Annotated in this window: 48 protein-coding genes, 1 other RNA gene, 1 pseudogene and 1 other annotated feature (1 of these 51 running past the window's edge); of the genes and pseudogenes, 35 read left to right on the forward strand and 15 right to left on the reverse strand. The window is 49.0% G+C overall.

Annotated features, from left to right (window positions below):
* Positions 1 to 202: 202 nt before the first annotated feature.
* The 3 genes from clpB to rluD all read right to left on the reverse strand — a co-directional run bounded on the left by clpB (position 203) and on the right by rluD (position 4,614).
* Positions 203 to 2,776, reverse strand: coding sequence for an ATP-dependent chaperone ClpB (gene clpB / locus OGY19_RS00115; protein ID WP_115601639.1), 2,574 nt, complete (start codon positions 2,774 to 2,776; stop codon positions 203 to 205).
* A gap of 129 nt (positions 2,777 to 2,905) precedes the next feature.
* Positions 2,906 to 3,637 (reverse strand): purine nucleoside phosphorylase YfiH, encoded by a 732-nt coding sequence (yfiH, locus tag OGY19_RS00120; RefSeq protein ID WP_115601638.1) that lies wholly within the window; start codon positions 3,635 to 3,637, stop codon positions 2,906 to 2,908.
* Complete coding sequence (rluD, locus tag OGY19_RS00125; protein WP_005130415.1) at positions 3,634 to 4,614, reverse strand: 23S rRNA pseudouridine(1911/1915/1917) synthase RluD; 981 nt, start codon at positions 4,612 to 4,614, stop codon at positions 3,634 to 3,636. Before rluD ends, yfiH begins: the two co-directional genes overlap by 4 nt.
* Positions 4,615 to 4,745: 131 nt before the next feature.
* Between rluD and bamD the strand changes: the two genes are divergently transcribed.
* The 4 genes from bamD to pheA all read left to right on the forward strand — a co-directional run bounded on the left by bamD (position 4,746) and on the right by pheA (position 7,501).
* Complete coding sequence (gene bamD, locus OGY19_RS00130; protein WP_005130417.1) at positions 4,746 to 5,483, forward strand: outer membrane protein assembly factor BamD; 738 nt, start codon at positions 4,746 to 4,748, stop codon at positions 5,481 to 5,483.
* A gap of 269 nt (positions 5,484 to 5,752) precedes the next feature.
* The gene (gene raiA, locus OGY19_RS00135; RefSeq protein WP_003031244.1) at positions 5,753 to 6,091 is read left to right on the forward strand and encodes a ribosome-associated translation inhibitor RaiA; all 339 of its coding nucleotides are present in this window, start codon (positions 5,753 to 5,755) and stop codon (positions 6,089 to 6,091) included.
* A 102-nt stretch (positions 6,092 to 6,193) separates the two neighbouring features.
* Positions 6,194 to 6,319: a sequence feature (Phe leader region), on the forward strand.
* Complete coding sequence (gene pheL / locus OGY19_RS00140; RefSeq protein ID WP_100250063.1) at positions 6,195 to 6,242, forward strand: pheA operon leader peptide PheL; 48 nt, start codon at positions 6,195 to 6,197, stop codon at positions 6,240 to 6,242. (Overlaps the previous feature by 48 nt.)
* Before the next feature lie 21 nt (positions 6,320 to 6,340).
* Positions 6,341 to 7,501 carry a bifunctional chorismate mutase/prephenate dehydratase gene (gene pheA / locus OGY19_RS00145; RefSeq protein ID WP_115601635.1) on the forward strand — a complete coding sequence of 387 codons (1,161 nt, stop codon included), beginning with the start codon at positions 6,341 to 6,343 and terminating at the stop codon, positions 7,499 to 7,501.
* A 42-nt stretch (positions 7,502 to 7,543) separates the two neighbouring features.
* On the opposite strand, the gene tyrA is transcribed toward pheA, so the two are convergent.
* The gene (tyrA, locus tag OGY19_RS00150) at positions 7,544 to 8,665 is read right to left on the reverse strand and encodes a bifunctional chorismate mutase/prephenate dehydrogenase (RefSeq protein ID WP_115601634.1); all 1,122 of its coding nucleotides are present in this window, start codon (positions 8,663 to 8,665) and stop codon (positions 7,544 to 7,546) included.
* 9 nt (positions 8,666 to 8,674) lie between these two features.
* Positions 8,675 to 9,745 carry a 3-deoxy-7-phosphoheptulonate synthase AroF gene (gene aroF / locus OGY19_RS00155; RefSeq protein ID WP_005130422.1) on the reverse strand — a complete coding sequence of 357 codons (1,071 nt, stop codon included), beginning with the start codon at positions 9,743 to 9,745 and terminating at the stop codon, positions 8,675 to 8,677.
* A 214-nt stretch (positions 9,746 to 9,959) separates the two neighbouring features.
* Between aroF and OGY19_RS00160 the strand changes: the two genes are divergently transcribed.
* From OGY19_RS00160 to OGY19_RS00175, 4 genes are all read left to right on the forward strand, one after another.
* Positions 9,960 to 10,334: a DUF2799 domain-containing protein gene (locus OGY19_RS00160; RefSeq protein ID WP_048212935.1), complete on the forward strand. Its 375-nt coding sequence runs from the start codon at positions 9,960 to 9,962 to the stop codon at positions 10,332 to 10,334.
* Positions 10,335 to 10,492: 158 nt separating this feature from the next.
* Positions 10,493 to 11,011: a regulatory sequestration protein YfiR gene (yfiR, locus tag OGY19_RS00165; protein WP_061068848.1), complete on the forward strand. Its 519-nt coding sequence runs from the start codon at positions 10,493 to 10,495 to the stop codon at positions 11,009 to 11,011.
* Positions 11,004 to 12,230, forward strand: a complete 1,227-nt coding sequence (dgcN, locus tag OGY19_RS00170) for a diguanylate cyclase DgcN/YfiN (protein WP_048212936.1) — start codon at positions 11,004 to 11,006, stop codon at positions 12,228 to 12,230. Before yfiR ends, dgcN begins: the two co-directional genes overlap by 8 nt.
* Before the next feature lie 12 nt (positions 12,231 to 12,242).
* Positions 12,243 to 12,725 carry an OmpA family protein gene (locus OGY19_RS00175; protein WP_286596178.1) on the forward strand — a complete coding sequence of 161 codons (483 nt, stop codon included), beginning with the start codon at positions 12,243 to 12,245 and terminating at the stop codon, positions 12,723 to 12,725.
* Between the two features lie 125 nt (positions 12,726 to 12,850).
* Here OGY19_RS00175 and rplS read toward each other — a convergent pair whose 3' ends face one another.
* The 5 genes from rplS to ffh form a co-directional block, all read right to left on the reverse strand.
* Positions 12,851 to 13,198: a 50S ribosomal protein L19 gene (gene rplS, locus OGY19_RS00180; RefSeq protein ID WP_002914145.1), complete on the reverse strand. Its 348-nt coding sequence runs from the start codon at positions 13,196 to 13,198 to the stop codon at positions 12,851 to 12,853.
* A gap of 39 nt (positions 13,199 to 13,237) precedes the next feature.
* On the reverse strand, positions 13,238 to 14,005 hold the full coding sequence (trmD, locus tag OGY19_RS00185) for a tRNA (guanosine(37)-N1)-methyltransferase TrmD (protein WP_061068379.1): 768 nt from the start codon (positions 14,003 to 14,005) through the stop codon (positions 13,238 to 13,240).
* A 44-nt stretch (positions 14,006 to 14,049) separates the two neighbouring features.
* Complete coding sequence (gene rimM / locus OGY19_RS00190; RefSeq protein WP_003031230.1) at positions 14,050 to 14,598, reverse strand: ribosome maturation factor RimM; 549 nt, start codon at positions 14,596 to 14,598, stop codon at positions 14,050 to 14,052.
* Positions 14,599 to 14,616: 18 nt separating this feature from the next.
* Complete coding sequence (rpsP, locus tag OGY19_RS00195; protein WP_003031228.1) at positions 14,617 to 14,865, reverse strand: 30S ribosomal protein S16; 249 nt, start codon at positions 14,863 to 14,865, stop codon at positions 14,617 to 14,619.
* A 249-nt stretch (positions 14,866 to 15,114) separates the two neighbouring features.
* Positions 15,115 to 16,476: a signal recognition particle protein gene (gene ffh, locus OGY19_RS00200; RefSeq protein ID WP_115601633.1), complete on the reverse strand. Its 1,362-nt coding sequence runs from the start codon at positions 16,474 to 16,476 to the stop codon at positions 15,115 to 15,117.
* Positions 16,477 to 16,641: 165 nt separating this feature from the next.
* Between ffh and OGY19_RS00205 the strand changes: the two genes are divergently transcribed.
* Both OGY19_RS00205 and OGY19_RS00210 read left to right on the forward strand, forming a co-directional pair.
* Positions 16,642 to 17,433, forward strand: coding sequence for a cytochrome C assembly family protein (locus tag OGY19_RS00205; protein ID WP_048212939.1), 792 nt, complete (start codon positions 16,642 to 16,644; stop codon positions 17,431 to 17,433).
* Between the two features lie 18 nt (positions 17,434 to 17,451).
* Complete coding sequence (locus OGY19_RS00210; RefSeq protein ID WP_101742785.1) at positions 17,452 to 18,741, forward strand: HlyC/CorC family transporter; 1,290 nt, start codon at positions 17,452 to 17,454, stop codon at positions 18,739 to 18,741.
* A gap of 49 nt (positions 18,742 to 18,790) precedes the next feature.
* Here the strand turns inward: OGY19_RS00210 and grpE are convergent, their stop codons facing one another.
* Positions 18,791 to 19,384 (reverse strand): nucleotide exchange factor GrpE, encoded by a 594-nt coding sequence (grpE, locus tag OGY19_RS00215; protein WP_048212941.1) that lies wholly within the window; start codon positions 19,382 to 19,384, stop codon positions 18,791 to 18,793.
* Positions 19,385 to 19,506: 122 nt separating this feature from the next.
* On the opposite strand from grpE, the gene nadK reads away from it, so the two are divergent.
* From nadK to bamE, 3 genes are all read left to right on the forward strand, one after another.
* On the forward strand, positions 19,507 to 20,385 hold the full coding sequence (gene nadK / locus OGY19_RS00220; protein ID WP_005130436.1) for an NAD(+) kinase: 879 nt from the start codon (positions 19,507 to 19,509) through the stop codon (positions 20,383 to 20,385).
* Between the two features lie 85 nt (positions 20,386 to 20,470).
* Positions 20,471 to 22,132 carry a DNA repair protein RecN gene (recN, locus tag OGY19_RS00225; protein ID WP_286596179.1) on the forward strand — a complete coding sequence of 554 codons (1,662 nt, stop codon included), beginning with the start codon at positions 20,471 to 20,473 and terminating at the stop codon, positions 22,130 to 22,132.
* A gap of 149 nt (positions 22,133 to 22,281) precedes the next feature.
* The gene (bamE, locus tag OGY19_RS00230) at positions 22,282 to 22,626 is read left to right on the forward strand and encodes an outer membrane protein assembly factor BamE (RefSeq protein ID WP_003826401.1); all 345 of its coding nucleotides are present in this window, start codon (positions 22,282 to 22,284) and stop codon (positions 22,624 to 22,626) included.
* 50 nt (positions 22,627 to 22,676) lie between these two features.
* On the opposite strand, the gene OGY19_RS00235 is transcribed toward bamE, so the two are convergent.
* Both OGY19_RS00235 and ratA read right to left on the reverse strand, forming a co-directional pair.
* Positions 22,677 to 22,973: an RnfH family protein gene (locus OGY19_RS00235; protein WP_003839823.1), complete on the reverse strand. Its 297-nt coding sequence runs from the start codon at positions 22,971 to 22,973 to the stop codon at positions 22,677 to 22,679.
* Complete coding sequence (gene ratA, locus OGY19_RS00240) at positions 22,957 to 23,400, reverse strand: type II toxin-antitoxin system toxin RatA (RefSeq protein ID WP_003031213.1); 444 nt, start codon at positions 23,398 to 23,400, stop codon at positions 22,957 to 22,959. The genes OGY19_RS00235 and ratA overlap by 17 nt, the downstream gene beginning before the upstream one ends.
* Before the next feature lie 154 nt (positions 23,401 to 23,554).
* On the opposite strand from ratA, the gene smpB reads away from it, so the two are divergent.
* The 8 genes from smpB to OGY19_RS00275 all read left to right on the forward strand — a co-directional run bounded on the left by smpB (position 23,555) and on the right by OGY19_RS00275 (position 42,222).
* The gene (smpB, locus tag OGY19_RS00245) at positions 23,555 to 24,037 is read left to right on the forward strand and encodes an SsrA-binding protein SmpB (RefSeq protein ID WP_003031211.1); all 483 of its coding nucleotides are present in this window, start codon (positions 23,555 to 23,557) and stop codon (positions 24,035 to 24,037) included.
* Positions 24,038 to 24,616: 579 nt separating this feature from the next.
* On the forward strand, positions 24,617 to 29,731 hold the full coding sequence (locus tag OGY19_RS24515) for an Ig-like domain-containing protein (RefSeq protein ID WP_502873215.1): 5,115 nt from the start codon (positions 24,617 to 24,619) through the stop codon (positions 29,729 to 29,731).
* On the forward strand, positions 29,686 to 35,526 hold the full coding sequence (locus OGY19_RS24520; protein ID WP_502873217.1) for a BapA/Bap/LapF family large adhesin: 5,841 nt from the start codon (positions 29,686 to 29,688) through the stop codon (positions 35,524 to 35,526). The genes OGY19_RS24515 and OGY19_RS24520 overlap by 46 nt, the downstream gene beginning before the upstream one ends.
* A 101-nt stretch (positions 35,527 to 35,627) precedes the next feature.
* The gene (locus OGY19_RS00255; protein WP_124021039.1) at positions 35,628 to 37,037 is read left to right on the forward strand and encodes a TolC family outer membrane protein; all 1,410 of its coding nucleotides are present in this window, start codon (positions 35,628 to 35,630) and stop codon (positions 37,035 to 37,037) included.
* Positions 37,034 to 39,220, forward strand: coding sequence for a type I secretion system permease/ATPase (locus OGY19_RS00260; RefSeq protein WP_115601630.1), 2,187 nt, complete (start codon positions 37,034 to 37,036; stop codon positions 39,218 to 39,220). Before OGY19_RS00255 ends, OGY19_RS00260 begins: the two co-directional genes overlap by 4 nt.
* A gap of 7 nt (positions 39,221 to 39,227) precedes the next feature.
* Entirely contained in the window at positions 39,228 to 40,391 is a 1,164-nt protein-coding gene (locus OGY19_RS00265) for a beta-barrel domain-containing protein (protein WP_137376301.1), read from the forward strand.
* Positions 40,392 to 40,463: 72 nt separating this feature from the next.
* Positions 40,464 to 40,827, forward strand: a transfer-messenger RNA (tmRNA) gene (gene ssrA / locus OGY19_RS00270).
* A gap of 165 nt (positions 40,828 to 40,992) precedes the next feature.
* On the forward strand, positions 40,993 to 42,222 hold the full coding sequence (locus OGY19_RS00275) for an integrase arm-type DNA-binding domain-containing protein (protein ID WP_174592890.1): 1,230 nt from the start codon (positions 40,993 to 40,995) through the stop codon (positions 42,220 to 42,222).
* Positions 42,223 to 43,316: 1,094 nt separating this feature from the next.
* Here OGY19_RS00275 and OGY19_RS00280 read toward each other — a convergent pair.
* Positions 43,317 to 43,563, reverse strand: a pseudogene (locus OGY19_RS00280) (integrase core domain-containing protein); the annotation flags it as partial.
* A gap of 202 nt (positions 43,564 to 43,765) precedes the next feature.
* Between OGY19_RS00280 and OGY19_RS00285 the strand changes: the two are divergent.
* The 13 genes from OGY19_RS00285 (at position 43,766) to OGY19_RS00335 (ending at position 55,981) form a co-directional block, all read left to right on the forward strand.
* Positions 43,766 to 45,313 carry a type I restriction-modification system subunit M gene (locus tag OGY19_RS00285; RefSeq protein ID WP_286596180.1) on the forward strand — a complete coding sequence of 516 codons (1,548 nt, stop codon included), beginning with the start codon at positions 43,766 to 43,768 and terminating at the stop codon, positions 45,311 to 45,313.
* On the forward strand, positions 45,310 to 45,864 hold the full coding sequence (locus OGY19_RS00290; protein WP_286596181.1) for a restriction endonuclease subunit S: 555 nt from the start codon (positions 45,310 to 45,312) through the stop codon (positions 45,862 to 45,864). The genes OGY19_RS00285 and OGY19_RS00290 overlap by 4 nt, the downstream gene beginning before the upstream one ends.
* Positions 45,810 to 46,406: a restriction endonuclease subunit S gene (locus OGY19_RS00295; protein WP_286596182.1), complete on the forward strand. Its 597-nt coding sequence runs from the start codon at positions 45,810 to 45,812 to the stop codon at positions 46,404 to 46,406. Before OGY19_RS00290 ends, OGY19_RS00295 begins: the two co-directional genes overlap by 55 nt.
* A gap of 58 nt (positions 46,407 to 46,464) precedes the next feature.
* On the forward strand, positions 46,465 to 49,704 hold the full coding sequence (locus OGY19_RS00300; RefSeq protein WP_110869412.1) for a type I restriction endonuclease subunit R: 3,240 nt from the start codon (positions 46,465 to 46,467) through the stop codon (positions 49,702 to 49,704).
* Between the two features lie 51 nt (positions 49,705 to 49,755).
* Positions 49,756 to 50,217 carry a KwaA family protein gene (locus OGY19_RS24525; RefSeq protein WP_502873216.1) on the forward strand — a complete coding sequence of 154 codons (462 nt, stop codon included), beginning with the start codon at positions 49,756 to 49,758 and terminating at the stop codon, positions 50,215 to 50,217.
* Entirely contained in the window at positions 50,198 to 51,184 is a 987-nt protein-coding gene (locus tag OGY19_RS00305) for an ankyrin repeat domain-containing protein (protein WP_073544700.1), read from the forward strand. The genes OGY19_RS24525 and OGY19_RS00305 overlap by 20 nt, the downstream gene beginning before the upstream one ends.
* Before the next feature lie 356 nt (positions 51,185 to 51,540).
* The gene (locus OGY19_RS24390; protein WP_001044498.1) at positions 51,541 to 51,981 is read left to right on the forward strand and encodes a hypothetical protein; all 441 of its coding nucleotides are present in this window, start codon (positions 51,541 to 51,543) and stop codon (positions 51,979 to 51,981) included.
* A 15-nt stretch (positions 51,982 to 51,996) separates the two neighbouring features.
* Positions 51,997 to 52,941 carry an ankyrin repeat domain-containing protein gene (locus OGY19_RS00310; protein WP_021554038.1) on the forward strand — a complete coding sequence of 315 codons (945 nt, stop codon included), beginning with the start codon at positions 51,997 to 51,999 and terminating at the stop codon, positions 52,939 to 52,941.
* A 177-nt stretch (positions 52,942 to 53,118) separates the two neighbouring features.
* On the forward strand, positions 53,119 to 53,523 hold the full coding sequence (locus tag OGY19_RS00315; RefSeq protein ID WP_012139001.1) for a hypothetical protein: 405 nt from the start codon (positions 53,119 to 53,121) through the stop codon (positions 53,521 to 53,523).
* Entirely contained in the window at positions 53,520 to 54,737 is a 1,218-nt protein-coding gene (locus tag OGY19_RS00320; protein WP_016246256.1) for a relaxase/mobilization nuclease domain-containing protein, read from the forward strand. Before OGY19_RS00315 ends, OGY19_RS00320 begins: the two co-directional genes overlap by 4 nt.
* Positions 54,738 to 54,925: 188 nt before the next feature.
* Complete coding sequence (locus OGY19_RS00325) at positions 54,926 to 55,198, forward strand: hypothetical protein (protein WP_016246257.1); 273 nt, start codon at positions 54,926 to 54,928, stop codon at positions 55,196 to 55,198.
* Between the two features lie 49 nt (positions 55,199 to 55,247).
* Positions 55,248 to 55,634 (forward strand): SEN1984 family lipoprotein, encoded by a 387-nt coding sequence (locus tag OGY19_RS00330; RefSeq protein ID WP_016239769.1) that lies wholly within the window; start codon positions 55,248 to 55,250, stop codon positions 55,632 to 55,634.
* A 26-nt stretch (positions 55,635 to 55,660) separates the two neighbouring features.
* Positions 55,661 to 55,981: a hypothetical protein gene (locus tag OGY19_RS00335; protein ID WP_016246258.1), complete on the forward strand. Its 321-nt coding sequence runs from the start codon at positions 55,661 to 55,663 to the stop codon at positions 55,979 to 55,981.
* A 140-nt stretch (positions 55,982 to 56,121) separates the two neighbouring features.
* On the opposite strand, the gene OGY19_RS00340 is transcribed toward OGY19_RS00335, so the two are convergent.
* Complete coding sequence (locus tag OGY19_RS00340; protein ID WP_016246259.1) at positions 56,122 to 56,547, reverse strand: hypothetical protein; 426 nt, start codon at positions 56,545 to 56,547, stop codon at positions 56,122 to 56,124.
* Between the two features lie 995 nt (positions 56,548 to 57,542).
* Here OGY19_RS00340 and OGY19_RS00345 point away from each other — a divergent pair.
* Positions 57,543 to 57,671, forward strand: partial view of a helix-turn-helix domain-containing protein gene (locus OGY19_RS00345; protein WP_032298277.1) — the 5' portion only. Its footprint extends 435 nt past the window's final position; only the first 129 of its 564 coding nucleotides appear in the window; it begins with the start codon at positions 57,543 to 57,545; its stop codon lies off the right edge, out of view.

Raw genomic sequence — 57,671 nt, forward strand, 5'->3', positions numbered from 1 at the left:
TCAGTGGAACCCCGCTGACCCGGCGGCTTGCGTGCCGTTGTTCCGTGTCAGTGGAGGCGCATTATAGGGAGTTATTTCAGACTGACAAGTTAAAAATACAAAAAACTTATCAAGCGATTACTTTTTAATCAACAGCTCTATTCTTGCCTGGTTATTAAACAAAAACGAGCCCCGCAGGGCCCGTTTATTGAGGTTTTGTGACTTACTGCACTGCCACAATGCGATCGTCATTCACTTCCAGACGAATCGTTTTGCCTGGAATCAGCTCACCAGACAGGATTTGCTGCGCCAGCGGGTTTTCGATCTGCTGCTGGATAGCACGTTTCAATGGACGTGCACCATATACCGGATCGTAACCATTCGCGCTCAGCAGTTTAAGCGCCTCGTCAGAGATGTGAATTTCATAGCCACGCTCTTCCAGACGTTTATACAGACGCTGCAGTTGGATCTGAGCAATAGAAGCAATGTGTTTCTCACCCAATGGATGGAATACAACAACCTCATCTATACGGTTGATGAATTCCGGGCGGAAGTTCTGGCTCACGACGCCCAGCACCATATCCTTCATGTGACCATAATCCAGCTCACCGAAGCGTTCCTGAATCAGATCAGAGCCAAGGTTCGAGGTCATGATGACAACCGTATTACGGAAATCGACCGTTCTCCCCTGCCCGTCAGTCAAACGACCATCGTCAAGCACCTGCAACAGAATGTTGAAGACATCCGGATGCGCTTTTTCCACTTCATCCAGCAGAATGACAGAGTAAGGACGGCGGCGTACCGCTTCCGTCAGATACCCACCTTCTTCATAACCGACATATCCCGGAGGCGCCCCGACCAGACGAGAGACAGAATGTTTCTCCATAAACTCGGACATATCGATACGCACCATCGCGTCGTCGCTGTCGAACATAAAATTAGCCAGCGCCTTACACAGTTCGGTTTTACCGACACCGGTTGGGCCAAGGAACAGGAATGAACCAATCGGACGATTCGGATCGGACAAACCCGCACGGCTACGACGGATGGCATTAGATACCGCTTCTACCGCTTCGTTCTGGCCAATCACGCGGCTGTGCAGATCCTGTTCCATCCGCAATAATTTTTCCCGCTCGCCTTCCAACATACGAGCCACCGGGATCCCGGTCCAGCGCGCCAACACTTCTGCAATTTCTGCATCCGTCACTTTATTACGCAGCAGACGCATGGTTTTGCCTTCAGACTGGGTGGCTGCTTCCAGCTGTTTTTCCAGTTCCGGAATTTTGCCGTACTGCAGCTCGGACATGCGCGCCAGGTCGCCGACACGACGCGCCTGTTCGATAGCGATTTTTGCCTGTTCCAGCTCTGCCTTGATGGTTTGCGTGCCGGAGAGGGACGCTTTTTCAGCTTTCCACTCTTCTTCTAACTCAGAGTACTGGCGCTCTTTGTCGTCCAGCTCTTCATTAAGCATATCAAGACGTTTTTTGCTCGCCTCATCAGACTCTTTCATTAACGCCTGCTGTTCCAGTTTGAGCTGGATAATACGACGGTCGAGTCTGTCGAGTTCCTCCGGCTTGGAGTCAATCTGCATACGAATGCTGGATGCCGCTTCGTCAATGAGGTCGATAGCTTTATCCGGCAACTGACGATCGGCAATATAGCGGTGAGACAGCGTAGCTGCCGCAACAATTGCCGGATCAGTAATCTGTACATGGTGGTGCAGCTCGTAACGTTCTTTCAGTCCACGCAAAATGGCAATGGTGTCTTCTACTGATGGCTCAGCCACAAACACTTTCTGGAAACGACGTTCCAGCGCCGCATCTTTTTCGATGTACTGGCGGTATTCATCAAGCGTGGTGGCCCCTACGCAGTGCAGCTCCCCGCGCGCCAGCGCTGGCTTCAACATGTTGCCGGCGTCCATCGCGCCATCGGCTTTACCTGCACCGACCATTGTATGCAACTCATCGATGAACAGAATGACGTTGCCTTCCTGTTTCGAGAGATCGTTGAGCACACCTTTTAAACGTTCTTCAAATTCACCGCGATACTTCGCCCCGGCCACCAGCGCGCCCATATCCAGCGCCAGCACGCGACGACCTTTTAACCCTTCAGGTACTTCACCGTTAATGATTCGCTGTGCCAGCCCTTCGACGATAGCGGTTTTACCAACACCTGGCTCACCGATCAAAACCGGGTTATTTTTAGTACGACGTTGCAGCACCTGAATAGTGCGGCGAATTTCTTCATCACGACCAATAACCGGATCGAGTTTGCCTTGTTCGGCGCGTTCGGTCAGGTCGACGGTATATTTTTTCAAGGCCTGACGTTGGTCTTCAGCCCCCTGGTCATTCACGCTTTCACCTCCACGCATTTGTTCAATTGCCTGAGTGATATTGGCGGTTGTCGCTCCAGCTGATTTTAATAAATCGGTCAGCGTACCGCGTGACTCAAGCGCCGCCAGAACGAACAGTTCTGACGAAATAAAGTTGTCCCCACGTTTTTGCGCCAGCTTGTCGCAAAGATTCAGTACGCGCACCAGATCCTGAGAAGGCTGCACATCACCACCGGTACCTTCTACCTGCGGCAAGCGGCTCAACGCCTGGTCAATCGCTGTGCGTAACTGGCCAGCATTAATGCCAGCGGACGTTAACAAAGGACGAACCGATCCCCCTTCCTGATTCAGCAAGGCGCTCATTAGATGAAGTGGTTCGATGAATTGATTGTCGTGCCCCAATGCGAGTGACTGGGCATCGGCAAGAGCAAGCTGGAATTTATTGGTAAGACGATCCAGACGCATAACTCCTCCCATAACAGGTCAAAATTGCTACTGGAGATTAAATGAGGTCATCCCTCAATTATTCAAGGTGAATGACCTGAATTATGTGAAAAGAAAATTACACGTACCGGATCGTCTTGATTCTTTAGGTTATATCAGCCAAATAAAACTTGCCATACGACCCGTGGTATTGTCGCGACGATAAGAGAAGAACGTCTCACTTTCGCTGAAGGTGCAATGGTCACCACCGTAGACGTTCTCAACCCCCACATTTGCCAGACGCTGGCGCGCAAGCTGGTAGATATCCGCCAGATATTTTTCACCACGCGGCACAAATGCACTGTCAGCGTGCGGATCTTTTGCCATAAACGCTTCGCGGACTTCTGCTCCCACTTCAAACGCGTCCGGGCCAATCGCCGGTCCTAACCAGGCAATAATGTTTTCCGGTTTATCGCCAAAGCACGCCACCGTTTCTTCCAGCACACCTTCACATAACCCGCGCCAGCCCGCATGGGCCGCCGCCACCTCTGTTCCAGCACGATTACAAAACAGCACCGGCAAACAGTCCGCCGTCATCACCGCACATACGGTGCCCGGCGTATTACTGTAGGACGCATCTGCACGTTTAGATAAGTATGGCCCGCCGCTCAATTTCAGGACGTCTTTACCGTGTACCTGTTCAAGCCAGACGGGTTTCGAAGGCAGATTGCCCGCAGCAAACAGCCGCTTGCGGTTCTCTTCCACATGCTCCGGGTTATCACCACAATGGGCACCCAGGTTAAGCGAATCATAGGGCAACAGACTGACGCCGCCAATGCGGGTAGAACTACAGGCCGCGACACCCTGAGGTATCGGCCACTGCGGGACAATTAGCTTACTCATAGCCAGGCAACATCATCCTTATGCTCTTCGAAATCAGCGCGCATCACTTCGATAAGCTCCACCATATCTTGCGGAATCGGCGCATGCCATTCCATCTCAATACCGGAAATCGGGTGATACAAACGCAACATGGTCGCGTGCAGCGCCTGACGGTCAAACTTACGCAGCACGGAGATAAACTCGTCAGAAGCGCCTTTCGGTGGACGCGGACGACCACCGTAGACCTGGTCGCCCACCAGCGGATGGGTGATATGCGCCATGTGCACGCGGATCTGGTGCGTACGTCCGGTTTCCAGACGCAACCGCAGACGCGTGTGCACACGGAAATGCTCCATAATGCGATAGTGCGTTACCGCAGGTTTCCCCATTGGATGCACTGACATATGCGTACGTTTGGTTGGATGACGGCTGATCGGTTCTTCGACTGTACCGCCCGCTGTCATATGGCCAATCGCCACGGCTTCATACTCACGAGTGATTTCACGCAGCTGCAATGACTCGACCAGGCGCGTTTGCGCCGGGACAGTTTTTGCCACAACCATAAGTCCGGTTGTGTCTTTATCCAGCCGGTGCACAATACCGGCTCGTGGGACATCCGCAATTGGCGGGTAGTAATGCAACAACGCATTCAATACCGTACCATCAGGATTCCCGGCGCCCGGATGCACTACAAGGTCACGAGGTTTGTTGATGACAAGAATGTCGTCATCTTCATAAACGATATCCAGCGGGATATCCTGAGCTTCAAAACGAACCTCTTCATCAATTTCAGCATTGATGGAGACACGCTCTCCACCTAACACTTTTTCTTTCGGCTTATCGCAAAGATTGCCATTTACCAGTACGCGCTGGTCGAGGATCCATTCTTTTATGCGCGATCGCGAATAATCAGGGAACAATTCGGCCAAAGCCTGATCTAAGCGTTGACCAAGCTGATTTTCGGAGACTGTTGCGGTGAGTTCTACTCGTTGTGCCATAAACTGCTTCTTCGTTTAACGTTGGGTTTTACGGCTTTGCCGTTTAATATAGTGTGCTATTGTAGCTGGTCTTAACCGGGAGCAGGAACAGAGAATCTCCCGTATTACATTTTGAGGAAAGTCAAAACGTCATGACGCGCATGAAATATCTGGTGGCAGCAGCCACGTTGAGCCTGTTTTTGGCGGGTTGCTCTGGTTCAAAGGAAGAGGTGCCCGATAATCCGCCAAATGAAATCTACGCGACTGCTCAGCAAAAGCTGCAGGACGGTAACTGGAAACAGGCAATAACGCAATTGGAAGCGTTGGATAACCGCTATCCATTTGGACCGTATTCTCAGCAGGTGCAATTAGATCTCATCTACGCCTACTACAAAAACGCCGATCTGCCACTTGCTCAGGCTGCCATCGATCGTTTTATTCGTCTGAACCCGACTCACCCGAACATTGATTATGTCATGTACATGCGTGGCCTGACCAATATGGCGCTGGACGATAGCGCGCTGCAAGGATTCTTTGGCGTCGATCGTAGCGATCGCGATCCACAGCACGCCCGAGCTGCGTTTAATGACTTTTCCAAACTGGTACGTGGTTATCCGAACAGCCAGTACACAACCGATGCCACGAAGCGTCTGGTGTTCCTGAAAGATCGTCTGGCGAAGTATGAATACTCTGTTGCTGAGTACTATACCGCCCGTGGCGCATGGGTTGCAGTCGTGAACCGTGTGGAAGGTATGCTGCGTGACTATCCGGATACCCAGGCAACGCGTGATGCCCTGCCGTTGATGGAAAACGCTTATCGCCAAATGCAGATGAATGCCCAGGCAGAAAAAGTAGCGAAAATCATTGCCGCTAACAGCAGCAACACCTGATTGACCTCAGAATGCAAAACGGCAGCCCAAGGGCTGCCGTTTTTTTATCCGTTAAAACCACAACTGAAGCGGTTTAGCTGCGACGCATCCTATCAAATATGGCCTGCTTTCAGGTATTCCTCAAGTAAAAAATCGCCTGTTCCTGCGGTGCCTCACAAAAAGGTTTTCTTGACAAAAAGCGACAAAAATATGTGATTTAGATCACATATTTTGACATTGGGAACGGTATGCTGGAATCACCAAGACGGGAAAGACAAGAGGTAAAATTTATGACAATGAACATTACCAGTAAACAAATGGAAATTACTCCGGCAATTCGCCAGCATGTCGCAGACCGTCTCGCCAAACTTGAAAAATGGCAAACTCATCTGATTAATCCACATATCATTCTGTCTAAGGAGCCACAGGGTTTCATTGCTGATGCCACCATCAATACACCGAACGGACATCTGGTCGCCAGCGCAAAACACGAGGATATGTACACCGCCATTAACGATTTGATCAACAAGCTGGAACGGCAGCTCAATAAAGTGCAGCACAAAGGCGAAGCCCGTCGTGCAACAACTTCAGTAAAAGACGCCAACTTCGTCGAAGCAGAAGAAGAGTAGTCCCTTACATTGAGTGTATCGCCAACGCGCCTTCGGGCGCGTTTTTTGTTGACATGGTGAAAACAGTACGGGTACTTTACTGATGTAGCCAAAGGAAAATTACATGAAACTTGTCCCGTTCTTCTTCGCATTCTTTTTTACCTTCCCCTGAATGGGAGGCGTTTCGTCGTGTGATAAAGAATGCGAAGACGAACAATAAGGCCTCCCACAACGGGAGGCCTTTTTTTTGATAACAAGAAAGGCAACACTATGACATCGGAAAACCCATTGCTGGCGCTGCGCGATAAGATCAGCACGCTGGATGAAAAATTACTGGCCCTGCTGGCTGAGCGACGTGGACTGGCCGTAGAAGTTGGCAAAGCTAAACTGCTTTCACATCGTCCGGTTCGTGATATCGACCGTGAGCGCGACCTGTTAGACCGCCTGATTCAGCTTGGCAAAGCACATCATCTTGATGCTCATTACATTACTCGCCTGTTCCAGCTGATTATCGAAGACTCCGTCCTGACCCAGCAGGCGCTCCTTCAGCAGCATCTGAATAAGAGCAACCCGCATTCCGCTCGTGTTGCCTTCCTGGGACCAAAAGGGTCTTACTCACACCTCGCCGCCCGTCAGTATGCCGCACGTCATTTTGAGCAGTTTATTGAAAGCGGCTGCGCGAAATTTTCCGATATCTTTAATCAGGTTGAGACCGGACAGGCAGACTACGCGGTAGTGCCTATTGAAAACACCAGTTCCGGTGCGATTAATGACGTTTACGATCTGCTGCAGCACACCAGCCTGTCTATCGTTGGCGAGATGACGATTACTATCGATCATTGCGTACTGGTGTCGGGAACAACCGATCTGGAGAGCATCGACACGGTATACAGCCACCCGCAACCGTTCCAGCAGTGCAGCAAGTTCCTGAACCGCTACCCACACTGGAAGATTGAATACACTGAAAGCACTTCAGCTGCGATGGAAAAGGTCGCCCAGGCTAATTCGCCACGCGTGGCAGCCCTGGGAAGCGAAGCCGGTGGTGTACTGCATGGTCTGCAGGTACTTGAGCATATTGAAGCTAATCAGACACAAAACATTACCCGCTTCGTGGTACTGGCACGTAAAGCAATCAATGTTTCTGACCAGGTTCCAGCGAAAACAACGTTGCTGATGGCGACAGGACAACAGGCAGGTGCGCTGGTAGAAGCATTGCTGGTGCTGCGTAACCATAATCTGATTATGACCAAGCTGGAATCACGCCCGATTCACGGCAATCCGTGGGAAGAGATGTTTTATCTCGATATTCAGGCCAACCTGGAATCACCCCAGATGCAAAAAGCATTGAAGGAGTTGGGTGAGATTACGCGTTCGATGAAAGTATTGGGATGTTATCCGAGTGAAAACGTGGTGCCGGTCGACCCGAGCTAACATGACAATGCCGGATGGCACTACGCTTATCCGGCATCTTAATTAAGGACGGCTGTCATTCGCCTGGCGTAACAAAGTACGGCTTTCACTCTGGAAGCGCTGCGCATAGTCGCCAAACCAGTGTTCCACCTTACGGAAACTGTCGATAAACGCTTGCTTATCGCCCTGCTCCAGTAAACCGATCGCCTCACCAAAACGTTGGTAGTAGCGTTTGATCAGCGCAAGGTTGCTCTCAGACGACATAATAATATCGGCATAGAGCTGCGGATCCTGGGCAAACAGACGGCCTACCATCGCCAGTTCAAGACGGTAAATCGGCGAAGAGAGCGCCAGCAGCTGCTCCAGTTGCACATTCTCCTCCGCTAAATGCAGCCCATACGCAAATGTCGCAAAGTGGCGTAACGCCTGAATGAACGCCATATTCTGGTCGTGCTCAACGGCGCTGATCCGATGCAGCCGCGCACCCCATACCTGAATCTGTTCCAGAAACCACTGATAGGCTTCCGGCTGACGTCCATCACACCAGACGACGACCTGCTTTGCCAGACTGCCGCTGTCCGGACCAAACATCGGGTGTAAACCCACAACCGGACCGTCATGTGCCGCCAGCATTGCCTGCAGAGGACCATTTTTCACTGAGGCCAGATCAACCAGAATACAGTCAGGCGGCAGGCGCGGTAGTTTGGCGATCACCTGCTCGGTGACGTGGATCGGCACACTGACGATCACCATGCCTGCATCGGCGACGATCTCCGTGGCGCGATCCCAGTCCTGCTGTTCCAGGATCCGCACCTGATAACCAGACAGCGTCAGCATCTTCTCGAACAGCCGCCCCATCTGTCCGCCACCACCGACGATCACCACCGGACGCAAAGAAGGACAAAGCGTCTTAAAGCCTTTGTCATTCTCACTGGAATAAGACTCGCGCATAACCCGACGCAATACATCTTCGATCAGATCTGGCGGCACCCCCAGCGCTTCAGCTTCTGCACGGCGGGAAGCCAACATCGAGGCTTCCCGCTCGGGTACGTAGATCGGCAGCCCAAAGCGGCTTTTGACTTCACCGACTTCGGCAACCAGCTCCAGACGCCGTGCCAGTAAATCCAGCAACGCCTTATCAACTTCATCAATTTGATCGCGTAGTGCGGTCAATTCAGCAACCATACCAACCTCTTATGCTACACGCGCCGTCAGTTGGCCGTTTAAATCCTGGCTAATTTCACGCAGTAGCGCATCCGTCATTTCCCAGCTAATGCAGGCATCAGTTACGGAGACGCCGTATTTCATTTCGCTACGTGGCTGTTCGGAGGACTGGTTGCCTTCGTGAATATTACTTTCAATCATCAAGCCGATGATTGAGCGATTGCCATCTTTGATTTGGGCGATCACAGATTCAGCCACGGCTGGCTGGCGACGGTAATCTTTATTGGAATTACCATGACTGCAATCTACCATCAGAGAAGGTCGTAGTCCTGCCTGCTCCATCTCTTTTTCACACTGGGCGACATCCGCTGGGCTGTAGTTCGGCGCTTTACCGCCACGCAGGATCACGTGACCATCTGGATTACCCTGAGTTTGCAGTAGTGCAACCTGCCCCGCCTGGTTAATACCAACAAAGCGGTGTGATTGTGCTGCGGCGCGCATGGCGTTAATTGCCGTTGCCAGGCTCCCATCTGTACCATTCTTAAAACCAACCGGCATGGAAAGACCAGAAGCCATTTCACGATGCGTCTGTGATTCAGTGGTACGCGCACCGATAGCAGACCAGCTAAACAGATCGCCCAGGTATTGCGGGCTGTTTGGATCTAACGCTTCTGTTGCCAGCGGTAGCCCCATATTCACCAGTTCAAGCAGCAGTTGACGCGCAATTTTCAAGCCTGCTTCAACATCAAAAGAGCCATCCATATGAGGATCATTAATTAACCCTTTCCAACCGACGGTGGTACGGGGCTTTTCAAAGTAGACGCGCATCACCAGGTAGAGGCTATCGCTGACCTCTGCGGCAAGGGCTTTAAATCGACGAGCGTACTCAATAGCCGCTTCAGGATCGTGAATCGAGCATGGACCACACACCACCAGCAGTCGCGGGTCGCGACCAGAGATAATGTCTGAAATGGTTTTACGCGACTGAGCGATTTGCGCCTCCTGTGCAAGGCTCAGCGGAAATTCCGCTTTAAGCTGCTCTGGGGTCATCAGAACCTGTTCGTCGGTAATGTGTACGTTGTTCAGCGCGTCTTTTTGCATGATGGTGATCCTGTTTAGCTCGTTTGCGATAGTTTTCCTCAGCGAGGAGATAATCACGATAACACAACAGGTAAAGATTTCAATCCACATTCCGTAAATTTTTATTTACGGAACGCCTTTTTACAGCAAAAACACTGCAAAATTTCGTACAATTAAATTTACACTATTCTATATATGAATCCGCTATGCTTTAAAAAAACGGGGAGAACAGGCAATGAAGCAACTCATCTGTACCTTATTTGTATTATTTCTCAGCGGATGTCAGATAGATCCCTATACTTTTTCCCCTACCTGGACAGGTACCGACTGGTTTGATGCCGGAATACAGGATGCCATTTCAGGCCATGTCGTTAAAGATAACGAGACACTTGCCGACAACTACAATGACCCGGAGGTCGATCGTGCCCAATATCTTAAGGGGTACGCCGAAGGACAAAGGAAAACCTGTCAGCAGGACTTTGTTTACGCGAGAGGATTGACCGGCAAAACCTTCCCCGCCAGTTGCGACACGGTAGACAATGTCAGCCGATTACATGAAGCATGGCAAAAAGGAGCAAACGAAGGAGCAGCCTCAACAAGGTTAAATTAAACAAGAGCTTAAATTTTATAAATTAATGAGATTTAGCTTAAATACTCAATGCACTCATTCCAGGAATAATGACGCCCTGGGAAAATAATGTTATTTTGTTGCAAACAATCTTGAATGTATATCGACGCAATACGGCAAACGCTGGTAGGTACCTATTCATGAGCTTTTCTTACCGACTCATACTTCTACTGGCACTGCTTCTGACCGGATTACCTCTGTACGCTCACAGCGTCACGGAAGAGGCAAAATCTGTGCGCTCTATAGTTTCCGGTATCGTCAGCTATACACGCTGGCCAGCACTTTCAGGGCCACCAAAACTGTGTATATTCTCTTCTTCGCGCTTTTCCAGCGTGCTGGAAGATACCCGAGCAGGAGCACTACCCTATCTTCCTGTCATCATTCATACGGAACAAGAAGTTTTAGTTGCGCAGTGTGATGGTTTTTATTTTGGAAAAGAAAGCCCTACATATCAGGCGGAACTAAAGAATAAATATCCTACTAAGGCATTGTTATTAATTGCCGAACAGAATCCCGAATGCGTTATTGGCAGCGCTTTTTGCCTCATAATTAAAGATGAAGACGTGAGATTTTCCGTAAATATGGATTCCCTGTCACGCAGCGGTGTAAGGGTAAGTCCAGACGTATTGATGCTTGCGCGGAATAAAAAGCATGAATAAGGGTCCTTCTCCCATAAAACGCCCAACGTTTAAGCGGACGCTGCGGCGTATCAGCATAGTCAGCGTACTGGTAACCATGACGCTGATTTGGCTGCTGCTTAGCATTTCGTCTGTGCTGGCTCTGAAGCAATACGCACAAAAGAATCTGGATCTCACGGCAGCAACCATGACCCGCACGCTCGAAGCCGCATTAGTCTTTTCGGATAGCGTCGCAGCGTCGGAAACGCTGGCGGCACTAGGACAGCAAGGGCAATTTTCAGTTGCAGAAGTCCGCAATCAAAAGCAGAAAGTGATCGCCACCTGGCGCTATGACGCGCAGGATACTACTGACAAAATCAGCAGTATCATCAGCCACTGGTTGTTCCCGCAACCGGTAACTCAACCCATTTTGCACAATGGCGACGTTATTGGTGAGGTGCGCCTGATTGCTCGCGACAGCGTTATTAGTCATTTCATTTATTTGTCGCTGGCGGTTCTTACCGGATGCATTTTACTGGCATCGGGTATTGCATTAATGCTTACTCGTTATTTACACAATGGTGTCGTGGACGCCCTGCAAAATATTACTGAGGTGGTACATGATGTTCGTACCAATCGTAATTTCTCACGGCGCGTATCTGAAGAACGGATTGAAGAATTTCATCTGTTTGCGCAGGACTTTAATAGCCTGCTGGATGAAATGGAAGAGTGGCAACTACGTCTCCAGGCAAAGAATGCCCAACTGTTGCGTACCGCGCTACATGACCCTTTGACTGGTCTTGCGAACCGTGCCGCATTTCGCAGCAGTATTAACGCACTGATGAACGACGACGCGGCCCACAGCAGCTCTGCGTTGTTATTCCTTGATGGCGATAATTTTAAATTTATTAATGATACCTGGGGACACGCTGCGGGCGATCGGGTCCTGATTGAAGTCGCAAAAAGGCTGGCCGAATTTGGTGGTAATCGGCATCACCCATACCGACTTGGCGGCGATGAATTTGCCATGGTGCTTTACAGCGTCCATTCTGAATACGAAGTTCAACGTATCTGCGCGGCGTTGTCGCAAGAGTTTAATCGACCTTTTGACCTGCATAACGGTCATCTGGCAAGCATGACACTCAGTATTGGTTTTGCGCTGACGTGGGAACATGCCTCTGCCGAGAAATTACAAGAACTTGCCGATCATAATATGTATCAGGCTAAAAATTTGCGCGCTGAGCGCATTATTAAAAAATAAGGAATTACACACATGCTAAGACGTTTATTATCCCCGTTTATTCTCATCATGCTGATTCTGGCAGGCTGTCAGGCACCTCAGGGGAAATTTACCCCAGAGCAAATTGCAGCTATGAAATCGTACGGATTTACTGAAGCTTCAGGAGACTGGTCTCTGGGTTTGTCTGACACCATCCTGTTTGACAAAAACGACTATAAACTCCGCCCTGAAAGTGAAAAGCAAATCCAGGAAATGGCGTCCAAACTGGCTGCTACCGGGTTAAACCATGCTCGTCTGGATGGTCACACCGATAACTATGGCGAGGACAGCTACAACGAAGCTCTGTCGCTCAAACGAGCCAATGTGGTTGCAGACGCCTGGGCTCGGGGTGCCAATATTCCACGAACTAACCTGACAACCCAAGGGCTCGGGAAGAAATACCAGCTTGCCAGCAACCAGACGTCAAAAGGCCGTGCCGAAAACCGCCGCGTTGCAGTCGTGATCTCGACACCGTAATCAATATCCAACTGGCTGCGCGTCGCGCAGTCATCTGATAAAAAAACAAAACATAAAGGTCGGAATAAAAAAAGGGCCAGCCTTTCGGCCAGCCCTTTTCTAACAGGATGTCGCTTGCGCGAATCTTAGTTAAGACGCTCTTTGATACGAGCAGACTTACCAGTGCGCTCACGCAGGTAGTACAGTTTAGCTTTACGAACAGCACCACGACGTTTAACAGCAATGCTGTCAACTACCGGAGAGTGAGTCTGGAAGACACGCTCAACGCCTTCGCCGTTGGAAATTTTACGAACAGTGAATGCAGAGTGCAGACCGCGGTTACGAATAGCGATAACCACGCCCTCGAATGCCTGCAGACGTTTTTTGGAACCTTCAACAACCCATACTTTCACTTCCACGGTATCACCCGGACGGAAGGAAGGTACGTCCTGCTTCATCTGTTCTTGTTCAAGTTGCTTAATAATGTTGCTCATAATTTAATCTCTTATCCTGGGTAAACTGATATTGGGGGCTTACGCCTGCCCATCATGTTTATGTTGCTGTTGTGCGTGTTCCTTTTTGAACTCCGCCAGCAACCTTGCTTGCTCTTCAGTCAGAGCCAGGTTTTCCAGAAGTTCAGGTCTTCTAAGCCAGGTCCGGCCCAGCGACTGCTTCAAACGCCAGCGACGTATCTCAGCGTGGTTCCCCGACAGTAATACCGCCGGTACTTCCATCTGCTCTAACACTTCAGGTCGGGTATAGTGTGGACAGTCCAGCAACCCGTCAGCAAACGAATCTTCGATTGCCGAAGCCTCATGACCCAGAACCCCCGGAATAAACCGGGAAACGGAGTCGATCAGCGTCATTGCCGGTAACTCACCACCGCTGAGAACGTAATCGCCGATTGACCATTCTTCATCAATTTCGGTTTGAATCACGCGCTCATCTATTCCTTCATAGCGACCGCACACCAGAATCAACTTTTGATTCGTGGCCAGTTCGCAAACGCCCGCTTGATCAAGCTTGCGTCCCTGAGGTGACAGATAAATCACCTTTGCGCCTTCACCAGCCGCAGCTTTTGCTGCATGAATGGCGTCCCGTAAAGGTTGCACCATCATTAACATCCCCGGTCCGCCGCCGTACGGACGATCGTCCACGGTACGGTGCCGGTCATGAGTAAAGTCACGAGGACTCCAGCTCTGGATGTTCAGCAGGCCATTTTTTACTGCCCGGCCAGTTACCCCGTAATCGGTAATTGCGCGGAACATTTCTGGAAACAGGCTAACGATACCTATAAACACAAGCCAATCCCCATAACGCCGACTTTTACCGTTTATCCGGTGGTTTAAAAACCAGGATCCCAATCTACTTCGATAGTACGAGTAGCGAGATCGACTTTCTTGATAACCTGCCCATCGAGGAACGGCACAAGACGTTCCTTGATACCAAACGCATCTTTCAGGTTTGCCTTGATGACGATGACGTCATTCGAACCGGTTTCCATCATATCGACGACTTTACCGAGATCGTAGCCTTCAGTGGTCACTACCTGGCAGCCCATAAGGTCTTTCCAGTAGTAGGAACCATCTTCCAGCGCTGGCAACTGCGAGGAATCCACGACAATTTCGCAATTAGTCAGTAGATTCGCCGAATCACGATCGTCAACGCCTTTCAGCTTGATGATCAGATCCTGATTGTGGTGCTTCCAGCTTTCCAGCTGTACTTGCTGCCACTGACCCGCCTTCTGGATAAACCAGGGCTGATAGTCAAAAATGCTTTCGGCGTCTTCAGTGGAAGAAAACACTCTGAGCCAACCACGGATACCGTAAGAAGACCCCATTTTCCCCAAAACGATGGGTTCTACAGGAGCCTGTGCGGCGAGTTGCTTGCTCATCATGACCACCGTGACAGATTAAGCTGCTTTGTTTGCTGCTTTGATCAGCGTAGCTACGCGATCAGAAATAGTCGCGCCCTGGCCAACCCAGTGAGCGATGCGATCCAGATCCAGGCGAGTGCCTTCTTCTTTTTCGCTAGCGATTGGGTTAAAGAAGCCAACGCGCTCGATGAAGCGACCGTTGCGTGCATTACGGCTGTCGGTAACAACAACCTGGTAGAACGGACGCTTTTTAGCGCCGTGACGAGCTAAACGAATAGTAACCATAACATCCTCTTGTGTGAATAAAACACCCAGGCCCCATCGAGGAACGGAGCCCGGGTGTCATATTAAAAGCCCGAAAATTTTACTGATTTCTGGGGAAAATGCAATCAGCAGTTGATAACTCTGCTATAAAAGGCCGTCGGTGGTGCCGTCAGTTCGGTGCCGGTGTGCGCGCAGCCACCGGAGCGTACACGCAGTACGTGAGGATGGCGAGCACACCCCGGTGCCGAAATGGCAAACAAGCCAGGACGATTAGCGACCGGGGAAGCCGGGGGGCATCATCCCCTTCATACCACGCATCATCTTCGCCATACCGCCCTTCTTCATTTTCTTCATCATGCGCTGCATGTCGTCGAACTGTTTCAGAAGGCGGTTTACGTCCTGTACCTGCATACCGCAACCGGCAGCGATACGGCGTTTGCGGGAGCCTTTGATGATTTCCGGCTTAGCGCGTTCTTTCATCGTCATCGAGTTGATGATGGCTTCCATACGCACCAGCACTTTATCGTCCATCTGCGATTTCACGTTGTCAGGGATCTGCCCCATGCCCGGCAGCTTGCCCATCAGGCTGGCCATGCCGCCCATGTTTTTCATCTGCTTAAGCTGTTCAAGGAAATCGTTCAGATCGAAGCCGTCGCCTTTTTTCAGCTTGCTTGCTAATTTCTCTGCCTGTGCACGGTCAACTTTGCTTTCGATATCTTCGATCAGCGACAGCACGTCGCCCATGCCGAGAATACGTGAGGCAATTCTGTCCGGATGGAACGGCTCCAGCGCTTCCGTTTTCTCACCAACGCCGAGGAATTTAATCGGCTTACCAGTGATATGACGAATAGACAATGCCGCACCGCCACGGGCGTCACCATCGACTTTAGTCAGTACCACACCGGTCAGCGGCAGTGCTTCGTTAAACGCTTTCGCAGTATTCGCAGCATCCTGACCGGTCATGGCATCGACAACAAACAGCGTTTCTACTGGATTGATAGACGCGTGAACCTGTTTGATTTCGTCCATCATCGCTTCATCAACATGCAGACGACCGGCGGTATCCACCAGTAGCACGTCGTAGAATTTGAGCTTAGCTTCTTTCAGCGCGGCATTAACAATATCAATCGGCTTCTGGCCGACATCCGACGGGAAGAAGTCCACACCGACCTGTTCGGCCAACGTTTCCAACTGTTTGATCGCCGCCGGGCGATAGACGTCGGCAGAGACCACCAGCACTTTCTTCTTGTGCTTCTCGCGCAGGAATTTACCCAGCTTACCGACGCTGGTGGTTTTACCCGCACCCTGCAGGCCCGCCATCAGCACCACGGCCGGTGGCTGTGCCGCCAGGTTTAGCGTCTGGTTCTCTTCGCCCATCGCCGAAACCAGTTCGCTACGAACGATTTTGACGAACTCCTGACCCGGGGTCAGGCTCTTGTTAACTTCGTGACCAACCGCTTTCTCTTTTACGCGATTGATAAACTCACGCACTACCGGCAGCGCAACGTCAGCCTCCAGTAGCGCCATGCGCACTTCGCGCAGCGTCTCTTTAACGTTGTCTTCAGTAAGGCGTCCACGGCCACTGATATTGCGCAGCGTGCGCGACAAACGATCGGTTAAATTATCAAACATTGTCTCTCGCCTGAGGTGGAAACGGTCGGTCGCAACAGCGACACATCAACAGAAATTTGTCGCAGTATAACATGAAGCCGCCTTTGTTGTTATGCAACGGTTGGAGCAGCGGTCACGTAACGCTATACTGCTTTTCTTTATCCTTGGCCAACTGTCGACACCCATATGCCCGTTTTTGCTCTGTTAGCCCTTGTCGCCTATTCCGTCAGCCTTGCGCTGATCGTTCCCGCCCTGCTGCAAAAAAACAGCGGCTGGCGGCGTATGGCTATTCTTTCTGCGGTTATCGCGCTGGTCTGTCACGCGTTTGCCCTGGAAGCACGTATTCTGCCAGGTGGTGAAAGCGGACAAAACCTGAGCCTGCTGAACGTCGGTTCTCTGGTTAGTCTGATGATCTGTACTGTCATGACCATTGTGGCCTCGCGCAACCGCGGCTGGCTATTGCTACCGATCGTCTATGCGTTTGCATTAATCAATCTGGCATGCGCTACGTTTATGCCCAACGAATACATCACCCATCTCGAAGCAACTCCGGGCATGATGATTCACATCGGGTTATCGCTGTTCGCTTACGCCACGCTGATTATCGCCGCGCTCTATGCGCTGCAACTGGCATGGATTGACTACCAGTTGAAAAACAAAAAACTGGCCTTCAGCAATGAAATGCCACCGCTGATGAGCATTGAGCGGAAGATGTTTCATATCACCCAGATAGGCGTGGTTCTGCTGACGCTGACGCTGTGTACTGGCCTGTTTTATATGCACAACCTGTTCAGCACAGAAAATATTGATAAAGCCGTTCTGTCTATCGTGGCATGGTTTGTCTATATCGTTCTGCTGTGGGGACATTACCATGAAGGCTGGCGCGGACGTCGTGTCGTCTGGTTTAACGTCGCAGGCGCAGGTATTCTGACGCTGGCCTATTTCGGCAGCCGCATCCTGCAGCAGTTCGTGAGTTAAATCTTTAAGGAACCCTACGTGGAACACATCTCCACCACCACGCTTATTGTCACGCTTCTCATTATGGTGGTCATTTCCGCCTATTTTTCCGGTTCCGAAACCGGAATGATGACCCTGAACCGCTACCGTCTGCGACACCGGGCAAAACAGGGAAATCGTCAGGCAAAACGCGTTGAGAAATTACTTCGTAAGCCCGACCGTCTGATAAGCCTGGTCCTCATTGGCAACAACCTGGTGAATATTTTGGCCTCCGCACTCGGGACCATTGTCGGTATGCGTCTGTATGGCGATGCGGGCGTGGCAATCGCCACTGGGGTCCTGACCTTTGTGGTACTGGTATTTGCTGAAGTATTGCCCAAAACCATTGCCGCGCTGTATCCAGAAAAAGTGGCCTATCCCAGCAGCGTGTTGTTAGCGCCACTGCAAGTACTGATGATGCCGCTTGTCTGGTTACTGAATACCATCACGCGTCTGCTGATGCGGATGATGGGCATCAAAACGGATATCGTGGTGAGCGGTTCACTGAGTAAAGATGAACTACGCACGCTGGTGAATGAATCGCGCTCGCAAATCTCTCGCCGTAACCAGGATATGCTGCTGTCCGTGCTGGACCTGGAAAAAGTCAGCGTCGATGACATTATGATCCCGCGTAACGAAATCATCGGTATCGATATTAACGATGACTGGAAGTCTATCGTCCGCCAACTTTCTCACTCCCCGCACGGGCGTATTGTGCTGTACCGCGACTCGCTGGACGATGCCATTAGCATGTTGCGCGTGCGTGAAGCGTGGCGACTCATGGCCGAGAAAAAGGAGTTCACCAAAGAGACCATGCTACGCGCCGCCGACGAGATCTACTTTGTCCCGGAAGGCACCCCGCTCAGCACTCAGTTGATCAAATTTCAGCGTAATAAGAAGAAGGTCGGCCTGGTGGTCAACGAATATGGCGATATTCAGGGGTTGGTCACCGTTGAAGATATTCTGGAGGAGATTGTCGGTGACTTCACCACTTCAATGTCACCAACGCTTGCCGAAGAAGTCACGCCGCAGAATGACGGTTCAGTAATTATTGATGGCAGCGCCAACGTTCGTGAAATCAATAAGGCATTTAACTGGCATTTGCCGGAAGATGATGCGCGAACGGTAAACGGTATTATCCTTGAAGCACTGGAAGAGATCCCCGTTGCCGGCACGCGAGTGCGTATTGGGCAGTACGATATCGATATTCTCGACGTGCAGGACAATATGATTAAGCAGGTGCAGGTATTGCCGGTCAAACCGCTACGAGAAAGCGTATCTGACCAGTGAGGATAATCCAGACCGGGTAACGCATCAGCACTACCCGGTCTGAGGCTGATTAGCTTTTTGCTTTCGCCACAGACACCATTGCCGCGCGAATGGTACGTCCATTAAGGGTATAGCCTTTCTGCATGACCATCAGCACGTTACCGGCAGCAACTTCATCAGACTCAACCATTGCAATAGCCTGGTGTACGTTCGGGTCCATCGGCACATCGATATCCGCAACCACCTGCACGCCAAACTTCGCCACAACATCCAGCATCGACTTGCGGGTCAGTTCAATACCTTCAACCATCGCCGCCATCGCGTCATTATCTTTGTTCGCCACTTCCAGCGCGCGGTCCAGGCTATCCAGCACCGGCAGCAGTTCGTTGACGAATTTTTCCAACGCAAATTTATGCGCTTTTTCTACGTCCAGTTCGGTACGACGACGCAGGTTTTCCATTTCCGCTTTGATACGCAACACGCTGTCACGCTCGCGCGTTTCAGCTTCTGCAAGCTGAGCCTCCAGATTCGCAATCTTTTCATCGCGCGGATCCACCTGCTCAGCAGAAGCGTCTGATTCTACCGCCTCAACTTCTTCGTGCTGATCCATGATAATTTCTTCCGGGGCTTGCCCCTCAGGCGTTTTCTGTTCTTTACTACTCATGAATTTCTCCGCGTTTTTTTCGCATTCATCTCGCTAACCTGGATTATTATGGGGATAAGATTCAGGGTTTCAAGGGAAGTACTCACATTGTCACTAATCTTCGTTACAAGGACCTCGAGAAAATGAACAAACATTTCAAGTGTATTGGCATTGTGGGGCATCCACGTCACCCCACTGCACTGACCACACATGAAATGCTCTACCGCTGGCTGTGCGTCAAAGGTTATGAGGTTATCGTTGAGCAACAAATCGCCCACGAGCTGCAGTTGAAAAATGTGAAAACCGGTACGCTCGCAGAAATTGGTCAGCAAGCAGACCTCGCCGTAGTCGTCGGTGGCGACGGCAATATGCTGGGGGCTGCACGCACCCTGGCACGCTATGACATCAAAGTTATCGGGATTAACCGCGGCAATCTCGGTTTTCTGACCGATCTTGACCCGGACAATGCCCAACAGCAATTAGCTGACGTACTGGAAGGCCACTACATCAGCGAAAAGCGCTTTTTACTCGAAGCCCAGGTGTGCCAGCAGGATTGCCAGAAGCGCATTAGCACGGCCATCAATGAAGTTGTGCTGCACCCCGGTAAAGTGGCGCACATGATTGAATTTGAAGTCTATATCGATGAAATCTTTGCCTTCTCCCAGCGTTCAGACGGGCTAATTATCTCCACCCCGACCGGCTCTACCGCCTATTCGCTCTCTGCCGGAGGTCCCATCCTCACCCCTTCCCTGGATGCTATTACGCTGGTGCCGATGTTCCCGCATACGCTTTCCGCGCGACCGCTGGTAATCAACAGTAGCAGTACCATTCGCCTGCGCTTTTCTCATCGCCGCAACGATCTTGAGATCAGCTGTGACAGCCAGATCGCCCTGCCTATCCAGGAAGGTGAAGACGTATTGATTCGCCGCTGTGATTATCATCTGAACCTGATACACCCAAAAGATTACAGTTATTTCAATACATTAAGCACTAAATTAGGCTGGTCAAAAAAATTATTCTAATTTAACGTCAACCTCTTTACTGTATAAAAAACCAGTTTATACTGTATGTAATCACAGTTATGGTTTTTCATACAGGAAAACAACTATGTTGGCACAACTGACCATCAGCAATTTTGCTATCGTTCGTGAATTGGAGATCGATTTCCAAAGCGGAATGACCGTCATCACCGGCGAGACCGGTGCGGGTAAATCCATTGCCATTGATGCTCTCGGGTTGTGTCTGGGCGGGCGGGCAGAGGCCGACATGGTGCGTACAGATGCCACACGCGCCGATCTGTGCGCGCGCTTCTCTTTAAAAGATACCCCTGCGGCGCTACGCTGGCTGGAAGAGAACCAGCTTGAAGAAGGTCGTGAGTGTTTGTTACGCCGCGTAATCAGCAGCGACGGACGCTCCCGCGGATTTATCAATGGCACTGCCGTTCCCCTGTCACAGCTCCGTGAACTGGGCCAGTTGCTTATTCAAATCCATGGCCAGCATGCACATCAACTCCTGACAAAATCGGAACACCAAAAGTCCCTGCTTGATGGTTACGCTAATGAAGCATCCCTGATTCAGGAAATGTCCGCGCGCTACCAGCTTTGGCACCAAAGCTGCCGCGACCTGGCGCATCATCAGCAACAAAGCCAGGAGCGCGCTGCCCGGGCGGAACTGTTGCAATATCAGTTAAAAGAGCTGAACGAATTCAACCCCCAGGCAGGCGAGTTTGAGCAAATTGATGAAGAGTACAAGCGTCTGGCTAACAGCGGGCAGTTGCTCACCACCAGCCAGCAAGCGCTGGCGATCATGGCAGACGGCGAAGACGTTAATCTGCAAAGCCAGCTGTACACGGCAAAACAGTTGGTTAGTGAACTGGCGGGAATGGACGGTAAGCTCTCCGGTATTCTGGACATGCTGGAAGAGGCGACAATCCAGCTCAGCGAAGCCAGCGATGAGTTGCGCCACTATTGCGATCGTCTGGATTTAGACCCTAACCGTTTGTTCGAACTTGAGCAGCGTATTTCCAGACAAATTTCATTGGCGCGAAAGCATCATGTTGCCCCTGAAGCGCTGCCACAGTTTTACCAGTCCCTGCTTGATGAGCAACAGCAGCTTGACGATCAGGCTGACTCGCTCGAAACCTTAACCCTGGCGGTAAACACGCACCACCAGCAGGCGCTGGAAACGGCAAAAATGCTGCACCAACAGCGCCAGCATTATGCTCAGGAATTGGGGAAACTCATCACAGAAAGCATGCATGCTCTCTCGATGCCGCACGGTGTCTTTTGCATTGATGTGAAATTTGAGGAACACCATCTGAGCGCAGACGGTGCCAATCGTGTGGAATTCAAAGTTACCACTAACCCGGGTCAGCCGTTACAGCCGATTGCGAAAGTCGCTTCCGGTGGTGAGTTGTCGCGCATTGCGCTGGCTATTCAGGTGATTACCGCGCGTAAAATGGAAACTCCTGCGCTGATTTTCGATGAAGTCGACGTTGGTATCAGTGGTCCGACGGCAGCGGTTGTGGGTAAGCTACTGCGTCAATTGGGTGAATCAACCCAGGTGATGTGTGTGACTCACCTGCCGCAGGTTGCTGGCTGCGGTCATCAACATTTCTATGTCAGCAAAGAAACTGACGGCGCAATGACCGAAACACACATGCAGCCGCTGGATAAACGCGCTCGCCTGCAGGAATTAGCTCGCCTGCTTGGCGGTAGCGAAGTGACACGTAATACCCTCGCAAATGCAAAAGAACTGCTGGCGGCATAAACTTTTTTACCTTGTGACGGTCTGAGTTCAACATAAAATCGCCGACCGACCCGACAGCAAAAGGTTTTAAAGTGGTGAAAGGTCTATTATCATCGGCATATTACATATGAGCCGCGTACTGCTCGGGCCCGAAAAGGAATCAAATCACTATGCGCTGTAAAACGCTGACTGCTGCTGCAGCAGTACTACTGATGTTGACTGCAGGCTGTTCCACTCTGGAGCGAGTGGTTTACCGCCCTGACATCAACCAGGGAAATTATCTGACACCTACCGATGTCGCCAAAGTGCGTACAGGTATGACGCAGCAACAAGTTGCTTATGCACTGGGTACACCAATGATGTCCGATCCTTTTGGTACTAACACCTGGTTTTATGTGTTCCGTCAGCAGCCAGGGCATGAAGGCGTTACTCAGCAAACGCTGACGCTGACCTTTAACAGCAGCGGCGTATTAACCAACATTGATAACAAACCTGCTCTGACCGACAACAAGTAGGTTTGATAGATCAAAAAAAGGTGCTCAATGAGCACCTTTTTTATTGTCTGTTATTTTTTAGCGGATTTCTCTGCTCGCTGCCTGCGCAGTTCTTTCGGATCAGCAATCAATGGCCGATAAATTTCCACCCGATCGCCGTCATGCAAAACATCAGCAAGCTTAACCGGACGGCTGTAGATGCCCACCTTATTTTTGCTGAGATCGATATCAGTACGTAGCTCCAGCAATCCCGAAGCGCGAATCGCCTCTTCGACGGTTGCGCCCTGCTGCAACGTCACGCGCTGCAGATACTGTTTCTCGGGCAGCGCGTACGCTACTTCAACGACAATTTTAGCCGACGCTGACACTGTAAACCTCTTTCGCGCGAACCGTGAAGGCCTGTACCATATTAGAAGCCAGCTCTTTAAAGATGCGGCCAAACGCCAGTTCGATTAACTTATTGGTGAACTCAAAATCGAGATGAAACTCAATACGACACGCTTCATGACTTAGTGGCGTAAACTTCCAGCCGCCAATCAGTTTCTTGAACGGTCCATCGACCAGATGCATCAGGATGCTCTGGTTACTGGTCAGTTGATTACGCGTGGTGAACGTTTTGCTGATCCCTGCTTTCGAGACATCCACAGCGGCCGTCATTTGCCCCGGAGTCGACTCCAGGACGCGGCTTCCGGTGCAACCCGGTAAAAACTGAGGATAGGATTTAACATCATTCACTAACTGATACATCTGTTCCGCACTGTAAGGTACTAAAGCGGTCCGGCTAATCTGAGGCATAACAATTTCCATCAATATCAATCGTGCAAATAATACCATTTATCATCCGCTAAAAAAAACGCTATAGCCCAACTCGTGCTAAGATAGCGCCTTGCGCCCCGCTGGATGAAATGGGGTGTTTTTCAATTCCAGATTACCTATACTGAGCGGCATTATGACGAAGAAAAAAGCACACAAACCTGGCTCAGCCACAATCGCGCTCAACAAGCGCGCACGACACGAATACTTTATTGAAGAAGAGTTCGAAGCTGGACTCGCACTGCAAGGCTGGGAAGTCAAATCCCTGCGCGCAGGAAAGGCCAATATTGGCGATAGCTATGTCATTCTCAAAGACGGCGAAGCGTTCCTGTTTGGCGCCAACTTCACGCCGATGGCCGTTGCCTCAACGCACGTCGTGTGTGACCCTACTCGCACCCGTAAGCTTCTGTTAAACCAACGCGAACTTGACTCCTTATATGGACGCATGAATCGTGACGGTTACACCGTCGTGGCACTTTCGCTGTACTGGAAGAATGCCTGGTGCAAAGTCAAAATTGGCGTCGCAAAAGGGAAGAAACAGCACGACAAGCGTTCCGATGTAAAAGAACGTGAGTGGCAGTTGGACAAAGCTCGTATTATGAAAAATGCAGGTCGATAAATCCCCTCTCAGCGGCCAGTCTCTCATCATGAGGCTGGCTCTTATTGTTTAGTTATTGAAACCCACCCATTATATTCACCAAAATTATAGTTTTTACACCGCTGAATCGTTCAAACCTAAAATAGTATTTTCATTATTTTATCGGGTCCATAGCTTAATAAAATAAAACTTCAAGACCGTATCGTTTATATTTTACGCCTCACCAATAACACTATTATTACTGGTGTTTATTAGATTTGTAAAAAACCACAAAGAAGAAAAACAACTTTATATACAGCGAGTTAGATTTCAACAACAACCAAAACACGTACTGGAAAGTATCCTTTTCAATTACCTCAATGTATTTTTAATATAGATAATTTGCGTAATACATCCTTTCTGACTATATCATCTAATACGAAAGAACTATTCAGACTCAGGGGCCCTGACGTATTCGAAAAACAAACTGATACCTGCGTGACCTAATCAATGAAACCACATGTGCAAACTCATCTATACGATGAACGGGCACCTGTCAGCTCATTCTCCCAACACGCTATTGTGGATTAATACTCTCGGCCTGCCATCAGGAGTGAATATATGCGTCTACTCGCCGTTGTATCAAAATTGACTGGTGTTTCCACAAATATTGAAGCTTCAGAAGTCACGCTCAATTCACCTTCCATCGTGAAGCTGTCTGTTTCTCGTGAAGAAATCAGTCAGCTTACCCGCGTAAATCAGGATCTGATTGTCACACTCCGCTCTGGTGAAACTATCACAATTAAAAACTTTTACGTTGGCAAAGGTGATGAACAAAGCCAGCTCGTACTTGAAGATAGTAACGGCGCACTATGGTGGGTTCAGGATACGGATGGCGCATTCCACTATCAGCATCTGGACGATCTCACCCCATTGATGGCGAGCGAAGGCAGTCATGAAGGAGGCGCAGTTTGGCCCTGGGTTCTTGGCGGGATCGCGGTCGCTGGCGGAGTTGGCCTCGCTGCAGGTGGCGGCGGTGGCGGTGGCGGTGGGGGGAGCGATAACAACGCCGGAAACGATAATGGTGGGAACGGCAATAGCAATGGCAATGGCAATGGCAACGGCAATGACAATGGCAATGGCGATGGTGGCGATCCGCCGACAACAACCCCTAACATGCCAGACGTGCCCGTTATTACCAGCGTGATCGATAATCAGGAGCTGATTACAGGTCCTGTCAATCAGCAGGAATCCACCAACGATAATACGCCTACTCTTCAGGGCACTGGTCCCGCAAATGCCACCTTACATATTTTTGATAACGGTGTCGAAATAGGACAGGTCACTATCGATGCCAACGGCAACTGGACGTTTACTCCATCTTCCCCGCTCGCGGAAGGCGCTCACCAGTTTACGGTCAGCGCATCAAACAATGCGGGCAGCAGCGCAATCTCAGACAGTTGGGTCATTACCGTCGATACCACCCCACCTGCCGCCGCAGTAATTTCTTCAGTGAACCTGGAAGGCACCATGGTGACGGGTAGTGCAGAGCCCGGAAGCACTGTCACCATCATTGGCAGTAACAACCAGGTTCTGGGTTCAGCAATCGTCGGTTCAGGCGGCACCTTCACTATTGGCATATCACCCTCGCAAACACATGGTGAAACGCTGACAGCAAAGATTCAGGATGAAGCAGGCAATATCGGGCCAGATACCTCATTCAGTGCCTCAAATTCCGGTTATCCAGGCGTCCCCGTGATTGTCAGCGTTATGGATGATGTCGCGCCCTCCGTTGGGTCATTGACCAACAATCAGTCCACTAATGATGCGACCCCAACGCTTTCCGGAACAGCTGACGCCAACAGTACGGTTAAAATTTACAATAACGGGGCATATATCGACAGCGTCGTCGCCGACAGCAACGGTAGTTGGGACTGGACCTCCAGCACAAACTTGCGGGACGGCTCATACGCCTTCACCGCTACGGCAACCAACCACCTGGGTACGGGGGGAATATCGACGGCATTCAATATCAATATCGATACTCAGCCGCCGTTATCACCAGACAATCTGAACGTATCTGCCGATGGTGCTGTCGTCACTGGTACGGCTGAACCCGGCAGTACCGTGACTATAACCGACAATAATAATCATTTAATCGGCAGTGGCGTTACCGGGCCAGATGGCTCGTTTACTATCACCATAAACCCACCACAAACCAATGGCGAAACCATAGCCGCTATCGCTACCGATCCAGCAGGAAACCCGAGTTTGCCAGAAACAGCACTCGCTCCCGATATCACCGCCCCGCTACCGCCCGCAAACCTGACAATCAATAACGCGGGCGATGAGGTTTCCGGCACGGCAGAGCCCAACAGTACCGTACATATTCTCAATCCTGGTGGCACTATCATTGGCACGACCACCGCTGATGCTGACGGAGATTTCACCGCCACACTGGTTCCGCCACAAACGAACGGCGAACATCTTGTCGCCAATGCAACGGATGCAGCAGGTAATACCAGTGATAACACAGCAGTCACCGCACCAGACAGCACCGCCCCTGACGCACCGACAGGGGTAATTGTCGCCGGGGATGGTGGTTCAGTCAGTGGACATGCTGAAATCGGCAGCACTATCACCGTAAAAGACAGCAACGGGAATACGATTGGCGTGGGTCAGGCAGACAGCGGCGGTCATTTTGCCGTGTCGATCACCCCGTCACAAAACAATGGTGAAACGGTAAAAGTGACCGCAACGGACAGCGCAGGCAACGAAAGTCTGCCCGCTTCCGCGTTGGCTCCGGATATTACCGCGCCAGACCAACCGATTATTATTGCCGTCTTAGATGATGTTCCCGACGTCATCGGAAAAATTGATAACAACACGCTGACAAACGACGATAAACCGGAAATTAAGGGCACCGCCGAAGCGGGCTCGCAGGTAAAAATTTATGATAATGGCACCCTGCTAGCCACCGTTACCGCCGATATCAATGGTAACTGGGACTACACGCCGACCACCGCGCTGAGCCAGGGCGCACACGTGTTTACGGTTACGGCAACTGATGCCGCCAACAACACCAGTAGCGCCGCCAGCTGGAAAATCATTGTCGATAGCGTCGCGCCGACCGTCCCGGTTATTACTCTGATTAGCGATGACGTCGGAACCATCACCGGTAACATCGCGAATAACAACTGGGTAACCAACGACAACACGCCGACCCTCTCCGGGACCGGCGAGCCAGGCTCGCTGGTGAACCTGTATGATAATGGTTTGCTGATGACGGTGATGCTCATCGACAAGTCAGGTACCTGGAGCTATACCGTCCCGGACAACAAGCAGCTTGCCGATCGCGACCATCATTTTACAGTATCAGCAACAGATGCCGCCGGTAACGTCGTCACCTCCCCCGTCACTGTCACCATTACCGTTGACACCCAGCCTCCTGGGGCTCCGGTTATTTCAGCCGCCACAGATGACATCGGCAATGCACCCGTTGACTTGCCTTCTGGTAGCCGTTCAAACGATAACCTGCCGTCACTGAAGGGGACCGGAGAAGTTGGCTCCACCATCACTATCTACGATGGTGCCACACCGATTGGAACGACCACCGTTGTGGCCGGAGGAAGCTGGAGTTTCCCGGTCACCCAGCCACTTAGTGAAGGCTCGCACACGTTGTCAGCTATCGCGACAGACGCGGCGGGTAACGCCAGTACCGCCGGAAGTTTCATGCTGACTGTCGATACAACACCACCCGCGGCCCCGATCATCACCTCAGCGGAAGGGCTTATTGGCATTGAAACTAAAGCACTGAGTAATGGCGGCAGCACGAAAAGCGACAACCCTAAACTGTCCGGAACAGGTGAGCCGGGTGCGACAATTACGATTTATGAGAATGGCGGCCTCGCCGGCATCACTACCGTACAGCCAGACGGCACCTGGACATTTACCCCGACCTCACTTGCCGATGGGCCGCATAAATTCACCGCCACGGCGACCGACGCGGCGGGCAACACAGGGATCCCATCGGCGGGCTTTACGCTGACGGTGGATAATCTGCCGCCAACGCAACCGCTCCCGCCCACCATTACGGACGACGTCAATCCGATAACCGGGGTCGTGACAAACGGCATGACTAACGACACCACGCCAACGTTCAGCGGCACGGGGAGTGTCGGCGATCTCATTACCCTCTATCTTAATGGCAACTCTTCGTCGCAGGGTACCGCAACGGTTGGGGCAGACGGTAGCTGGAGCTTTACACCATCAGTGCCACTTCCCCAGGATGTTTATCAGGTGACCATTACGGCGACCGATCCTGCTGGCAACGTCAGCCCGCCATCAGATGCCATCCTCCTGGAGATCGATACAACGCCCTCTGCCTCCCCTGTTATTCTTGCCGTCAATGATAATGTCGGTGGTTTCCAGGGCGATCTTGCACCTGGCGCAATAACAGATGATACGACGCCAACTATTCGCGGAACCGGCACTGACGGCGACACGATCACGCTGTACAACGGCAGTACGATTATCGGTACCACAACGGTGGTTGGCACCACCTGGAGTATTACTCCTGGGACGGCACTGGCAAACGGAAGTTATACGCTAACGGCCATTGCAACCGATGCGGCGGGGAACGCCAGTACCCCATCAAACAGCGTAGCGTTTACGGTTAGCAGCACCGTGCTGACCCTACCGCAGGTTACAGATATTGAAGATGACGCTGGCGTCATTATCGGTTCATTGACCAACGGTAGCATCACGGATGATACCACCCCAACAATAAGCGGGACCGGTGCGCCGGGCAGTACGGTAGTCATTTTCGATGGCGGCAATCCCATTGCCGAAACCCTCGTTGCGGCGAATGGTAGCTGGAGTATTGAGATTACGCTGACGGGCGATGGCCCGCACACGCTGACGTTCGGCGCCAGGGATCCCGCGGGTAATTCCCTGGCGGCAGGAAACCCTGTGATGTTGATACTCGATACGCAGCCTCCTGCCGAGCCAATCGTCACCTATGTTGACCCGAACGGCACGCTGGTGAGCGGGACAGCCGAGCCGGGCAGTACCGTCATCATCAGAAATGGTACCACGGTACTGGGTCAGGGCATTGCGAACAGCGTTACAGGTGTCTACACCGTCACGATATCACCCGCACAAACTACGGGGCAGAATCTGAATGCAATCGCCCAGGATCAGGCGGGCAATAGCAGCGACCCTACGCCGTTTAACGCGGCCACTTCCAGTATTCCGCATCCGCCAACTCTCGAAATCATTGATGATGTCTCTCCCGTTACAGGAGTGATTGGCAACGGTAAATCCACCAATGACACCTCACCGCTGTTACAAGGAACCGCCACGGCAGGAGCAACGGTTACAATTTATCAGGATGGGAATGTAATCGCTACGGTCACCGCCGATGCCGTTTCCGGCGCATGGCGCTATCCATTATCCACTCCACTGACAAACGGCACGACCTACAATTTCACCGTATCGCAAACTGTAAACTCAGAACCCAGTGGGTTGTCGCCCAATTACGCCATCACTATCGATACTGCCGCCCCACAAGCCCCCGCGATCACCAGTGTGATTGACGACGTGTTACCAGGTACAGGATCGTTAGATACCGGACAAATTACCAACGATGCACGCCGACCTTCAATGGAACTGGCGAAGCGGGTGCGACTATCACCCTTTACGATAAAGGTATCGCGATTGGCACAACCACCGTGAGTGGCAGCGGATACTGGAGCTATACTCCGACAAATGGGTTGGGAGAAGGCGAGCATATCTTTACCGCACGCGCAACGGATGCGGCAGGCAACCAGGGCGATCCCTCCAACAGCTTCCGGGTTATTGTCGATACGTTAATCCCAAGCGCGCCCTCTATTGTGACGGTAACGGACGACGTCGGTACCCCGCAATCTCTTACATCCGGACAGCTAACCAACGACAACACCCCAACGCTTGCTGGCGTCACCGAGGCCGATTCAGTGGTTACCATTCGCGATAATGGCGCGGTAATTGGCACAACCACCAGCGATGAAAACGGCAACTGGAGCTTTACACCGGCTCCAGCACTTAGTGAAGGCAATCATTCGTTAACCGCAACCGTCACGGATGGCGCTGGCAATATCAGCCCGGCAAGCCCACCTTTCGTTCTGGTAGTTGATACGCTGCCGCCCGCGGCGCCGAACATTACCTCGGTGATTGACGATCAACCCGGCAACACATCGCTGACTAACGGACAATTGACTAACGATGCACAACCCACGCTGAACGGCAAAGGAGAGATCGGCGCATCTATCACCATCCGCGATAAAGGCGTTGATATTGGTACAACCCAGGTTGATGAATCCGGCAACTGGAGCTTCACGCCGGATGCCCCACTGACTCAGGGGCAACACATCTTTACCGCCGTTGCCACCGACCAGGCGGGCAATATGGGTGGGGTATCTTCGTCCTTTACCCTCGAACTGGATTCTATCGCCCCACAGCCCCCCATCATTAGCACGGTGCTGGACAATACGGCGCCCACAACAGGCGCGATAACCAATGGGCAGACGACAAACGAAACACGTCCGGCACTGAGTGGCACGGGCGAAGTGGGAGCGACCATTACCGTTCTGAGCGATGGTCAACCCATTGGCACTACCACCGTGGGTGCGGGAGGTATCTGGAACTTTACCCCAACGGATGCTCTGAGCAACGGACCACATACATTGACCGTCACCGCGACCGACAGTGCAGGTAACACCAGCCTTGCGTCGAACGGCTTTGGGCTCATCGTCGATACCATATCGCCGGGTATACCCGTCATTTCTCAGGTCGCAGATGATGTCGGCCCGCTGACGGGCAATCTGAACAACGGCCAGGCCACAAATGATGCGCAACCCACGCTCAGTGGTACGGCAGAAGCCAATTCCACGATCAAAATTTATGACAATGGTACCTATCTCGGTACCGCTCCGGTAGACGCCAATGGAGCCTGGAACTTCACGCCAACAGCCGGACTTGGAAATGGTAACCATGCGCTCACGGTGACCGCCACGGATGCAGCCGGAAACGTCAGTCAGTCATCCGCCGCATTTAACATCATTGTGGATACCGTTGCCCCGCTTGCCCCCACCATTATCCAGGCCGTCGATGATGTACAGCCCGGCACCGGGACTCTGTCCAGTGGAGCCTGGACCAATGACACCCGTCCGCTGCTCAGTGGCTCAACGGAAGCGAATGCCCGGGTCGCGATTTACGATAACGGCACGCTGCTGGGGACGGTAACAGCCACAATAGATGGGACGTGGGAATATCTGCCATCCACACTGAGCAACGGCCAACATACATTCACTGCTATCGCCACCGACGCCGCAGGCAATATCGGTGCCACCTCAAGCGGATTTATTATTAATATCGATACGACCCCACCGCCAATCCCACAACTGATCTCGGTCATAGATGACATCGCAGGGGGAGTTTTCAATACAGCGCTGGACAATGGGCAGCTAACCAACGATGCCCGCCCAACGCTCAACGGTACCGCCGAAGCCGGTAGCACTGTCAGCATCTATGACGGGAACACTCTGCTTGGTACTGCGCTGGTGCAAGGCAATAATAGCTGGACATTTACTCCGACCACGCCGCTCGCGACCGGGTCCCATACCTTCACTGTAACCGCTACCGATGCGGCAGGTAATACCAGCGGCGCAACAGCAGGTTTTACCGTGGTGGTGGACACCACAGCCCCGGCACAGCCTTCAATAAGTAGCATTATTGATGATGTTGGCCCCAACACCGGTGCGATTGGCAGCAACCAGCCCACCAATGACTCACGCCCAACCCTGAACGGATCCACAGAGGCCAACGCGCGAGTCGATATTTATGATAATGGCAGTTTTGTTATCAGCGTAACGGCTGACAGCACCGGCAACTGGAGTTACACGCCGTCCACTGCTCTGGCTCAAGGGGCTCATTCTTTTACCATCACGGCGACAGATGCGGCGGGGAATACCAGTGGATTATCGTCTGCGGCAGCCATTGTGGTCGATACCATCGCGCCCGGTGTTCCAACCGGGCTGGCGGTCAACGCCAATGGTACGGCGTTAACCGGCGTGGCCGAAGCGAACAGTACGGTCATTATCACCTCTGGTAGCGGAACGGTACTCGGCACCACGACAGCGAATGCTTCCGGTAACTTCACCTTTACCCTGAATCCACCGCAAATTAGTGGGCAAACGCTGCTGGTTAGCGCACAGGACGCCGCAGGCAACATCGGTACGGCGGGTAACGTACTGGCCCCGTTTACCGGCGTACCGCCTGCGCCAGTGATCTCCAGCGTATTCGATGATGTCGGCACTATCACGGGCCTGGTCACCGCCGGGAAAACCACGAATGATACCCGCCCAACACTGAGCGGAACTGCGCAGGCAAACGCCGTTATCAACCTGTATAACAACGGCACGTTGATGGGGAGCACAACCGCAGACGGGAATGGGATCTGGAGCTTTACCCCATCCGGTGCGCTCAGCGAAGGCAACCACGCGTTTACTGCCAACGCCACAAATGCCAACGGCTCGAGCGTTTTGTCTGGCTCGTTCAGCGTCATTGTGGATACCACGCCACCGCCACCTCCTACGATTCTGATCAGCGCCGATGGCGGAACAGTGAGCGGCATTGCCGAAGCCGGCAGTACGGTGACGATATCCCTGCCTGGCGGCACCAGCGTGACAGCGGTCGCCAACAGCAGTGGCGTCTACAGTGCCACCTTGCCTGTACGCCAGATTGAAGGTCAGTCGTTATCTGCAACGGCAACCGACGCGGCAGGTAACACGTCATCGCCTGCCAGCGTCATCGCGCCGGTACTCCCCCTGCTGGCTGAAGATAATGTCACCCGTTTGCCGCTACAGACTGACGTGACAATCAGAACTGAACATCAAAGCGATTACGGTTTCCTGCTGGTGAACGCACTGGGTAATGTCGCCAATGTGCTGGGTAACGACACGGCAAGTGTTAATTTCAGCATCCAGTCTGGCGGTAGTGGCTCCATCACCATTAACGCCGCGGCGACCGGCATTGTGCTGTCACTATTAAGCTCAATGGAGATTGTTATCCAGCGCTATGACTCCTTGCTCAACACCTGGATAACCGTGGTCGATACCTCAAAACCCAATTTTGCCAGTTTGCTGACCATCGGAGCCTCTGGAGTGACGCTCAATTATGATGGGCTGACAGGCGGGGATTATCGCGTGGTCAGCTTCAACACTAACCTGCTGGCGACTGGCGCATATACTAGCCTGGACGTTGCCGTGGTGAAAACCAACGGCGGAACCATCACTGGGGGGACCACAGAATCCGGTAACATCATCACCGATACCGATCCAACTAACGGTCAAGATAACGCCCCTTCCGGCACGCTGGTCACCGCTATCACTGACGGTAACGGCAACGTCGTGAACGTCCCGGCGGGCGGCATTGATGTGCAGGGGAAATACGGCATTCTGCATATCAATCAGAATGGTAGCTACACCTATACCCTGACCAATACGTCAATCTCAGTGTATGGCCGTTCCGAAAGTTTCACTTACACGCTAACGCATGGTAGCGATCACTCCTCAGCAAAACTGGTGGTCACGCTGGGTCAGGCCCCGACCACCAGTACGGTAACGGCGGCAGACGATGTGGCTGCGCTGACTTACGGGACGCAGGTCATCGCAGTCGACAACCATCCATCACAACAAACCGGCTTCACGCTCGCCAGTGTTGGTTTGGGACAATTGCTGGATGTCAGCCTGGTCAACGGTTTGACCAACCCGATTAAATTCAACGTTGATGACGGCGCGACCCGAACGATAACGGTTCAGGCCAGCGTACTTGGCGTAACGCTGGGCGGCTTTGATCTCTATGTCTACCGCTTCAACGAGTCTATTCAGCAGTATGAGCAGTACCGGGTACAACCGAACTGGGTAACCGCCCTACTGAGCGGCAATTCACCGGCGTATACCATTACGCTGCCGGGCGGTGACTATCTGTTCCTGCTTAACGCTTCCGGCGGCCTGACGCTGCTGACCAACTATACCCTGAATATTCAGGCCGATCACACCTACGCCGTCGACAGCCTGAGTGCGGCAACCAATGGAAATCTGCTGGCCAACGACTCGGCTCCGGCTAATACCGTTATCACCGAAGTGAACGGTGTCGCCGTTAACGCACCGGGCACTACCACCATTAACGGACAGTACGGCACGCTGACTATTGATGCAAAAGGGAACTACACCTACACGCTGAAAAGCGGACTGGGCGCAGACGGTATCAGCACACCGGACAGTTTCGTCTATACGGTCAAAGCCCCCAATGGCGATACAGGAAGCGCCTCGCTGAACATTACGGCGACCCCGCAAGCGCTGGACGCAGTAAATGACGTCAGCAGCATGATGGCGGTAAGTACCATTCAGGACTCTACGGCATATGGAAGTGGCGCGCTGGGCACCGCGACAATTCCGACGCTGGGGAGCAAAGCAACCGGTACAGGTTCGTTTGATATCGCAACAAATGACGTACTGAAAGGCGCCACGCTCAACTTCAGCATCGGCACACTTATCACCGTCGGTACGCTGGGCGTAACCTGGACAATCACCGGTCCTGACGGATTCTCGCTTTCTGGCTCTGTACCCGCCAGCTCTATCAGCCTGTTAGGCAGTTCAATTGCCGTCTCGCTGGGTAATGCTGAGCTAGCCGCTGGTCATTACAGCATCAGCTTCACAGGAACAATGGGGGGACTGGCCGTTGGCAACGTCAGCATTACGCCAAACGTCACGGGTACGACATGGCACCTCAATACCTGGGACGTTAACACCACGACGGTGAATGGCAATATTTTTGATGGCAGTGATGCCGCTGGCGCGCACGATCAGCTCTCAACCGTCCATACCCAGCTCACTGTCACCGGTTTTAACGGCAGTACCGCCACCCTCAATCCGGCCGGCAGCGCCAGTAGCGCAACAATTCAGGGTCATTATGGTTCACTGACTATGAACCTGGATGGCTCATACATCTACACGCTGAAGCCGGGTACAACCGTAGCGTCGATGCTCAGCAAAGAGACCTTTACCTATACGCTGAACGACCAAAACGGGCACACGGACACCGCTACGCTGACCATCAATATGAACCCGCAGATGGCAAGCACCGCACAGCATGACGTGATCACCGGATCGGTCTACGGCGATACGCTGATTTATCACCTGCTCAATGCCAACGACGCTACCGGCGGTAACGGGACTGCGGACAACTGGACCAACTTTTCACTGGCTCAGGGCGACAAAATCGACATCGGCGACCTGCTGGTAGGCTGGAACGGACAAAATGCCACGCTCGGCAACTACCTCACAGTGACCACCAGCGGTAACAACACCATCGTGTCCATTGATCGCGACGGTACAGGCAACACGTACCACACCACTAACCTCGTAACGCTGGAGAACGTACACACCACGCTCGATGAGCTGATCCAACAAAATCACATTGTGACCTGAAACGAACGCCATACCGCTATAACGATATAACAACAGCCCCGGATGCCATGACGTCCGGGGTAATAACAATCGTCACTGCCCTATTTTGCAAGGGATAAACTATGAGAAATGTCGCCCCTGTTGCTGTACTGCTGGCATTAACGTTTTGTTCCGTTCGTGCGAATGCCGAAGATGAACCGCAAATTATTACGCCGGAAGGGCTGGCAACCAGTCAGATGCTTCCCTCTCTGGATGGTTCTGTGGCCGATCTACCGCTAAGCGTTGCCGCTCCCGGAAGCCTGACGCTTAACGACGCGGTGAGTCGCGCCGTGAGCTGGCATCCTTCTATTCGTGAATCCATTGGCAAACTGCTCTCGCAAAATGAGCAGATAGACGTGGCGAAAGCGAAATATTACCCGCAAGTTACAGCCGGAATGAACAACGGCTACAGCAATACCTACACTGACCATGGCTTCAGCCCTGCACTGGTCATTTCGGTGTCACAAATGCTGTATGACTTCGGCAAAGTCGCCAGCCAGGTGCGCGCCGAAACCGCCGGTTCAGCGCAGCAACAGGCAAACGTGTTACTCAGCATCGATACTGTCGCTCACGCTACCGCCAATGCCATCGTCCAGGTTCAGACATGGCAACAGATGGTGGATGCCGCCGAAGAACAACTGGTCGCGCTAAACGGTATTGGTCGACTGACCAGAGAACGTAATGATGAAGGGGCGACCTCGCTGTCAGACGTAGTGCAAACCGATGCGCGTATCGAGTCCGCACGTTCTCAACTGGCGCAATATCAGGCCAATCTCGACAGTAGCAAAGCGACATTGATGAGCTATCTCGGCTGGAACTCGCTTAACGGCATCAGCAATGAGTTTCCGGTAAAACTGGACAGCAGTTGCGATGTGGTAAAACCGGAGGATAAGTTAGTTCCTGCAGTGCTGGCGGCCTGGGCGCAGGCGAACGTCGCGCAGGCCAACCTTGATTACGCCAACGCGCAGATGACGCCAACCATTTCCCTGGAGCCATCTGTTCAGCACTATCTCAACGACAAATACCCCAGCCATGAGGTGCTCGACAAAACGCAGTACTCAGCGTGGGTAAAAGTCGAAATGCCGCTGTATCAGGGAGGCGGGCTCACCGCCCGACGCAACGCCGCCAGCCACGCGGTAGAGTCCGCACAGTACTCTATTCAGCGCACCCGACTCGAAGTACGACAGAAATTACTGGAATCCCACAGCCAGGCAATGAGTCTCGCGACTGCATTGCAGATCCTGCGCCGCCAGCAGCGGCTGAGCGAACAAACGCGCGAACTGTATCAACAGCAGTATCTGGATCTCGGCTCACGCCCATTACTTGATGTTCTTAACGCCGAACAGGAGGTGTATCAGGCCCGTTTTGCCGAACTCCAGACCCAAAGCCAGCTTCGCCAGCTACAACTGAACTGCCTCTACAACACCGGATCGTTGCGCCAGGCGTTCGCCTTAAATAACCGCAGCATTCAATCGGTGGAGATCCAGCTATGAGCGACGTCGAGCCTGTTGTTGAAGATGCTATTGGCGAACCCACCCTGAGCCAGTGGGCGCAGGCAATGACGCATATTGCCAGCCACTATCGCGTTGCCTGTTCGCCTGGTGCTATTCAGGCTAACGCCCCATGGTTTGAGGGGAAAAGCAAAACCCTTGCTTTGACGCAATTAGCGCGCCAGGCGGGACTTTCCTTTCATACGCTGGATACCGCAAAGCAGGTACTTAACCAATGGCGTTTACCGGTGGTGGCGGAACTGCACGACGGCCAAATCATGGTGATCGAACATTTTAACGGTGAAGATGCCCTGGATGTTTTTATCATCGCCGACGAGGGACAACGCAACCGGCTGGCAGTGGCTGAGCTTCTGCCAGAAATCCATACTATCACCGCACTGCGCCCGTTATCGGCATTAAAAGACGGTCGGGTTGATCGCTATATTTCGCGCTTTAGACCCGACTGGATACGCGAGCTGGTTTTACAAGATATCCGCCCTTACCTGCCGGTCATGATTGCCGCCTTTCTGATTAACGTCCTGTCGCTTGCCGGGATTATCTTTTCGATGCAGGTCTATGACCGGGTGATCCCCGCCCAGTCTTATCCAACGCTGTATGTTCTCTCTACCGGTGTTCTGGTGGCGGTGCTGTTTGGCTTTTTGCTGCGAGAAGCGCGTACCCACATCATGGACCTGCTCGGCAAACGCGCCGATATGCGCATTTCCGATCGCGTGTTTAGCCACGCATTGCGGCTGCGCAACAGCGCTGTCCCCCGCTCAACGGGGAGCTTTATTTCTCAACTGCGCGAGCTGGAACAGGTTCGTGAGATGATCACCTCTTCGACCATGTCGACCATTGTCGATCTGCCGTTTTTCTTTCTGTTTATTGTCGTACTGGCGTGCATTGCTCCACCGCTGGCGTGGATAGCCCCCGTCGCCGCCATTCTGATGATTCTGCCGGGTCTGTTATTACAAAAAAAACTGGCGGTGCTTGCTAACCAGGCCGCACATGAATCCACTCTGCGCAACGCGGTGCTGGTCGAGAGCGTTCAGGGGCTGGAAGACATCAAGCTGATGCAGGCGGAAAACCGCTTTTTACAGCAATGGAACAGCTATATCCGCATTACTGGAGAGTCCGGGTTACGCACACGCAAGCTTACCCAGGGGCTGATCGGCTGGGGGATGTCAGTACAAAGCCTGGTTTACGCCGCCATCATTATGTTTGGTGCGCCGATGGTTATTGAAGGCACGATGACCACCGGGGCCGTGGTGGCGGCTTCAATGCTCGGTTCCAGAATGATCGCCCCGATGGCTAACCTGTGTGGTGTGCTGGCCCGCTGGCAGCAGGTCAAAGCAGCCAAAATGGGGCTGGACAGCATTATGCAACTTCCCACCGAGACGCAGCACGATGAAGACCGGGTACACCAGGAGATTTTTCACGGCCATTATCTGTTTGAGAACGCACACTTTCGCTACCACAGCGACGATCAGCGCGTTCCGCTGCGGATCTCGCGCCTGGAGGTCATGCCCGGCGAACGGGTGGCGATCCTCGGGCGTAACGGCGCCGGGAAATCAACGCTGCTGCAGGCCATGGCGGGTGGCGTGGAGATTATCCAGGGCGATGTCCGGCTCGACAACCTGAGCCTGGCGCAGATCGATATGGCCGATTTACGCCGCAACATCGGTTTTCTCAGCCAGAATGCTCGGCTGTTTTTCGGCACCCTACGCGAGAACCTGACCCTCGGCGCACCGCATGCCAGCGACGCGCAGATCTTCGAAGCGCTGGAGGTCAGCGGCGCGGCGGCTTTCGTTAAACAGCTCGCCAAAGGGCTGGCGCACCCCATTATGGAAGGCGGCAACGGTCTGTCCGGCGGCCAACGGCAGTCGATCCTGCTGGCAAGAATGCTGCTACGCTCACCCAATATTGTCCTGCTCGACGAACCCAGCGCCTCGCTGGATGAACATACCGAACGGGAGTTTATTCAGCGCCTGAACCTGTGGCTGGGCAACCGCACATTGATTGTTGCAACCCATCGCGTACCGGTTCTGGAACTGGTCGAACGCGTGGTGGTGCTCAAAGAAGGTCAACTGGTCATGGATGCCCCGAAAGCGCAGGCGTTGAATGCGAGCCGGGCACCAGCCCCTACTCACGGTCGGGAGTGGAAAAATGAAAACCAATCCGCATGACGCCGCCATGGACGACCTCGATATCCGCCGGGAACACCGTTTTTCCGGGGCCAGCCGCATTATTCTGCTCAGCACGCTGCTGTTTGCAGTCCTGGGGATCTGGGCATATTTCGGCAAGCTGGATGAAGTCTCAACCGGCAGCGGGAAAGTGATCCCCAGCTCGCGCGAACAGGTATTGCAGTCGCTTGACGGAGGGATCCTCGCCGAACTCAGCGTGCACGAAGGAGATAAAGTTCAGGCCAACCAGATTGTCGCCCGCCTCGACCCAACGCGTTCGGAGTCCAACGTGGGTGAAAGCGCCGCCCGCTATCGCGCATCACTGGCCTCCAGCGCAAGGCTCAATGCCGAAGTTAACGATCTGCCGCTGGTCTTTCCCGATTCACTGCGCGCCTGGCCGGATCTTATCGCTTCCGAAACGCGTCTGTATAAAAGCCGTCGCGCGCAGCTTGCTGATTCTATGGTGGAACTGCAGGATGCGCTGGTCTCGGTAAATAAAGAGCTGGCCATTACCCAACGGCTGGAGAAAAGCGGTGCCGCCAGCCACGTAGAAGTGCTGCGCCTGCAACGACAAAAAAGCGATCTTGGACTCAAAATAACCGATCTGCGCTCGCAATATTACGTGCAGGCGCGTGAAGCGCTGTCGAAGGCCAACGCCGAGGTAGATATGCTGGCGGCTATCTTAAAAGGTCGCGAAGACTCCGTCACCCGCCTGACCGTTCGCGCCCCGATGCGCGGTATCGTAAAAAACATCCAGGTCACCACGATTGGCGGCGTGATCCCTCCTAACGGCGAAATGATGGAGATTGTCCCGGTAGACGATCATTTGCTGATTGAAACCCGCCTGTCACCGCGCGATATCGCGTTTATCCACCCCGGACAGCGGGCGCTGGTGAAGATTACTGCCTATGACTACGCCATTTACGGAGGGCTGGAGGGCGTGGTCGAAACAATCTCCCCGGACACCATTCAGGACAAAGTGAAACCGGAAATTTTCTACTACCGCGTGTTTATCCGTACCCATCAGGACTTCTTGCAGAACAAGCTGGGACGCCATTTTTCTATCGTACCGGGCATGATTGCCACTGTGGATATAAAAACAGGTGAAAAAACCATCGTCGACTATTTAATCAAACCATTTAATCGTGCAAAAGAAGCACTGCGCGAGCGGTAAATCCTTGCGGTTAAAGGGTTGTGGGGGCTGGTCACGCGTGTCACAAGTCTGTTATACTTGTTCTAACACATTGGGGCTGATTCTGGATTCGACGGGATTCGCGAAACCCAAGGTGCATGCCGAGGGGCGGTTGGCCTCGTAAAAAGCCGCAAAAAAATAGTCGCAAACGACGAAAACTACGCTTTAGCAGCTTAATAACCTGCTCTGAGCCCTCTCTCCCTAGCTTCCGCTCTTAAGACGGGGATCAAAGAGAGGTCAAACCCAAAAGAGATCGCGTGGATGCCCTGCCTGGGGTTGAAGCGTTAAAACTAATCAGGCTAGTCTGGTAGTGGCGTGTCTGTCCGCAGGTGCCAGGCGAATGTAAAGACTGACTAAGCATGTAGTACCGAGGATGTAGGAATTTCGGACGCGGGTTCAACTCCCGCCAGCTCCACCAAATATTGATGTACCGAAGTTCAGTAAAGTCTACTAAGCCCGCACAGCACAAGCTCTGCGGGCTTTTTTACGTCCATTGTCGTCTAGTGAGAATTGCTGAGAACCACGAGTTATGGCACCCTAAATGGGACCCAAGACAAAGGGTCCAAAAATCGAGGGTCCCAAAATGGCAAAGATCGCGAAGAAACTCACCGACACTGAAATCAAAAACACCAAGCCAGCAGACAAAGAAATCAACTTGTTTGACGGTGATGGCTTGATTCTACGAATCTCTCCCCTCTCAACAGGTGGGAAAAAGAATTGGTATTTCAGGTATTCAGTACCAGTGAGCAAGAAAAGAACCAAGATGAGCCTTGGGACCTACCCTCACCTTACCCTGGCAAGAGCAAGAGCCTTACGTGATGAATACCTCTCCTTGCTTGCCAATGGCACGGACCCTCAAGTCCATAACAACGATAAAGCTAATGCATTAAAGAATGCCACAGAACACACATTACAAGCCGTGGCGAGAAAATGGTTGGATGAGAAGGTAAAGACCTCTGGCATCTCACAAGACCATGCAGAAGACATCTGGCGGAGCCTTGAACGAAATATTTTCCCCGGTCTGGGTAATGTGCCAATCAATGAGATCCGTCCCAAGCTCTTAAAACAGCATCTTGATCCAATTGAACAACGGGGAGTACTGGAAACCTTGCGGCGGCTAATTTCCAGGTTGAATGAAATCTTCCGTTGGGCGGCTACAGAAGAGCTGATTGAATTTAACCCCGCAGATAATCTAGGCCAACGTTTCAGTAAGCCTAAAAAACAGAATATGCCTGCCTTACCCCCCTCTGAACTCCCTCGTTTTCTGGCAGCACTGAACAATGCTTCTGTCCGTTTAGAAACAAGACTACTGATTGAATGGCAACTTCTCACATGGGTTCGCCCTGGTGAAGCTGTCCGCGCAAGATGGTCTGATATAGATATGGATAACAGCATGTGGAACATCCCAGCTGAATTTATGAAGATGAAAAAACCTCATAAGGTCCCATTAAGCAAACAATCTCTTCGGATACTCAAGTCTATGGAATCAATCAGTGGGCACCGCGAGTGGGTATTTCCCAGCATAAAGGCTCCCTTAAATCATATGCATGAACAAACAGCCAATGCAGCAATTATCCGTATGGGCTTGGGAGGTGAACTTGTTGCCCACGGGATGCGATCTATTGCAAGAACGGCAGCGGAAGAGTCAGGTAAGTTCAGGACAGATGCCCTTGAAGCGGCCCTTGCCCACTCAAAAAAAGACGAAATTATCGCTGCATATAATCGTGCGGAATATATTACCGAACGAGTAGCTCTCATGCAGTGGTGGGGAGATTATGTCCTGGCGCAACAGCTTAAAATTTTTGCTGCTTAAAGGGACGAAAGGCTACTAATCAGTAGCCTTTCCAGTATCCCCATACATGGGGCAAATAACAAACTGTACATAGTACAGGATACATATCAGCAAAAACACTTGATGACATACATTATTAATAAATCATTTTTAAATAATGTCAACGTCTGTGATGTGATTTATTTCTATAATTAATGTTAGATCTGGCAATGCCATTATACTTTTAAAAAAAATAAAATCCATACTATCCCCCCCGTTACTTATAATCAAATGAAAATATAACTTATCCTAATCCTGTCAAATAAAATTTATTTTTCACTTACAAATAATCAGCCTTTAAAAAAAATAACTAATACAAATTCAATACACAATAATAATTTCACACCTATACATTTACCATTCACTGTTATAGCCCATTATAATCTTGAGCTAAAGAAATGTATTACCGGGTTTCACTTGCACAATCGAAGATGTATATTAGAAGCACTACCTGCGCTGCAAGAGAAGCCTTTAAAATCAATACAAGCGAAGCATTTAAACAGCCTTTTCATATAACTTCCTTTAAGCTACCGAAGCGATGCATTCGGAGCTTCTCCTGAACTGCAAGAGAAGCTTTAAAATCAATGCAAGCGAAGCTGTATATATTTACATAAGAATATCCGTTACTACGTTTTTTATTATTATAACTAAAGCAAGGGCTAACTCAGCGAAGCCGCTGCGCTTGCTTCTTCGAGTTCCCCTTGCTTTTCTGCCCTTCGGTTAGAAAAGAAACCAAACCGCTACCAACCTTGAATATCTATTTTTTTGAATAGCCCCCCCCCTCCTTAACTACCACTATCAAAAATAGAAAAATCATCTTACAAATAACCCCACACACATCATTTTAGATTGCGACCTTATTAAATTAAAAATTCAACCTTAGATGGAATTTAATGTATAAGGAATGTCTTACTGTAACGGAGAATTTTAAACATTAAAAATTATAGATATGGTTTGTCATAGCCTGTACATCTATTCACCCCATGCATATGCACTAAAAAAGCATTTTTTGAATACTGGAGTTGCCCCTGCTAAAACGGACACGGCTAATTAACTGCTAATATGGCATCAAGATATTAGCGTGGCGATTTCATGTTCAACCCCTTGTGTGGATGCAGATTATCATAATCCTCTATCCATTCTGCCATTTTTCCATCACTGAGACTGCATCCGGCAGATCATTTACTTACACGTAATTCCGCTTGAACGTCTTTACAAACGATTCTGCCATGCCGTTGCTTTCCGGATGCGTACTGGTGTAGTACACACGATGAACCCCAGTGAACTGGCGAATGTGCGCGTGGCATCGGCTATGCTGCAATTATGCCAATGACAGTGGCTCCATTGACGGCAATGACCTGACATCTACAATCCCGCTACAAAGCACTTACTCCATGAGTCATTGCACTTGCTGAGCTAAACAAACACACTAAAACCAGACAATAATTAATCGCTGTATAAGCTCGTAACAAGCGGAACTTTAAGGCAAAATAGGGCCATCGTCCCCCTTCACAAGGTTACGCTAATGGCCAGAAAACCTAAAGAAATCAAAACAGACCCGTTAGAGGTCATCCTGTGGAAAGCAGCTGACAAGCTACGTAAGAACATTGATGCAGCCGAGTACAAGCATGTCGTGCTGGGCCTGATTTTCCTTAAGTATATTTCTGATTCTTTTGAATCTCATTATGAGTTGCTGAAGGCTGGTGAAGGCGAGTTCACAGGCGCTGACCCGGAAGATAAAGACGAGTACACTGCTTACAACATTTTCTTTGTCCCTGAGCTTGCACGCTGGAACTATCTAATATCTAAGGCCAAGCTACCCGAAATCGGTAAGCTGGTTGATGATGCTATGGAGCTTATCGAAGCGGGTAACCCACAGCTAAAAGGTGTGTTGCCGAAAGTCTACGCTCGCCAGAACCTCGACGCCACTGTACTGGGTGAACTGATAGATCTGATTGGCAACATTGCACTGGGAGATGCCAAAGCGCGTTCTGCTGATGTATTAGGCCACGTATTCGAATACTTCCTTGGTGAATTTGCACTGGCAGAAGGCAAACAGGGCGGTCAGTTCTATACGCCAAAATCCATCGTAAGCCTGCTGGTTACCATGCTGGAACCCTATAAAGGCCGAGTCTTTGACCCTTGCTGCGGTTCCGGTGGTATGTTCGTTCAGTCAGAAAAATTTGTTGAAGCGCATCAGGGAAATATTGACGATATTTCGATTTACGGTCAGGAATCCAACCAGACCACCTGGCGTCTGGCAAAAATGAACCTGGCAATTCGTGGCATTAACTCCGAACACGTTCGCTGGAATAATGAAGGTTCATTCCTTAACGATGCTCATAAAGATTTAAAATCTGATTTTATCATTGCTAACCCACCGTTTAACGTTTCCGACTGGTCCGGTGAGCAGCTTCGTGGTGATGCCCGCTGGCAATATGGCATTCCACCTGCTGGCAACGCTAACTTTGCATGGATGCAACATTTTTTGTATCACTTGTCTCCTAAAGGGCAAGCGGGTGTTGTTCTGGCAAAAGGGGCATTAACTTCTAAAAGCTCTGGTGAAGGTGATATTCGTGCTGCACTGGTAAAAGATGCCAATGTGATTGACTGTATCGTCAACTTACCGGCAAAGCTGTTCCTGAATACTCAGATCCCTGCTGCATTATGGTTTATGCGCCGTGACCGTCATAACAGCAACCAGTATCGTGATCGCAGTAAAGAAATTCTGTTTATCGATGCCCGTAATCTTGGTCATTTGATTAATCGTCGTACCAAAGTGCTTTCTGACGACGATATTAAAACCATCGCAGACACCTACCATAACTGGCGTAACAAAGGTGGCGACTATGAAGATGTGGCGGGTTTCTGTGCGTCCGTAGACATTGATGAAGTGGCTAAACTCGATTATGTGCTGACTCCGGGCCGTTATGTTGGTCTCGCTGATGAAGAAGACGATTTCGACTTCAAAGAACGCTTTACGGCTCTTAAAGCTGAGTTTGAAGCGCAACTGGAAGAAGAGGCGCGTCTGAACAGAGCCATCGTTGATAATCTGGCGAAGGTGGTTTTATGAGTAGGTGGAGAAATTTTTGTATAACTGAATTAGCAGATTTTTGCAACGCACAAAGAATTCCTTTGAGTGCTATGGAACGAGCCCATAAGAAAGGAAATTTTCCATATTATGGAGCGTCAGGAATTGTCGATTATATCGACAATTATATTTTTGATGGCAGCTACATCCTTATTTCTGAAGATGGAGAAAACTTAAAGTCCAGAAAAACACCTATAGCATTTGAAGCTACTGGAAAATTTTGGGTTAATAATCACGCTCATGTCCTTAAAGCTAAAAAGCCCCATTTAACGGCATTGATAATCCAATATTTTTCACAACTTGATCTATCTCCTTATTTAACAGGTGCTGCTCAACCAAAATTAAATAAAGCATCGCTAAATTTGATTCCTCTTTACTTACCAATTGATGAATCTGAACAAAAAGCCATCGCCTCTATTTTGTCCTCTCTTAAAGACAAAATAGACCTGCTTCATCGCCAGAATAAAACGTGGGATCTATGGCTGAAACTCTGTTTAGGCAGTGGCTGGATAATGAACAACAAGATAATCTGAAAGAAGGAAAGCTTTCAGACATTATTTCTCTTAAATATGGAAAAGCCCTCAAACAAGAAAACAGATCGGGAGAAGGTTTTCCTGTCGTTGCATCAGGGGGAATAGTCGGATTTCATAATGAATACTTAGTTAATGCGCCTGGGATAGTTATTGGCCGCAAAGGTACTCTTGGTAAAGTTTATTACATGTATGAAAATTTTTACCCAATTGACACCAGTTATTACATTGAAAGCAAAATAAAAAATAGCAAATTATTTTATGAGTATTTTTTGCTCAAATCTTTAGGTTTTGAGAATATGAATAGTGATTCAGCCGTTCCGGGGCTAAACAGAGATTCAGCAATGAGTTCATCTATAACTCTTCCTTCATTTGAAATGATTATTAATTTCAACAGTTTTTGCGAAGGCTTTTTTAATAAAATCAAAATTAACTCAACACAGGTTAATACACTAGAAAACCTCCGCGATACCCTCTTACCGAAGCTCATGAGCGGTGAATTACGGGTTCAGTATGCAGAAGAAGCAATCGCGTCAGTAGCATAAAATAATTAAGTGGGTGCACAACCCGCTCTCTGGTTAAGCGGCAATAAGGACAGTACGCATGGCAAAGATGACCGAATCCGATATTGAAGTAATGGCAATTGAGCACCTGCAAGGGCTGGGCTATGAGTATGTTTACGGCCCGGACATTGAACCCAGTGGAATCAATCCGTTACGTAGCTATCAGCAGGTTATCCTTGAAGATAAAGTGCGTACAGCATTGCAACGAATTAACCCGCACCTTAGTGAGCAGAAGTGTGAAGAAGCTCTAAAACAGGTGATGCAGATCAGCTCACCTGACCTAATGGCAAACAATCTAACCTTTCATCGCCTTTTGACCGAAGGAATCAATATCGAAGTCAGCAAGGATGGTAATACACAAGGAGAACTGGCCAGCCTGATCGACTTTAACGATCCCACTAATAATGCATTTCTGGTCATTAATCAGCTCACCATCAAAGAAGGCAACCATACCCGCCGACCTGATCTTATTTTATTCATCAATGGCCTGCCATTAGTCGTTATCGAACTTAAAAATGCCGCTGACGAAAATGCAACGGTAACAGGTGCCTATAATCAGATTAAAACCTATCAGAACCAAATCCCCGGTCTGTTTAACTACAATGCTTTTAATGTGATATCTGACGGGCTGGAAGCCAAAGCGGGGACGGTTTCTGCCGATTTCAGTCGTTATATGACGTGGAAAACTGCTAACGGTAAAACGCAAGCCACCAGTACCCAACCACAGCTTGAAGTTTTATTACAGGGGTTGCTTAATCCTGTAACGCTGCTGGATATAATCCGCCACTTTATCGTGTTTGAGGCCAGCAAACATGAAGACAGCAAAGGGATTATCAGTATCCGTACTGTTAAAAAAATGGCGGCTTATCACCAGTACTACGCGGTCAATGCAGCAGTTCTTTCCACTATTCGTGCCTCAGCGGTGAATGCGGACTCCCCCTCTGCCGAAGTGGCACTGCGCCAGCAGGGACGTAACAGTAAAGATCTTGTTAATGCGCAAAAAACCGGAGATCGCAAAGCGGGCGTAGTCTGGCATACTCAGGGTTCCGGTAAATCGCTTTCGATGGTGTTTTATACCGGGAAAATTGTGCTGGCGCTGGATAATCCGACAGTTGTTGTGATTACTGACCGTAACGACTTAGATGATCAGCTATTCGGTACGTTCTCTTCCGCGACCCAGCTACTTCGTCAGACACCAAAACAGGCCAACAACCGGGAAGAACTCAAAGAATATTTGCGTGTCGCCTCTGGCGGTGTGGTGTTTACTACTATTCAAAAATTCCAGCCTGATGATGGCAGCAATATCTATGAGTTGTTGTCAGACAGAACCAATATTGTCGTTATCGCTGATGAAGCACACCGTTCCCAGTACGGTTTCAGCGCCAAAGAAGTTGACGTGAAAGACAGCGAAGGCAACGTAACAGGTAAACGCACCGTTTACGGCTTTGCCAAATATATGCGTGATGCCTTACCTAATGCGACCTATCTCGGCTTTACCGGAACCCCCATAGAAAAAACGGACGTCAACACGCCTGCTGTTTTTGGTAACTATGTTGATATCTACGATATCTCGCAGGCCGTTGAAGATGGTGCAACAGTTCGTATCTTTTATGAAAGCCGTCTTGCCAAAATTGCCATCAGTGATGAAGGTCGTCAGCTTATTGAAGACTTTGATGATGAGTTTAACGAGGACGAACTGACGCTCACGCAAAAAGAACGTTCTAAATGGGCCAGAATCGAAGGTTTGATTGGCAGTTCAAAACGTATTAAAGCGATTGCGGCGGATATGGTTCTGCACTTTGAGCAGCGCTTAAAATCCAATGCCGATCATGGTAAGGGCATGATTGTTACCATGTCCCGCCGTATTGCTGCTGAACTATATAAAGAAATCATAGCCTTAAAACCTGAATGGCACAGCGATGATTTAAATGACGGTATAATAAAAGTCGTCATGACCTCTTCTGCTGCTGACGGGCCAGAAATTGCCAAACACCACACCACAAAAAAAGAACGTCAGGTTCTGGCTAACCGTATGAAGGATGACGACGACAAGCTGAAACTGGTGATAGTGCGTGATATGTGGTTAACCGGCTTCGACGCTCCCAGCATGCATACGCTGTATATCGACAAACCAATGAAAGGCCACAACCTTATGCAGGCAATTGCCCGTGTGAACCGTGTGTATAAAGATAAGATAGGCGGTCTGGTTGTTGACTATCTGGGCATTGCCTCTGATTTAAAAGAAGCCCTCTCCTTTTACTCTGATGCAGGTGGACGTGGAGATCCTGCTGAGGTTCAGGAAGAAGCCGTAACGCTCATGCAGGAAAAGCTGGAAATCCTGGAAGGCATGATGCATGGATACGATTACAAAGCTTACTTTGCCGCAACTACCTCACAACGCCTGACAATTATTCTTGAATCAGAAAACCATATTTTAGGGCTGGATAACGGTAAAGGTAAAATGCGTTTCCTGGCTGCGGTTGCAGCCTTATCGCAGGCATTTGCATTGGCGACACCGCACGATAAAGCAATGGAAGCGGCACCCGAAGTAGCATTCTTCCAGGCCGTAAAAGCCAGACTGAATAAATTTACTGAAAACTCAGACGGATCAGAAGAAGAACACAATGACAGTCTGGAAGTTCGGGTAAAACAGACTATCGATCAGGCTCTGGTTACCGATAAAGTTGTTGATATTTTTGACGCTGCTGGGATACAAAAGCCAGATATTTCCGTTCTTTCTGAAGAATTCCTTCAGGAAATGAAGGATTACCAACACAGAAATATTGCTTTGGAAACGCTTAAAAAACTGCTTTCTGACGAGATTAAGGTTCGCTCGAATCAAAGTATCACCCAAGGCAAAAAACTGATTGATATGCTGACCTCTGCAATCAATGGCTACCAGAACAAGGTACTGACCGCAGCGGAGGTAATTGATGAGCTAATCAAGCTTGCCAAGACTATCCAGGAATCTGACAGCCTTGCCACCCAGTTAAACCTCAGCGCTTATGAATATGCCTTCTATTCTGCTGTTGCAGATAACGACAGTGCTCGCGAGTTAATGGAAAAGGAAAAACTACGAGAACTGGCAGTCGTACTTACGGAGGCTATCCGCAACAATGTCAGTCTTGACTGGACAGTGAAAGAAGCAGCAAGAGCAAAAATTCGCGTGGTGGTAAAACGTCTGCTCAAAAAATATGGTTATCCACCCGATATGTCCTTGCTCGCCACAGAGACCATTTTGAAGCAGGCTGAACTTTTAGCTGGAGAATTAGGAAAATGATTCCCTAAATTCTTAGCATATAAACTATTTTAAGTTATACAGGAGAAGCTAATGGATAGCAGGCCATATCTTAAAACAGTACTATATATACTATCACTGTGGCTTTTATTTTTATCATTATTAATTATGTCCTACGATAAGGTTTTGATAAAAAATGTGTGGGACTATATTTTCACGGAAAACTTTACTCTCTCAATCTCGTCATTGAAAGTGAGAAATATCGTTTTCATAGTTAGTTTGATTTTCATCTTTATTGGTGCAATTATTTTAATAGTCCTTGCAAATAGCTTTGGTTCGGGTTGGTCTGTTGCATGCACTGTCTCGGATATCAGCAATGAAAACCATGAACATTTAGAGTTTTTAACCACTTATATAATGCCCTTAGTTTGTAGGCGAGATGCCAGCTCGCTTACTAATAAAACAAAAATAAATTTGAATACCGTACAATCTGGTGTCATTAATATCTTGAAAACAACAAAAAAGGAGATAAACAATGATATCAAGCGAAAATAATAAAAATAACCTATTCCGTGTAAAGTCTAAAAATGGTGTCCTTCGTTGCCTTAAGGCTGGCATGGATATAAATATATGCAATAGTAAAGGCCAAACTGCTCTTTTTACCTGTAATGTACCTGAAGCTATACAGGCAATGATTGACGCTGACATTGACATTCACCACTTGGATAATGAAGGTAATAATGCATTATTCTATGCTCAAAATGTTGAAACAGTGGAACTTCTTGTCAGCAATGGTATTAATGTTAACCACCGGAATAAGTCAGGCACCCTTGCGATTCAACATATTGATGTTTCACCAGGGTTAGTAAAATATCTTATCAAAGCAGGACTAGATATCCATACCAAAGATAGCTATGGCAATTCCTTTCTTTTCATTCCATTTGAAGGATATGTATACGATGCACTCATTGAGGCTGGTTGCGACATTAATCATAAAAATTTAAGCGGGCAGACAGCATTCGATTACTGGCAGTCAGAAAACCACAGCATAGTTGGTAAATATACTCACTGGGAATCTAAAAACGATAACTACATTCGTTTTCTTATCCGTAATATTCATCTTAAAGACAGTTCAAAAATTGTATTCACGAACATTACATTTAAATCAATTGAGCTCTTGTCGTTACTTATAAAGCAAAAAAATGAATTTGAGATAAGTGATAAGTGCATTATCACACCAACAAATGCCGACGTTAAAAAATTAATTTTACAACTAAAGAAACTGACAGACATTAGTCATGTTTGGTTTTACATAAACAGTACATATCTACTGACTCAATATGTAGGAAGACTGCTAATTAAATGGTTAATATGTCATGATATAAAAGTTGATGTAGAATCACTAAAAGAACGCTACTTCTATGAAGAAATCCTCCAGGAAAAATCACAGAGAGAGCAAAAGGTTTTACGAACAACGCTTCAACCAGTTACCTGTAAAGCAATTACAAAAAAAAGATTATGAATTGAATATGCCTGAACACTCTCCCCTTGGCTTTAACCTTTAGTTAGATAGCCAAGGGGCGCTAACATCATTAATTTAATACAAAGCCCCACATTGCACCTTAGCACTTTGATAAATTTATTTTTTAAAACACCCTCATCGCCAATTCATACAATATCAATCACTACTCTCAAACCAAATCAATCAGATAAAACACAGCACTTTTTGATAAAAATAATATAACAATGAAAAACAACACCTTATATGAAATATAATAAAAATATATCTATTTAATTAAATAAATATAAAAATATATTTGCATTTTGTTTATTTAATAATATATATTTCCTTTGTTAATTAAATAAAGGAGAACTAAAATGAATAAAACAAACTATCCAAGCCTGACTAACTATCTCGCCAAAACAAAAAAGAACGCAGATCTTTATAGATTATATAATCCACAATTTTCTTTTTTCTGCAAAAGTGACACTCAGGAGCAAAGATTTTATTTCGATTATTTCTCAAGACATATGGTCTCGAAGAGAAATATTTTAACCGTATTCTCTATCTATACATTCACCTCTTATAACATGAACAAAAAAGAGACAATAAAAAATTTCATACGATTTCTCAAAACGACGAATGAAAGTACATTCCATAATGCTTTTTCATTTCGCGGTGGTAACATTTTGTATGTAAGCAACAAAAACATGTTGAAAGAGATCTCATGGTTTTCACTCGCTCGAATTTACGAAGACATTAAAAAAATAAAGGAATATAAAACCAACCATGACAACTATATCAGATTAGTCGCTTAACAGAGGAGAAAAATTATGAATAACAACGCAATAAATGCATTACTCTCTTGTAAAACTCCAAAAGACATTCAGGCTTGCATTAATGCAGGCTCCGATATTAATACACTGGATTCGTTTGGAAGAAATATACTGTTTTACTGTAAAAACCCAAGAATGATTGACACTCTGGTTAAAGCAGGAATAGATTTTAACCATGCTGACAACTATGGTCACAATGTTTTGTTTAACCAGCGAAATCCTCACATACTGAAAAAATTGATTGATTCCGGCGTAGATATACACCACAAAAATGGTCTCGGCCAAACCTGTTTATGCTCGTTAGCTGATAATATATCCTGTTGCAAAACCCTGATCAATGCTGGAATTAATGTCAACAATGTGGATAAATGCGGAAGAACAATACTTTTTTACGTAAAAAATCACTCTATCTTTGATTTGATGGTACAGGCCGGTTGCGATATAAACCACAGAGATAACCAGGGTCACGGTATTTTTGAAATTTGCTATTCATTAGGCGATTTCAAAGCCAAAATGCTCATTCGTCATATTAGTATGAAGGATAGCAGTCCAGTAATTTTCAACTACCTCAACAGCGAAAGTCTGCAGATAATGGATTTGCTTCAGAAGAAAAACCTTAACTTTACTATCTCTGATAACTGCCAGGTTTATCTAAGTGCCAATGAAAATGAAATGAGCTCTTTCTTCAGTGAACTAAAGAAGAAGACAGATATCAGCAAAACACATTTTCGCCATATTGTACTGCGAGGTTATGATTTACGCGGGGACATTGAAACCATTAAATGGTTTATCCGCAATGACATCAAAATAGATAAAAAACAACTGGAACAGCATATTCGACATGATGAGATTTGTAAATATATAGCAGAACATGAGAGAAAGAAACTTAGCGAAATTATGAAACAAACAATCTCTTTAATGCCAGTAAAACGTAGATTGTAACCTCCGCCCCTCCTCACTGTCATAATGAATTTAATATGAACCCTATATTTACCCAGAGCAGATTACCTAATTAGCAATCTGCTCCACCTCTCTTATTTATAAATTTCGACACTGCCTTGACTTATTTTACCAATGCGCTAACTGTAGATCATGAACACATTTTAAAAAAGGTTAGATATGCATAAAAATGAAAGTAAAGAAGATCTATCAAGAAGCTCAAGAAGAGGTAAATTCCATACAGCAAAATATTCACCTAATGAAGTTCGAACTCACTGCGTCAGCGTTCGGTTAAACGAAGAAGAATTATCTATTCTCGATAGTAAAAGAGGCCCTTATAAAAAAGGGGAATGGCTAAGAATGGCATCCCTCAACAAACTCCCACCGGTATTACCTGAAATCAATCGTGAAGCATGGGTTAAACTCGGCAACCTTTCACAGGATTTAAACCGCCTGCTGAATCATCTCGACAGCAAAAGCCCTGACAGCGAACTGACCCGTACAGAACTCTTCGCCCTGCGCAGACAAATCAAAACTCTCAGGGATCACCTTATTCCATCAACCTTTCTGGAGCAAGACCAGTGAAAGGCATGCAGAAAATAAAGCGGGGTAAACAGTTTGCAGGTGTGGTTCTCTATAGCCTTAAGTCAGGATCTCACCACAAAATCACGCCTTATATTATCGGTGGCAACATGACGGGAAGCACTGCTGCTGAACTTATCAGTGAATTTGAAGGCACAAGACTACTGCGCCCCGGTGTCGCCAAACCTGTCTGGCATAATTCGATTCGCCTGCCAAAGGGAGAAACACTGTCAGTCAGACAATGGGCGGCATTCGCTGACGATTATATGACCCGGATGGGATTCACTGAAACCCATCTTCGCTGCTATATCATGCACGATGATTCGGACGGGCAGCATATCCATATAATAGCTAACAGAATTAACATGGTCGGTGGGAAGCTGTACCTTGGGAAAAATGAAAATCTTATCAGTACCCGGATTATCAGCGAGCTGGAGAAAGTCCACAAACTCACTCAAACCACATCTGCAATCAGTAGTCATAGTCAGGAGAAAAGAAAGCCTTCCCGCAACGAGCTGATGATGGCTGAAAGAACGACAACTCCCTGCCCCAGGTCCACTCTGCAGAGCCTGATTGATAATGCGTTAACCGGCCGCCCTGATTTGCTGACTTTTATCACTATGCTGGAAAAGGAAGGCGTGAACTGTAAACCCAATATCGCCTCAACGGGAAAAATGAACGGCTTTTCATTTCAGTACCAGGGCATTGCCTTTAAAGCGTCTCAGCTTGGAAAAAAGTATGGCTGGTCTTCTCTGCAAACACAGATTGATTTTACACCAGAGCACCTGGCTTTACTGAAAAAAGAGCAACAGCAGACTGTGCCAGTGCCAGTGCCAGTGCCAGTGCCAGTGCCAGTGCCATCATGCGAGCCTGAAGAACAGGCTGCAAACCGGGAAACGATTCTGGAGAAAATCCTTCAGCTTGAAGAAAAAATTCGTCTGGAAAGACAACAGGAAACAGTGGGTGTCATTCAACTCAGGAGCAAACTGCACAATACAGCTCGTCAGATACCCCGCCAGCGTCGTCTGCATTCGTGGCTTGTATTACTCGGCCATATTGTGGCACTTCTCAGGCGCAGGGGCATGTCTCTGTTACATGCCACTGCACATCCTTTCCACCAAATCCTGCACCTGCATCTTCTGACACCCTGTCATTCCATGACAACAAATCCCATTAAAGAACAATTAGTTAAAAACAACCCCCATCCTGCACCATAAGTTAAACAGTCCATACTTTAGTAATAGTCAACAAAATATTGATCGTTTATATAGATCGATAAACTAGTTATGATAGTTACAACCTATCAACCAAGATCCATCGATCGGTACAAGCAATTTTACTAAAGCGGATCATTCATCGAAAATGTTCAAAAATACATCACCTTAAATCAGGCCACGGAGTCATGATGGATAGTAAAACGATTAGCTGCCCCTTCTGCTTTACACAAAGCCCGTACGGCGTGCGGATTTGCAAAGGTTGCCATGCAAAAGTGGCCTATGGTGAAAGTCCGCTCAGTGTGGCATTCCTGTTTCAATTCGTGGCATTCGGTCTCGCCTGGTTAGTATTTTCATTGACCGGTAGCACTCCTGTCTCAGTCATTACATTTTTTTCCAGCGTCATTATTCTTATCTGCATAATTAAAAAGAAATATGCAGACAGAGTTGTTTTTATACGGTGATATTAATTTCGCACCACCGCAAACATAAAAAATTAATATGGGAGAACTTATGAACAGATTCATGATTTCTGTTTTTTTTATTTCTGCATTCCTTATTTCTGGTTGTTCAATATCAGGCAACCAGCATCTAAAAAAAGAAACATCACAAAGTCTGCAGTCGAAGATTATCAAAAATAAAACAACGAAATCAGAAATCATTACCGCATTAGGTGAGCCGGAAACCAAAACTACACTTGATAGTGGCAATGAAGAATGGACTTATTCCATGGATAACAATCAGTTTGATGCCACCACATTTATTCCCGTGATTGGACTGCTGACAGGGGGTTCACAGACGCAGGCCAAAACGCTGGAAATCGAATTTAAAGGCGAAACGGTCAGCAAGTGGACGTTCTCTGAAAACAACAGCAAGATGAAAACCGGTCTTATTCAATAACGTACTCTACAGTCTGGGATTATTTTATGAAAACATATGCATTTGCCACACTCATTGCGTCCATTTTTTTGCTGAGTGGCTGTACCGGTGAACCGTCTGAGCAGGATATTTACACTGCGATGAATAAGGTCGTGGAGCAGACGAATGCCATCGTTAAATCCATAGCAGGTAAAGATGTCCCGAAAGACGCACTGCGGGAATTAAAATCTGTCAAAAAGCATGACTGCGTGAAAGTATCGGATAAAAGCTATAAATGCAATGTGACGGCTATTGTCGATAACGAAAAGCGTACTGCTGCTGTAACCCTTGTCAAAACGGATGATGGCTGGCAGGTCGTTGATAAGTAAACCCACCGTAAAACCATCACGACAGGCGGGACACCGAATGGGTGGCCCTGCCTTTTTAATGCCCGGTAATGTCTTGCGGGAAACGACTGCTCTTATGTCACTCTGCCATACTCTGCCTTGCCCGGCGCATTTCCGCTGCCTCACAGCCTTTTCCTGACCACGGATCCTGGTGGTGTATAAGCCAGAGAACGTGCAATGCGTTTCTTTTCATACTGTGCCAGTAAATCAGCATAAATGTGCTCTGCTTCATCCAGATTGCCTGAAATATAATTCACGAGCGAATTCAGGCAATGCAGCAATGTGTCACTGTTAGCGAGTTGCCTGAGCAGAGGGGGCTTCAGGGTAGAAACGACACCCATAAACATCTGCATGATATTATCAACGTGATAACACGAATAGCGATATTGCGCCCGTGAATAAAAATACTTCAGATGATATCCAGCGAAAAGCACATAAAGTTTTCTGTAAAAATTATTGTTATTAACACTGTCGCGATGGTGTGTTATATATTTATCAACAACAAATATAAACTTTTCTTCCTGAGATGAAACACAAATATTACTCATAACCCTCTCCTTTTTTGTTTTTATAATTAAGTACTATCAGCTTTAAAATTTAAATCAATACAAAATTGAAAATATTTTATTTTAAAATGACAACTATTTATTCTGTTAATACTGGAAACAGCTTTCGCTGTTGCAATGTTGAGTCCGATCGATTGCATTACCACTTCCTTTTTTCAAAAGCCAGGTAGTTTCTAGATTTCAGATAAAACCCCTTCAGGAATTTTTTTGAGAGAGTGCTACGCACTGGCTCACGCCCCCGACGACAGATATATGTAGATTATTTTTACCCGTCAGATGAAAACCCAACGCTTAATCCCCCTTGCAGCGCCGCTGAGTGCCCTCAGCACTCACTCGCTGAAGCAGAAAGGATTTTTCCGAAGGGGTTCCGGCGTGAGCCGTATTAAGTTAACGGGTAAATCATGTAGTTGGATCCACTCTTTCGCTAAACTCAGCAGTCTGAATCCTGCGCGAAGCATATTTGTGCTGAGAGCTAAACCCAACTGTCTGAACTCCTGCGCGAAGCGTATTTCTACTGACAGTTAAACACTATAGCAATGTTCTGAAGCCCAGTGGCGCAACACACAGGTGCGCAGGCTTCACTTAAGGAATAATATTACGAAGGAAAATCAGCAATAGCAGTGTTTGTCAAACTGTGTACAATGGAATTTTGTGTCAGTCTAAAGCTAAATTTCGGTTTCTTGTTTCTTTATCACTCTTTTATCTTGCAAATTCAAAAAGAAAATTAATCAATTACATCAACAAGTTAAGATGTAATATTGGTTGTATCTTTCAGAACCAAAAATTATTAAGGACATAACAGGTGATGGTGAAATTTAGCACCCTTCGTAATAACTCTGACAACCCTTAATATTCCACTAAAAAAAATAATCACAGAGCAATAAATATAATATTTTTTAAATTTTTATTACTAAGAATATTGACAAACAAATTTAATATGCCATATCTGTTATCAGAATAATAAAAAAGGAGCCATTATGTCAAACACAAGTGTTATGTTAACTAAAGAACAAAAAGCAATTATTGCAGAAGCATTAGATGTTATGCCCGAAGATCTGGAAGAAATAAAAGTTAAAGCAAGTGCCTGTAAAAAGACATCCTTTCGT

Origin of the sequence: Citrobacter sp. Cy070 (assembly GCF_030332245.1) — a bacterium.
Taxonomy (GTDB): domain Bacteria; phylum Pseudomonadota; class Gammaproteobacteria; order Enterobacterales; family Enterobacteriaceae; genus Citrobacter; species Citrobacter youngae.

Bases quoted from the DNA above. Each gene is read 5' to 3' on its own strand.
- OGY19_RS00300 (WP_110869412.1), top strand. From the start codon at position 46,465: ATGGCAAAGATGACCGAATCCGATATTGAAGTAATGGCAATTGAGCAC.
- recN (WP_286596179.1), top strand. From the start codon at position 20,471: ATGTTGGCACAACTGACCATCAGCAATTTTGCTATCGTTCGTGAATTG.
- OGY19_RS00160 (WP_048212935.1), top strand. From the start codon at position 9,960: ATGAAGCAACTCATCTGTACCTTATTTGTATTATTTCTCAGCGGATGT.
- yfiH (WP_115601638.1), bottom strand. From the start codon at position 3,637: ATGAGTAAGCTAATTGTCCCGCAGTGGCCGATACCTCAGGGTGTCGCG.
- dgcN (WP_048212936.1), top strand. From the start codon at position 11,004: ATGAATAAGGGTCCTTCTCCCATAAAACGCCCAACGTTTAAGCGGACG.
- rplS (WP_002914145.1), bottom strand. From the start codon at position 13,198: ATGAGCAACATTATTAAGCAACTTGAACAAGAACAGATGAAGCAGGAC.
- smpB (WP_003031211.1), top strand. From the start codon at position 23,555: ATGACGAAGAAAAAAGCACACAAACCTGGCTCAGCCACAATCGCGCTC.
- rpsP (WP_003031228.1), bottom strand. From the start codon at position 14,865: ATGGTTACTATTCGTTTAGCTCGTCACGGCGCTAAAAAGCGTCCGTTC.
- OGY19_RS24525 (WP_502873216.1), top strand. From the start codon at position 49,756: ATGGATAGCAGGCCATATCTTAAAACAGTACTATATATACTATCACTG.
- bamD (WP_005130417.1), top strand. From the start codon at position 4,746: ATGACGCGCATGAAATATCTGGTGGCAGCAGCCACGTTGAGCCTGTTT.
- OGY19_RS00290 (WP_286596181.1), top strand. From the start codon at position 45,310: ATGAGTAGGTGGAGAAATTTTTGTATAACTGAATTAGCAGATTTTTGC.
- OGY19_RS00285 (WP_286596180.1), top strand. From the start codon at position 43,766: ATGGCCAGAAAACCTAAAGAAATCAAAACAGACCCGTTAGAGGTCATC.
- OGY19_RS00255 (WP_124021039.1), top strand. From the start codon at position 35,628: ATGAGAAATGTCGCCCCTGTTGCTGTACTGCTGGCATTAACGTTTTGT.
- OGY19_RS00205 (WP_048212939.1), top strand. From the start codon at position 16,642: ATGCCCGTTTTTGCTCTGTTAGCCCTTGTCGCCTATTCCGTCAGCCTT.
- OGY19_RS24515 (WP_502873215.1), top strand. From the start codon at position 24,617: ATGCGTCTACTCGCCGTTGTATCAAAATTGACTGGTGTTTCCACAAAT.
- OGY19_RS00175 (WP_286596178.1), top strand. From the start codon at position 12,243: ATGCTAAGACGTTTATTATCCCCGTTTATTCTCATCATGCTGATTCTG.
- raiA (WP_003031244.1), top strand. From the start codon at position 5,753: ATGACAATGAACATTACCAGTAAACAAATGGAAATTACTCCGGCAATT.
- aroF (WP_005130422.1), bottom strand. From the start codon at position 9,745: ATGCAAAAAGACGCGCTGAACAACGTACACATTACCGACGAACAGGTT.
- OGY19_RS00275 (WP_174592890.1), top strand. From the start codon at position 40,993: ATGGCAAAGATCGCGAAGAAACTCACCGACACTGAAATCAAAAACACC.
- bamE (WP_003826401.1), top strand. From the start codon at position 22,282: ATGCGCTGTAAAACGCTGACTGCTGCTGCAGCAGTACTACTGATGTTG.
- rimM (WP_003031230.1), bottom strand. From the start codon at position 14,598: ATGAGCAAGCAACTCGCCGCACAGGCTCCTGTAGAACCCATCGTTTTG.
- OGY19_RS24390 (WP_001044498.1), top strand. From the start codon at position 51,541: ATGAATAAAACAAACTATCCAAGCCTGACTAACTATCTCGCCAAAACA.
- nadK (WP_005130436.1), top strand. From the start codon at position 19,507: ATGAACAAACATTTCAAGTGTATTGGCATTGTGGGGCATCCACGTCAC.
- OGY19_RS00325 (WP_016246257.1), top strand. From the start codon at position 54,926: ATGGATAGTAAAACGATTAGCTGCCCCTTCTGCTTTACACAAAGCCCG.
- OGY19_RS00305 (WP_073544700.1), top strand. From the start codon at position 50,198: ATGATATCAAGCGAAAATAATAAAAATAACCTATTCCGTGTAAAGTCT.
- OGY19_RS00265 (WP_137376301.1), top strand. From the start codon at position 39,228: ATGGACGACCTCGATATCCGCCGGGAACACCGTTTTTCCGGGGCCAGC.
- ratA (WP_003031213.1), bottom strand. From the start codon at position 23,400: ATGCCTCAGATTAGCCGGACCGCTTTAGTACCTTACAGTGCGGAACAG.
- OGY19_RS00295 (WP_286596182.1), top strand. From the start codon at position 45,810: ATGGCTGAAACTCTGTTTAGGCAGTGGCTGGATAATGAACAACAAGAT.
- OGY19_RS00260 (WP_115601630.1), top strand. From the start codon at position 37,034: ATGAGCGACGTCGAGCCTGTTGTTGAAGATGCTATTGGCGAACCCACC.
- clpB (WP_115601639.1), bottom strand. From the start codon at position 2,776: ATGCGTCTGGATCGTCTTACCAATAAATTCCAGCTTGCTCTTGCCGAT.
- OGY19_RS00330 (WP_016239769.1), top strand. From the start codon at position 55,248: ATGAACAGATTCATGATTTCTGTTTTTTTTATTTCTGCATTCCTTATT.
- yfiR (WP_061068848.1), top strand. From the start codon at position 10,493: ATGAGCTTTTCTTACCGACTCATACTTCTACTGGCACTGCTTCTGACC.
- ffh (WP_115601633.1), bottom strand. From the start codon at position 16,476: ATGTTTGATAATTTAACCGATCGTTTGTCGCGCACGCTGCGCAATATC.
- tyrA (WP_115601634.1), bottom strand. From the start codon at position 8,665: ATGGTTGCTGAATTGACCGCACTACGCGATCAAATTGATGAAGTTGAT.
- OGY19_RS00335 (WP_016246258.1), top strand. From the start codon at position 55,661: ATGAAAACATATGCATTTGCCACACTCATTGCGTCCATTTTTTTGCTG.
- pheA (WP_115601635.1), top strand. From the start codon at position 6,341: ATGACATCGGAAAACCCATTGCTGGCGCTGCGCGATAAGATCAGCACG.
- OGY19_RS00315 (WP_012139001.1), top strand. From the start codon at position 53,119: ATGCATAAAAATGAAAGTAAAGAAGATCTATCAAGAAGCTCAAGAAGA.
- OGY19_RS00310 (WP_021554038.1), top strand. From the start codon at position 51,997: ATGAATAACAACGCAATAAATGCATTACTCTCTTGTAAAACTCCAAAA.
- OGY19_RS00340 (WP_016246259.1), bottom strand. From the start codon at position 56,547: ATGAGTAATATTTGTGTTTCATCTCAGGAAGAAAAGTTTATATTTGTT.
- grpE (WP_048212941.1), bottom strand. From the start codon at position 19,384: ATGAGTAGTAAAGAACAGAAAACGCCTGAGGGGCAAGCCCCGGAAGAA.
- rluD (WP_005130415.1), bottom strand. From the start codon at position 4,614: ATGGCACAACGAGTAGAACTCACCGCAACAGTCTCCGAAAATCAGCTT.